Consider the following 54,111-nt stretch of genomic DNA (forward strand, 5'->3'; position numbering starts at 1 on the left):
CGAGCGGGGTTGCGGCGAGCGGGCGGGGCTGGCGCTGCTGCATCGGACTTCCTCCTTGGACCGGTCCGGGCATGGTCCGCCTCGCCCGCGGCCGCGTCAACGCTGGCCGCCACAGCCGCCCGCCGCGGTCAAGCCCGGCGGCAGCCGCGCCTCGCGCCGGGGGCCGTCAATGCCGCGTAATGGACGCGACCGCGCGCCGGTCTACAATCGCCGGCGGAGGAGAGCATGGTGGATCTGTCGATCACGATTCCCGAACAGGAATTGGTCGAGCGCTTCGTGCGTTCGACCGGTCCGGGCGGGCAAAACGTAAACAAGGTCGCGACTGCGGTCGAACTGCGCTTCGATATCGCGCAGTCGCCGTCGTTGCCCGAGGCCGTGCGCGAGCGCTTGCTGAGCAAGCGCGACCGGCGCGTCACCACCGAGGGCGTGCTGGTGATCAGCGCGCAGCGTTTCCGCACCCAGGAACGCAACCGCGAGGACGCCCGCGAGCGCCTGGCCGCCTTCGTCGACAGCGGCCTGCGCGCGCCCAAGCCGCGCATCGCCACGAAGCCCAGCCGTGCTTCCAAGGAACGCCGCCTCGGCGCCAAGCGCGAACGCAGCTCGACCAAGCGCGGTCGTTCGCAAAGCAATTGGGACTGACGGAGCCCGCATGCAGCAGCCAGCCCGCGACGACATCGTCCTGACCTTGCCGCCGAACGTGCCGCAAGTGCGCTTCAACCGTTTCACCCGATGGATCGGCCGCACCATCCTGCGGCTCGGCGGCTGGCGCATGGTCGGCGCCTTTCCCGACATTCCGCGCGCGGTGCTGATCGGCGCACCGCATTCCTCGAACTGGGACGGCGTCTGGGGGTTCGCGGCGAAGGCGGCGATGGGCCTGGACGTGAAAGTCCTCGGCAAGGACTCGCTGTTCCGGGTGCCGCTGCTCGGCGGCCTGCTGCGTTCGCTCGGGGTGATCCCGGTCAACCGCAGCGCCGCGCACGGCGTGATCGAGCAGGCCGCGGCGATGATCCGCGCTCAGGAGCATTTCTGGTTCGGCCTCGCCCCCGAAGGCACGCGCAAGGTGGTCGAGCGCTGGAAGGCGGGGTTCTGGAAGATCGCCAAGGCCGCCGACGTGCCGGTGGTGCCGGCGTATTTCCACTACCCCGACAAGATCATCGGCATCGGCGAGGCGTTCCACCTCGGCGAGGACATGGAGGCCGACATGCGCCGCATCCGCGACTGGTACAAGCCCTGGCAGGGCAAGCACCACGGCACGAGCTGACCGATCGGTCTGATCCGAGTCGAGCCGGCCGGCCGCGCCGGCTCCCGGCGTTTGCGTGCGGAAGGCCCGGGCCTTACTTGCGCGGGCGGCCCGCGCGCTTGCCGCCGGCCGGCCCGCCCAGGCCGGCGCTGTCGCTTTGCTCCAACTGCAGGCGCAGGTCGTTCAAGGTCGAGACGATGTGGGCGCACAGCAGGTCGGCCACGCGCGCGGAGTCGCGCGCCAGCCAGGCGTCGAGGATTTCGTGGTGTTCGCTGCTGGCCCGGGCCTCGCGGCCTTCGGGCTCCAGGTGCTTGCGCACGTAGCGTTCGGCCAGCACCTGCAGGCGTTCGACCAGCTGGGTGGTGACATGCCGCCCGCCCGGCCGCACCAGCGACAGATGGAAGGTGCGGTTGTAGCGCACCGCGTTGTGGATGTCGGTCTTCGAGGCGGTTTCCAACGCGGCCAGCGCGGCCGCGGCGGTCTTGCGTGCCTCCTCGCCGGCTTCCAGGCAGGCATGCGCGGCGGCGTCGGGCTCGATCTTCAGGCGCAGCGCGAACACTTCCTCGGCCTCGCCGGCGGTCATCGCCGGGACGAAGAAACCGCGGTTCGGGTGCGAACTCAACAAGCCCTGCTGTTCCAGCCGGCCGAGCGCTTCGCGCAGCGGGATCTTGCTGATGCCGAGCTCCTCGGCGAGCAGTTCCTGGCGGATCGGCGCGAGCGGCGGAATCTGGGTCGACAGAATGCGTTCGCGGACCACTTCGAAGGCTTGGTCGGACAACGAACGGGGGACGATGCTCATGCGTTCAGTCTACCCAACCGCCGGCGCCCGCGGCCTCTCCGCGGCGAACCGGGCACCGCTGCAGCGCGCTCGTGGCGTCGCTGTGCAGAGGATCGGTCGGCAGGAGCGCGGATGCGGCGAGCACGCCGGACGCGTGGCGGTGGGCGAGGCCGTTCGTCGGCGCGCACAGTCCTGAGCAGCCGGTAATCGACTGTACGGACTGGCGTCACGGAATCGGCTGAAGGTACTAGATACCGTATACGGTATACAAAATAGCCTGGCGACATGACAGGCGTGTGACCGGCACGGCAGGGGGCCGCCGGTGAACAGACTCGGGACCGATCGAAGGGGCAGGCCAAGGCCTGCGCCGCCGAATCCGGCTGCCCGACCGGAGGGGCCGCGCGAATGCGCGCCGAGCTTCGCGACGTCTGCCCGCCCGCCCTGGATCCGCCGGCCGTTCCCGTCCCCCACGAACGTGCGCGATGCGCGCGTCCCGACCACCGAGCCAACCGAGCCAACCGAGCAAGGAGAGCCGCCCTCATCCACTCGTTCGATCGTCGATGACTTTCCGCAGTCCGGAACCACGGATCCGATCGCCAGGCCGCACGACGCCGCCGCATCGGGCCCGATGTCCAATCAAAGGAGAATGCGATGTCTTTTGCACCCAAACCGCGGACCACCCAGGTCCTGATGCTTGGCGCCGTCGTCACCGCCGCCAGTTTTCTCAGCTTTGCCTTGCCCTGGGCCGCTTTGAACGGCGTCCCCGCCGCATCGAGCCCGGTACCGGCGTCCCTGTCGAGCGCGATCGCGGGCACGCCGTCGCCGCGCGCCGACTTCGCCATGAATCTCGCCGTCGGCACCGGCGCGCAGACCGCGGCCGCCCGCATCGCCGCGGTGCGCAAATCGCCGGCGACCGAACGGCAGATCTTCGGTGCGCACCAACAGGACCGCGCCGCCGAGCCTTCGCTGCGCCTTCCCCACCAGCCGATGCTGCGCGAACGCGCCGACACCGAGTACGACCGCTTCGATGCGCGTCGCGACATCCTGCAACGGCCCTCGCTCGCCAAGTTCAGCGCGCGCAGCCTGCAGGCGGCCGCGGCCGCCTGCGACGCCAGCCAGTTCGCCAGCCTCAGCGGCGATGCCCTGGTCGCCGCGGTCAAGAGCGCTGACACCGACTGCATCAACCAGTTGTTCGGCCTCAGCGGCACCACCGCCTACGGCACCTTCCGCGAAGCGCAGATGGTGACGATCGCCAATGCCCTGGCCGCATCGGCGCGCGACTACGACGGCAGCAACGCCGGCAGCACCCTGCAACTGGTGATGTACCTGCGCGCCGGCTATTACGTGCAGTTCTACGACACCAGCGTCGGCGCGTACGGCGCACCGTTGAAGAGCGCGATCCGTCCGGCCCTCGACGCCTTCGCCGCGAATCCGAACTTCGGCCTGGTCAACGACGAACACGGCGAAACCCTGGCCGAGTTCGTCACCCTGATCGACAGCTCGACCGAGAACGCGCGTTACCTGTACGTGGTCAAGCGCCTGCTCGACAGCTACAACAGCAGCTACAACGCCTATTTCTGGATGAAGGTGGCGGTCAACAACGTCTACAACGTGACCTTCCGCGGCCACCAGGATGCGGCCTTCCGCGCCGCGGTGCAGGCCGACCCCTCGGTCGTCGAGACGATGTACAGCTTCGCCGACAGGCACTTCGCGATGCTGGGCCAGGCCGACGACTACCTGGTGTCCAACGCCGGCCGCGAGATCGGCCGTTTCCTGCAGTACACCGGCAACGTCAAGAGCATCGCCCAGGCCCGCGCCAAGACCCTGCTCGAGCGTTCCTCGGTGTCGGGACCGACCGCGCGCCTGTGGGTCGGCATCGGCGAAATGGTCGACTACTACGACAAGGCCAACTGCAGCTATTACAGCCTGTGCGATTTCACCGCCCGGGTCGAAGCGGCGGCCCTGCCGATCCGCCACACCTGCAGCCCGACCCTGCGCCTGCGCGCGCAGGCGATGACCGCCGCGCAGCTGGCCGACACCTGCGCGATCGTGGCCGGCGAGGAAACCTATTTCCATGGCGCCCTGGCCACCGGCGGCGTGCCGGTCGCCGACGACCGGAACGCGGCGCTGGAAATGGTGGTGTTCGACAGCAGCACCGATTACGGCACCTACGCGGGCGCGATCTTCGGCATCGACACCAACAACGGCGGCATGTATCTGGAAGGCAACCCGGCCACCGTCGGCAACCAGGCGCGCTTCATCGCCTACGAGGCCGAATGGATGCGCCCGCAGACCTTCGAGATCTGGAACCTGACTCACGAGTACATCCATTACCTCGACGGCCGCTTCAACATGTACGGCGACTTCAACGCGGCGATGAAGCAAAAGACCGTCTGGTGGGTCGAGGGCTTCGCCGAATACATGTCGTTCTCGTACCGCAACCTGGTCAACACCGCGGCGCAGGGCGAGGCCGCGCGCGGCACCTACGCGCTCAGCCGGGTCTACCAGAACGACTACAACAGCGGCCAGAACCTGGTCTACCGCTGGGGCTATCTGGCGGTGCGTTTCATGTTCGAGCAGCGCCGCAGCGAAGTGAACAGCATCCTGGGCTACTTCCGTCCCGGCAATTACACCGGCTACGCCGCCTACATGGGAAGCATCGGCAGCAACAACGACGCGGCCTTCCGGGCCTGGCTGCCCTGCGTCGCCACGCCGGACGGCCCCGGTTGCGGCGGCACGCCGAACCAGTCGCCGGTGGCCGGGTTCGGCCACACCGCGAACGGCTTGACGGTGAGCTTCAGCGATTCGTCCTCCGACCCCGACGGCAGCATCGCCTCGCGCGCATGGAGCTTCGGCGACGGCACCGGTTCGACCGCTACGAACCCGAGCAAGACCTACGCCGCCGCGGGCACCTACACCGTGCAGCTCACGGTCACCGACAACCGCGGCGCGACCGCGACCACCCGCAAGTCGGTGACGGTCACTGGGGGCACCGCGAACACCCCGCCGGTGGCGGCGTTCACCACACAGGTCGATGACCTGAAGGTGAGCTTCGCCGACGGCTCCTCGGATGCCGACGGCAGCATCGTCGCGCGCGCATGGAACTTCGGAGACGGCACCGGCTCGACCGCCACGAATCCGGTCAAGACCTACGCCGCGGCCGGGACCTATGCGGTGCAGCTGACCGTGACCGACAATCGCGGCGCGCGCACCACGCTCGCCAGGAGCGTCACCGTGAGCAGCGGAGGCAGCCTGCCGGAGTGCGGCGGAGCGGACACGCGCGAGCTCGGCCGCAACTGCTCGCGCAGCAATCTGGCCGCCTCGGCCGACGGCTACGTGTATCTGTATCTGCAGGTGCCGCAGGGCACCACGCAGTTGCGCATCACCAGCTCCGGCGGCATCGGCAACGCCGACCTCTACGTCAACACGCTGGGCGCCTGGGCCACGCGCTCGGCGCACAACTATCGTTCGACCGCGAGCGGCAACACCGAAACGCTGACCGTCAACAACCCGCCGACCGGCTACGTGTTCGTCAGCCTGCACGGGGCGACCGCCTTCAGCGGCGTGCGCCTGAGCGTGCAGTACTGAGTCCGGTCCGAGCCAGCGGTGCGAGCTAGTGGTCCGGACTAGCCGTACGAGCTAGCGGTCCGCTGGCGGCCAGCGCTAGCGGCGACGACGGCGGGGCGGGGGCGCGAGCTCCCGCCCCGTTTCATTCGCGATCGCAGCTCAGCGATCGGATTGGCCGGTCGCGTAGTAATCGCCGCGCACGAACAGATCGGGCTGGATCAGCTCGGTGAAGGCGCGCGCCTGCGGCGACAGGTACTTGCCCTTGCGCACCACCACGCCGTAGCTGCGCGAAGGGAAATACTCGGCCAGCGAACGCGCCGACAGCCGCGCGCGGTCGGCATCGGTCAGGCAGATCGCGGTGACGATGCTGATGCCGAGCCCCATCGCCACGTATTGCTTGATCACCTCCCAGCCGCCGACTTCGAGCGCGACCGTGTACGGCACCCGGTTCTGCTGGAACACCACGTCGACCATGCGGTAGGTGGTCAGCCGCTGCGGCGGCAGGATCAGCCCGTAGGGGCCGAGGTCCTGCAAGGTCAGGGGCTCGAGCTTGGCCAGCGGGTGATCGCGCGGGGTGATCAGCATCGGCTCGAAGCGGTACACCGGGGCGTAGCTGAGGTCGCCGGGCACGTCGAGCATCGAGCCCACCGCCAGGTCGACCGCGTCCGAACGCAGCAGGTCCAGGCCGCCGGCGCCGGTGACGTTGTGCAGGGTCAGGCGGACCTCGGGATGGGCGGCGCGGAAGGCTTCGACGATCTTCGGCAGCAGATACAGGATGGTCGAACTGCCGGCGGCCACGTTGAGCTCGCCCGCGTCCAGGCCGCGGATGCGCTCGCGGAAGCTGCCCTCCAGGGCGTCCAGGCCCTCGACCAGGGGCCGGGCCAGTTCGTACAGCGCCTCGCCCTCGGGGGTCAGGGCCAGGCGGCGGCCGCTGCGCTCGAGCAGGCGCACGCCCATCTCGCGTTCCAGCGCCTGAAGCTGAAGGGTGACGGCCGGCTGGCTCAGGTAGAGCGCCTCAGCAGCTCGTGAGACTGAGCCCAGGCGCGCAGTTTGGCAGAAGGCACGCAAAGGCTTGAGCCGATCGCCTTTGTAAGCAAATCGCGGACTTAGGCTGCGTGTCGTGGCCACATGAGAACTATTTATAAGTTACTCAAATGATATGCATTGAAAAAACTTGATTGTCAAATACAAGACGCCAGCGCATGGTCTGGGCAACGGACCGGTTCGTCGGAACCGGTCCCCATCCCCCCAGGAGTCGCACCAATGTCGGCAGTGATCGCGCAATGGCAGCAACCGCAACAGGAGCAACGTCAGCCGGGCGACGGCATCGAGCTCACGGCCAGCCTGGCCGGACAGGAGCAATTGCTGACCCCGGCCGCCCTCGAATTCCTCGCCGGGCTCCACCGCCGTTTCGAAACGGCCCGCCAGGCCCGCCTCGCCGCCCGCCGCGAGCGCCAGGCCTACTTCGATGCCGGCGGCCTGCCGGACTTTCGCGCCGACACCGCGGCGATCCGCAACGGCCACTGGCGGGTCGCGCCGCTGCCGACCGCCTTGCTCGACCGCCGAGTCGAGATCACCGGCCCTTGCGATCCGAAGATGGTGATCAACGCCCTCAACTCGGGCGCCAAGGTCTACATGGCCGACTTCGAGGACAGCACCGCGCCGACCTGGGCCAACCTGCTGACCGGCCAGCGTGCGCTCAGGAAGGCGGTCGCCGGCACCCTCGACTGGATGGCGCCGGACGGCTCCAAGCACTACACCCTCAAGCCCTTCGAGGAGCAGGCGGTGCTGATGGTGCGCCCGCGCGGCTGGCACCTCGACGAGAAGCACCTGCGCGTCGACGGCGCGCCGATCGCCGGCGGCCTGTTCGACCTGGGCCTGTTCGCCTTCCACAACGCCGCCGCGCTGGCCGCCAAGGACCGCGGCCCGTATTTCTACCTGCCCAAGCTGCAGTCGATGGAGGAAGCGCAGCTGTGGAACGAGGTGCTCGACCACGTCGAGCGCGCGCTGGGCCTGGCCGCCGGCCAGATCAAGGTCACGGTGTTGATCGAGACCCTGCCGGCGGTGTTCGAGATGGACGAGATCCTGCACGCGCTGCGCAGCCGCATCGCCGGCCTCAACTGCGGCCGCTGGGACTACGTGTTCTCCTATCTCAAGACCTTCCGCGCGCATCGCGACAAGGTCCTGCCGGAGCGCGGCCAGGTCACCATGACCCAGCCGTTCCTGCGCGCGTATTCGGAGCTGTTGATCCAGACCTGCCACAAGCGCGGCGCGCATGCGATGGGCGGCATGGCCGCGCAGATCCCGATCAGCGGCGACGAGGCCGCCAACGAAGCCGCGCTGGCCAAGGTGCGCGCCGACAAGCTGCGCGAAGTCACCGCCGGCCACGACGGCACCTGGGTCGCGCACCCGGCGCTGATCCCGCTGGCGATGCGCATCTTCGACGAGCGCATGCCGACTCCGCACCAGCAGCACGTGCTGCGCGACGACGTGCTGATCATCCGCGACGACCTGATCAAGCCTTCGTTCGGCACGATCACCCGCAGCGGCTTCGAAGGCAACGTCGAGGTCTGCGTGCGCTATCTCGCCGCCTGGCTCGAAGGCAACGGCTGCGTGCCGATCCACTGGCTGATGGAAGACGCCGCCACCGCCGAGATCGCCCGCACCCAGCTGTGGCAGTGGCTGCACGCCGACGGCCTGTTCCTCGACGACGGCACGCCGCTCGATTTCGCCCTGCTCGAACGCGCCCTGATCGGCCTGCCGAGCAAGCTCGCCGACCGCATGAAGCTGCCGGGCGGCAGCAAGCTCGACGAGGCCATCGCGATGCTCGACGCGCTGACCCACGCCGACACCCTGGAAGAGTTCCTGACTCTGCCGGCCTACCAGCGCATCGATTGACCCGCAGCGCCTCACCTACCCCACGTCATACGACCCATACGCAAGGAATCGAAGTCATGAGCCACACCCTGCCGACCGCCGATCAACTCCGTGACGACTGGGCCAACAACCCGCGTTGGGCCGGCATCACCCGCCCGTATTCGGCCGAGGACGTGGTGCGCCTGCGCGGCACGGTGCCGGTCGAGCATTCGATCGCCAAGCTCGGCGCCAACAAGCTGTGGAAGTCCCTGCATACCGAAGATTTCGTCAACGCGCTCGGCGCGCTCACCGGCAATCAGGCCATGCAGCAGGTCAAGGCCGGCCTCAAGGCGATCTATCTGTCGGGCTGGCAGGTCGCCGCCGACGCCAACATCGCCGGCGAGATGTATCCCGACCAGTCGCTGTACCCGGCCAACTCGGTGCCGCAGGTGGTGCGCCGGATCAACAACACCCTGCTGCGCGCCGACCAGATCCAATGCTCGGAAGGCAGCGGCGAGGTCGACTTCCTGCAGCCGATCGTGGCCGACGCCGAAGCCGGCTTCGGCGGCGTGCTCAACGCCTTCGAGCTGATGAAGGGCATGATCGAGGCCGGCGCCTCGGGCGTGCATTTCGAAGACCAGCTCGCCTCGGTGAAGAAGTGCGGCCACATGGGCGGGAAGGTGCTGGTGCCGACCCGCGAAGCGGTCGAGAAGCTGGTCGCCGCGCGTCTGGCCGCCGACGTCATGGGCGTGCCGACCCTGATCGTCGCGCGCACCGATGCCGAAGCCGCCGACCTGCTGACCGCCGACATCGACCCGAACGATCAGCCCTTCACCACCGGCGAGCGCACCGTCGAAGGCTTCTACAAGACCCGCAACGGCCTGGACCAGGCGATCAGCCGCGGTCTGGCCTACGCGCCGTACGCCGACCTGGTGTGGTGCGAGACCGGCAAACCGGACCTGGAATTCGCGCGCAAGTTCGCCGAGGCCATCCACGCCAAGTTCCCGGGCAAGTTGCTGGCCTACAACTGCTCGCCGAGCTTCAACTGGAAGAAGAACCTCGACGACGCGACCATCGCCAAGTTCCAGAAGGAAATCGCCGGCTACGGCTACAAGTTCCAGTTCATCACCCTGGCCGGCTTCCACAGCCTCAACTACGGCATGTTCAACCTGGCCCACGGGTATGCGCGCCGCCAGATGAGCGCGTTCGTGGAGCTGCAGGAGGCCGAGTTCGCCGCCGCCGAAAAGGGCTTCACCGCGGTCAAGCACCAGCGCGAAGTCGGCACCGGCTATTTCGACGCGGTGACCCAGACCATCCAGGGCAACCAGTCCTCGACCGTGGCGCTGAAGGGCTCGACCGAGGAAGAGCAGTTCCACGACCACAGCAAGGCCGCCGCCTGAGCCCTCGTCCGCAAGACGCGAGAGGATAGGGACGGGAAGGGCTCCGCAAGGAGCCCTTCTTCGTTCGAGGCCGCCGCGCGGCCGGCAACGGCGGCGTTGCGTTCCCGGGCCGGTGCGGCGCCGGGGAGAGGCGGGGGTCGTACGACCCCGTCTTGTGTGCCATTCGCCCGGCGAGGGAGAACCGACGGGTCCGGCTGGCGCCGCGCGCCGGTAGGCGCCCGGACCGGCGCCGCCGCATAGCCGATAAGTACTAGGTCGGTGCGCGGCCGGGCGAGGACGAGGTCGGCCGATGCCGCATGAACAGGCGACCGCGGCCTGAAGTCGGTGCCGGACCAGGCGAAAATCGCCGACTGCGCGGTGTTTCCTTCGCGCAACGCCCGCGCGCGGCGGCCACGCGGCTGCAACGCATTGGCTGCGTAATGGCCGCGGATGCCGGCGCGGACTGGCCGTTTCGGCCCCAAACCCGCGTTAGCAGTTCAGACCAGATGCTATCCTGCTGGTGGAACCCCACAGGATGAGGGGTGTGGGGAGATCGGGATGAATCGCGACATGGCGGTGCCCTCGATGGGCCGCGAAACCGACAACTCGACAGCGACCGCGGCGCCAACGGACGTGGCGATGGCCGTGCTGACGCCCGGCGAATTCGAATTGTTCGCCGAGATCGGGCGGCCGCGCCGGGTCGAGGCCGGGCAGGTCCTGTTCCGTCGCGGCGAACTCGGCACCACCATGTTCGTGATCGCGCGCGGCGCGATCGTCCTGGACTTCGGCGACGACCTGGTCACCAAGCGCCTGGGCGTACGCGAGTTCTTCGGCGAGCTCGGCCTGCTGATCGGCGACCACGCCCGCAGCGCCGACGCGATCGCCGCCACCGACGGCCTGCTGGTGGAACTGCGCCACGAGGAGTTCCAGCGTCTGGTCGATCGCGACCCGTCCCTGGTCTCGTATTTCCTGCGCCGCGCGATCATGCGCGTGGTGCTCAACGAACAAAGCCTGATCCGGCGCCTGCGCCGCCGCAACCAGGACCTGGAAGCGGCGCTCGACAGCCTGTACGCGACCACCCACCAGCTCAACCAGACCGAAGAGCTGATCCGTACCGACGACCTGACCGGCCTGTACAACCGCCGCGGTCTGACCCTGCATCTGCAGGAAAGCCGCACCGTCGGCATGCCCGACGCGATGGGCCTGATCCTGATCGACTGCGACCGTTTCAAGCAGGTCAACGACGACCATGGCCACCTGGTCGGCGACCGCGTGCTGCAGAGCGTCGCCAACATCCTGCGTTCGGTGGCCGGCCCGGAGGACATCGCCTGCCGGCTCGGCGGCGACGAATTCTGCCTGCTGGTCGCGGCGTCGACGCGCCAGGACGTGATGCGCTTCGCCGACTTCATCGTCTCGACCGTGCACGGCCTGCTGCTGATCCCGCAATCGCCGCCGACGATCTGTCCGGTCAGCGTCGGCGCCTGCCTGGTCAGCGCGAAGCACGAATGGAACGACTGGTATGCGCACGCCGACGGCGCGCTGTACCAGGCCAAGCGGTTGGGCGGCAATCGCGTGCATTGGCAGGACGCGGAACTGACGTCGGCATGAGCCGCGTCGACAAGGATGCCGTCATGAACGACGCCCACCGACCCAACGCCGACGGGCCGCAATTGCGGACTCTGTTGCTGACCGACCTGTGCGATTCGACCACCCTGGTCGAACGCCTCGGCGACGGACCGGCCGCATCCCTGTTCCGCGAGCACGACCGCCTGGTGCTGCAGTTGCAGCAGCGTTGGCGCGGCCGCCTGATCGACCGTTCCGACGGCTTGCTGCTGTTGTTCGAGCGGCCCATCGACGGGCTCGGTTTCGCCCTCGACTACGCCCGCGGCCTGCGCGAACTCGGCGCGCCGCGCAAGCTGACCCTGCAGGCCCGCGCCGGCCTGCACGTCGGCGAAGTGCTGACCTGGCGCAACAGCGACGAGGCGGTGCAGGTCGGCGCCAAGCCGGTCGAGGTCGAAGGCCTGGCCAAGCCGATGGCCGGCCGGTTGATGGCGACCGCGCGTCCCGGCCAGATCCTGCTGTCGGCGATCGCCGAACCGCTGGCGCATCGCGCCGCGCGCGAGCTGGGCGAACGCGGCCAGCAACTGTTGTGGAAATCGCACGGCCGCTGGCGCTTCAAGGGCGTGCCGGAAGCGCAGGAAATCTACGAGGTAGGCGAGCCCGGCATCGCGCCTTTGCGCGCGCCGCCGAACGGGCCCAAGGCCTGGCGCGACATTCCGCTGTGGCGGCGCCCGGCCGCGCTCGCCGCCGAGGTCGCCTTGCTCGCGATGATCGGCACCGGGGTGTGGTTCGCGACCCGGCCGCAGCCGGCGATCGCCTTCAATCAGCGCGACTGGGTGGTGGTCGGCGACCTGCGCAACCTGACCGGACAGAGCGTGCTCGACGATTCGCTGGAACAGGCTTTCCGCATCAGCCTGGAGCAGTCGCGCTACGTCAACGTGCTGTCCGACCTCAAGGCGCGCGACACCCTCGACCGCATGCAGCGCAAGGCCGACACCGTGCTCGACCGTGCGGTCGCCTCGGAGATCGCGCTGCGCGACGGCGCGCGCGCGGTGATCCTGCCGACGGTGGCCGAAGTCGGCGGGCGGGTGCGGGTCAGCGCCGAAGTGATCGATCCGCACACCCAGACCACGGTGTACGCCGAGTCGGCCGACGGCGTCGGCGCGGCCTCGGCGTTGACTTCGATCGACGAAGTCACCTCCGCGCTGCGCGGCAAACTCGGCGAAGCGCTCAAGAGCATCGACAAGGATTCCGAGCCGCTGCCCAAGGTCGCGACCGGCAACCTCGATGCGCTGCGCGCCTATGCGCTCGGCACCAAGGCCTACGCCCATCGCCAGCTCGACGAGGCCCAGCAGTACTTCCAGCGCGCGGTCCAGATCGACCAGAAGTTCGCCCTGGCGCACATGGGCATCATGCGGGTCCACGTCAGCAACGCCGACAACGACAGCGCGCGGCCTTATCTGGAGCGCGCACAGGAACTGCGCGACCACCTGACTCCGCGCGAGGCCCTGTACCTCGACGCCTGGGCGGCCGAGTTCGGCCCGCAGCCCTCGCTGCATGCGCCGGGCAAATGGAAGCTGCTGGCCGGGGTGTATCCGGACTACTTCGCCGGGCGTTATCAATACGCCTGGTCGGAATTCCTCGCCAACCGCTTCGACAGCGCGCTGGCCGCGACCACCGCTGCGACCGCGCCGCAGGAACCGCTGCGCAACGTCGCCTTCGAGCTGGCCGGGCGCATCCACCTGTCGCAGGAGCGTTACGCCAAGGCCCTCGACGCGTTCAAGCAAGCCGAACTCAGCGGCCATTACGCGCCCAACCGCCGCCACGCCTCGGCGCTGGCGGCGATGCGCCGTTTCGACGAGGCCAACCGGATCCTCGACTCGCTGACCGGGCGTGGCCAGATCTCCGGCGGAAACCTGACCAACCAGTTCGAGCGCATCGCGGTGCCGCTGGACCAGGGCCAGTACGCCAAGGCCGCCGAAATCGCGCGCGAAGCGGCGCGCGCCTCGCGCGGCGCCGCGGTCGTGGTGCGTCACCCGCTGCGCTTCACCGAATTGATGGTGCGCAGCGCGTCCGGCAAGGACCGGCCGAGCTCGGCCGAGATCGAGCTGTTCGCCGATGCAGTGCTGGCCGACGCCGGCAAGCCCGACAGCGCCGACCAGGACGATCTGACCTTGAGTGCGTTGGCTGCGGTGCGCCTGGCCCAGCGCCAGGGCGACCGCGCTCTGGCCGAGCGTCTGTTGCCGCGCGTGGTCAAGGCGGTCAATACCAGCGGCAGCCCCGTGTCGCGCAAGTTGCTGCAGGTCGCGCGCGCCGAGCAACTGCGCCTGGCCGGCAAGCCCGAGGAGGCGATCCGCGAATTGCGCGGGCTCGGCGACGGCAGCGAACCCTTCCAGGCCCACGTCGCCTTGCGCGACGCGTTGCTCGCGGCCGGCCGCGAGGACGAGGCCGCGGCCGAAACCCGCTGGATCGCCACCCATCGCGGCCGCGCCTACGGCGATCCGGCCGGCGCCCAGGTGTATCTGGCGATGAACGTCGCCGATGCTTCGGCGGCACAGCGCGAGTTGGCGAAAGCCACCGTCGCGGTCGCCGCGGTCGAGCCCGGCGGCTGACCCGCACAGCGGTGCCGGCCTGCGCAGACGCGCAGGCCGGTCGATTCGAACGGATCCTGCGACCGAGACGATCGCTCGGCGCGACGGCTGGCCCCCTGCCCGCCGCCGCGCCCGGGTTCAGGCCAGGGTGCCGCCGGAGCCGCCGCCGAAGCTGGCCTGGACCTGGCCGACTTCGAGCATGAACACCACCGTATGCGCACCGGCCGCGGTCAGGCTGCCGCGCAGTTCGTCGCGCGCGGCCTGCACTTCTTCCTTGCTGGCCAGCGAGGTGACCCGCAGGCAGCTGGCGCCGGCCAGTGCGGCCTGGGTCTGCTGCGGCGCGAGGCCGAGGCTGTTTTGCAATGCGGCGCCGGGGTCCTTGGCGAATTCAGTGCGGAACTTGTCGTCCGAGCTGAGCAGATCGAGCAGGCGGTCGGCGACCTCGGGTGCCAGCGGCGGGTGCCCGTTCTTGTGGTTGTTGTCGATAGACATCTGTTTCCCCTTGTGAAGACCCGTTGCGGGCCTGTCTGCGGCCGAATTTATCGCTGTTGGGGAGCGGCGAACAGCAGCCGCTCACCCGCGTAGCACGCAAAAACGCCCAACCGCCGGCCATTCGGCGCCCCGCGCGGCGCCGATCCAGGCGTTCAGGCCGCTGATCCGCGTGCTTGTTCAGCTGTCTCGTTCAGTTGCGACGCGCGCGCTGGAACGGCTTGCGGGCGATGGGCATGATACGGAGCCCGCATGACCGGCCGGCGGCGATCCGCTCGCCGCGCCGCGCCCGTCGCCGCCCAGGAACCCTCGATGCGCATCCGCCGATGCTCCGTGCTTTTCTTCGAGCCGCGCGAGCAGGTCGCCTTCGATCTGTCCTCGCTGCTGTCCGGCGGCGCCGGCCTGGCGCGGCAGTTGCGTTGGCTCGCGCTCGCCGCCCATCTCGACGGCGAGGTCGAGGTCGACGCGGAGCAGCGCGAACTGCTCGGCCGGCTGAGCCCGGGCGACTGGGTCGACGCGAGCGCGCTGAGCGCGGCCGACGGCGAGGTGCTGACGCACTTGCTCGACATCGGCCTGGTGCTGTGCGATGCCGCCGACGCCAGTGCGCCGCGCATCGCCTATCGCGAACGCGACGAACGCCTGCGCAGCGGCCATTGGTTTGCGCCGGCGGCGATGCTGCACCGCCTCGCGCGCTGGCAGGGCCTGGATGCCGTCGCCGCGATGGACGCCAACGAGCTGCATACCGCGACCGACTTGCGCCGCAAGCTCGGCGCGCCGCCGCCGCCGGTGCTGGAACGCGGCCCGGCCGAGCGGCGCATCGGCTTGCCGCGCACGGCCGGCAACGACTTCGATGCGCTGCTCGCGCGCCGTTGCACCTGCCGCAACTTCGATGCCGCGCGCCCGCTGTCGCAGGCCGTGTTCGCGCACATGCTGCAGCGGGTGTTCGCCGCGCAGGCCCTGGTCAAGGTGCAGGACGACACCGTCTTCCTGAAGAAACACTCGCCGTCCGGCGGCGGCCTGCACCCCACCGAGGCTTATCTGATCGTGCAGCGCGTCGACGGCGTCGCGCCCGGGCTGTACCACTACCACGCGCTCGATCACGCGCTCGAACCCTTGCCCGCACCGCAGGGGCCGCTGAGCGAATTCGCCTTGCGCGCCCTCGCCGGGCAGCACTGGTTCGCCGACGCGCCGGCGATGGCGGTGTTGACGCCGCGCTACGCGCGCAGCTTCTGGAAATACCGCCAGCACGCCAAGGCCTATCGCGCGCTGGTGCTCGACAGCGGCCATCTGTCGCAGACGCTGTACCTCAGCGCGACCGAACTCGGGCTCGGTGCGTTCGTGACCTCGGCGATCAACGAGGCCGACATCGAGCGGGCTTTCGGCCTCGACCCGCTGGTCGAAGGGCCGCTGGCGATCTGCGGCTTCGGCTGGCGCGGCGAGCGCATGGCCAACACCGAATTCGACCCGGCCGGCGCGGTCTGGGGCGAGGGCGCCTCGCCCGCTCGCTGAGGAGCTGCAACGCAGCGTGCCAGCCGGCGGCGCGACGCTCGCGGTCGAGCGATGTCATCCTGAGGCCTTCGCATCCATCGACAGAGGCGCGACGCCATGTGGCCCGACCGGCGTATCCAGGACTTGTTCGGCATCGAGCTGCCGATCGTGCAGGCGCCGATGGCCGGCCCGACCCTCGCCGAGATGGTGATCGGCGCCGCCCAGGCCGGCGCGCTGGGCTCGTTGCCCTGCGCCCTGCTCGGCGTCGAACAGGCGCATGAGCAGTGCCGGTTGATCCGCGCCGCGAGCGACCGACCGCTCAACCTCAACTTCTTCTGCCATCGTCCACCGCCGCCCGATCCGGCGCGCGAATCGGCCTGGCGCGAGCGCCTGGCCGGGTATTACCGCGAGTTCGGCCTGGACCCGGCGATGCCGGTGCCGGCCTCGAACCGCAGTCCGTTCGACGAGGCCTACTGCGAACTGGTCGAAGCGGTGCGGCCCGAAGTGGTCAGTTTCCACTTCGGGCTGCCCGAGCCGCGCCTGCTCGAGCGCGTCCGCGCCGCCGGCGCGCGCATCGTGTCCTCGGCGACCACGGTCGCCGAAGCGCGTTGGCTGGAAGCGCACGGCTGCGACGCGATCATCGCCCAGGGCGCCGAGGCCGGCGGCCATCGCGGCTTGTTCCTCGGCGCGGACGACGAGGTCTCGACCCAGGTCGGTCTGTTCGCATTGTTGCCGCAGGTGGTCGATGCGGTGCGGGTGCCGGTGATCGCCGCCGGCGGCATCGGCGATGCGCGCGGCATCGTCGCCGCGTTCGCGCTCGGCGCGGCCGCGGTGCAGATCGGCACCGCGTATCTGTTCTGCCCGGAGGCGAAGTTGTCGCCGCTGCACCGCCAGGCCTTGCAGCACGCGCGCGACGACCAGACCGCGCTGACCAACCTGTTCACCGGCCGTCCGGCGCGCGGCATCGTCAACCGCCTGATGCGCGAGCTCGGGCCGATGTCGACGCTGGCGCCAGCGTTCCCGCTCGCCGGCGGCGCGCTCGCGCCCCTGCGCGCGCAGGCCGAGGCGGCCGGTGCCGCCGATTTCATGCCGCTGTGGTCGGGGCAGGCGGCGCGCCTGGGCCGGGCGATGTCGACCTTCGAGCTGACCCGCCGCCTCGCGCAGGAGACTTTGGCGCAGTGGCGGCGCTGAGCGAGCGCGAACGCAGCCGGACACGGTCCGGGCCGCGAAAACTGAGAAGTCGAACCGATCGCCGCGCCTGTCGGCCCGTGCATCGCGACTGCTAAGCTCGAGGAAACCGCCGTACCGCGCAGCGAAGCCCGGCGCGATCAGCAGACTGCGTCGTGCTTCGGCGGCGATGTCGGCGGCCGAGTTCCACGGGTCGCTCCAGCGTCGGCAGCGATAGCCGCGGACGGCCTGTGGCGGTGTTTCCTACCGCAGGCCGATCGCGGGCGCAGGAACACGCGACCGGCCCGCCCGCTACATGCGCATGCGAGCGAAGCCGTTCGCTCCGTGCCGGGATCGGATAAGGATGGTCTGATGCGTTTGTCGTGTTCTGCTTCGCGCCTGAACCGCGAAGCCGAAGTAAGCACCGGATCGAAGCGCCGTCGCGCTTGGACGATGTGGGCCCTGTTGCTGGTGTGCGAAGGCGTGTCGGCGCAGGGCGTGCTGGTCGGTTGCCCGGGCACCACCCCAGTGCGGGCGCTGCCGGAACCGGCGCTGTGCCTGCAGCGGGCCAAGCCCGGCCCGGCGCAGGCCGCCGGGGAGGGCGCGGCCCAGGCCCTGTTCGCGCAAGCCAAGACCCAACTCGAGGCCGGGCACATCGAGGACGCCGAGCGCTCGCTCGATTGCGCCGAGGCGGTGATCGGCGGCGCGGGCGACGCCGGCCTGCGCTACGAACTGGAGCGGCGGCGCGGCATCCTCGACTTCCGTCGCGAGTGGATCCCGCAGGCGTTGGCCCGGTTCGAGTGCGCGGCGAGCCTGTCGAGCGCGCGCGACGACTCCGCCGCGACCGCGCGCGACCTGAGCAACGTCGGCGCCGCGCTGCGCCGTCTCGGCGACTTCCGCGGCGCCTTGCGCAGCCTGACCGCCAGCCTCGATCTCCAGCGCAAGCGCGGCGAAGTGTCGGGCGCGGTCTTGAACAACATCGCCGACGTCTACCGCGAACTGCGCGAGCCCGACACGGCGATGCGCTATTACCGCGAAGCCCTGGCCTCCTACCGGGCCAAGCGCGAGCCGGTCGAGGCCGCGCACGTGCTGGAGACGATGGCCGAGCTGGCCCTCGACGGCGGCGATGCGTCGCAGGCCACGGCTTGGCTGCAGGAAGCGCTGGCCGTGTACCGCGCCGGCGGCAACCGCGTGTACGAACTGCGCGTGCACGACGGCCTGACCCGGGTCGCGCTGGCGCAGGGCGACCTGGCCCAGGCGCAGCGCTGGAGCGCCGCCGCCCTGGCCTTGTCCGACGCCTGGAAACTGCCGCTGCCGCCGGCGCTGCAGTTGCAGATCGCCCGCACCGCGCAGCTGTCGGGCGCGACCGCCGCCGCGACCGCGCGTTTGCGCGACGCCTTGGCCTCTACGCCCGAAGGCGACCCGATGCGGGTGCCGCTGCTGCAGGAACTGGCCACCGCGCAGGAACGCGCCGGCGATGCGACCGCCGCCAACGCGACCTTGCGTGAGGCCCATGGCAAGGCGATCGCGCTCGCGCGCGCCCAGCACGACCGCCAGTTGGACTGGCTGCGGGTGCGTTTCGAATCGGCCGAACAGCAACGCACCATCGCCGCGCTGGAAAACGAGAACCGCCTGCGCGGCGCGCAGCTGCGCCAACGCACCCTGCTGCTGGGCCTCGCCGCGGCGCTGGCGGTGGCCGTGTTGCTCGGCTTTTTGCTGCTGCAGCAGCGCCGGCACCAGCGCGCGCGTCTGCGCGAGCAGGCGCAGCGAGTCCGCCATGAAGAGGAGCTCGCGCGTTATCGCCGCGAAGCCGACGCCCTGGCCGAAGACCGCAGCCTGTTGCAGGGCCTGCTCGACAGCCGCGACGAACCGCTGTGCCTGCTCGACGCCGAAGGCCAGGTGCTGGCGATCAACCGCGCCGGCCGGCGCTGGCTCGGGGCGGGCGAGGACGAGACCATGGTCGGGCAGCCGCTGTCGGCCTTCGTCGGCGAAGCCGGCCGCGCCATCCTGGCCTCGGCATTGGAACGGATGGAGGACAGCGCCGCGCAAGGCCTGCGGATCGCCGCGCGCGAAGGCGCGCCCCTGGTCGCGACCCTCGAGCCCTGGTCGGGCGGCGACGGCCTGGTGCTGCTCGCGCCGCAGGGCCGCGACACCGCCGCGCCGCCGTCGCCGGTCGAAGCCGCGACCGAAGCCGCGGCCGGGCCGGTCGACGACACCGCCGAGTCTTCGGTGCGCGACGGTTTCCGCCGCAGCCTGGTCGAGCTGATGCTGGCCACGATCGAAGCCTGGGAGCGCACCACCGGCACCAGCCGGCTGGAGTTCGCCGAGAAAAGCCGGATCTGGCGGGTCAACATCGACGACGGCCGGCTGCGCGCGCGGGCGCTTGAACGCTACCTCACCGTCGCCAAGCTGCCGCGCAACCCGCGCTGGCGCGACGTGTTGCGATCGGCTTATTTCGTGCTCGGGCGCTGCGACGGACTGGCGCCGGAAACCCGCGCCTCGCTGCAGCACAGCGTGGATGCGGTGCTGGCCTATACCCGGCGCGACGCTCTGGTCTGACCGGCGCGACGTTCCTTGTCGCGTCGATCAGTGGAACGCGTACGACAGCTGCCCGGCCGGCAGCCTTTGCGGATACTCAGGGCTTGGACGGGCAGACCGCGCAGGCGCCGCTGAGGCCCTGCTCGAGCCGATAGCGCTCGTGGTGGCTGGCGTCCAGGAACTCCTCGGGGCCGAGCACGAACGGCACCGCATTCTCGAGCGGCGCCACGATCTTGCAGTAAGCGACGATGGTCGCGGTGGCCGTAGCCCAGGCGTCCTCTTTCTCGACGATGCCGCACTTGTCCATCAGTTCGTGCAACTGCGGGCCGTCGAATTCGAACCGGGCGACGATCTTCGGCGCCTCCTTGTCCTTGATGCACCAGTCCGCCGGCACGACCTCGTGAGCGCGGCCGGCGAGCGGAAGCGCGAGCAGGACACCGAACGCGAGGGAGACGGCTGCGCGGGACAGGGACATGGGCGATCCGTGGTGGCGGGGGGCGTCCCAGAGTAGGGGCAGCGACGCGACGCACGCCAGTTCGGTCGCGGGTATAAAACGGGAATCAATTCGGCTAAGGCCTTGTTTTCGTTGCCGCCGTCTCGCTTTCGCGCGGGAGCTCGACTGCGCCGCGGCCCGCCGGCGGACCGGCCGTCGCCGCCGGCTTGAGCCCCCCATGGACGCGTGGCAGGATCGCGCGGGGTGCGCGGCGGCCGGGCCTGTGCGGCGCGGCCAGGCGCGAACGCAGCCGGGCGCCGCGCTCGTCCCGACCCGGATCGCGGCTGGAGCCGCGGCGTTCGGTTTTGGCATGGCGAGATGGCCGAATACCGCGGCGATGTTACGACCGCATCGCGCGGGACGGCCGCGCGAGGCCGCCGCAACCAGGCCGGGGCCGGATCGATCAGGAATCGAGAAGCGCCCGATCCGCACCGCACCTAGCATGACGGCTCCTATCCCAACCCACAGGACGACGGCCATGGACATCAGCATTCACGCGTGCTTCCTCCCGCACAACGACGCCGACGCGGCGATGAGTTTCTACCGCGACACCCTCGGCTTCGAAGTGCGCAAGGACGTCGCCTACGGCGGCATGCGCTGGATCACCGTCGGCCCGGTCGGCCAGCCCGCCACTTCGATCGTGCTGCACCCGCCGGCCGCCACTCCGGGCATCACCGACGAGGAGCGTCGCACCGTCGCCGAGATGATGGCCAAGGGCACCTACGCCATCATCACCCTGGCGACTGCCGACCTCGACGGCGCCTTCGCCCGGCTCGAAGCCGCTGGCGCCGACATCGTCCAGGAGCCGATCGACCAGCCCTACGGCGTGCGCGACTGCGCCGTGCGCGACCCGTCCGGCAACCTGATCCGCATCAACCAACTGGGCTGAGCCGACGGGCGAGCGCAGCCATGATCCTCGGCGACTTCGGCCGCGCGGCCTCGGACTTCGGTTCGGCCGTGGTGCGCTCATCGCCCGGGTTCGGCCCGCGCTCGCATGGCCCGGACGCCGCGACCACGCATCGATTCCAGCCGATCGAGGCTGTCCTCGATCGCTGCGCACGTTTCCACCCGCGACCGAATCCGCCCGCCGGCACTCCGCCGGGCCGGGTGGCCGGTCTTCGAAGGAGGTTCTCGTGAACTGGAACAAATGGATTCGGCAGATCCACCGTTGGCTGTCGATGATCTTTACGGTGACCGTGATCGCGACTTTCATCGCCTTGGCACAGGAGCAGCCCATCGTCTGGGTATCCTACGTGCCGCTGGTGCCGCTCGCGTTGTTGCTGCTGTCCGGGCTGTATTTGTTCGCGTTGCCGTATGCGGGCAAGTGGTTCGGCAAACGCGGTGCGGCGGGCGATAAACCGCTGTCGTAAATCGCGCACCGGATCGCTCGGGCGGCCGCCGGCTTGCGGCGGCCGCATCGCCGTCGCAGCCCCGCCCCACCGATGGAGACACGATGAGCAAGGCCACGAGGAAGCACCCGCCGTCGTCGCCGCCGCACGCGGCCGACCGCCACGACCTGATCCGCGTGCAGGGCGCGCGGGTGAACAACCTCAAGGACCTCAGCGTCGAATTGCCGAAGCGCAGGCTGACCGTGTTCACCGGCGTGTCCGGGTCCGGCAAGAGCTCGCTGGTGTTCGGCACCATCGCCGCCGAATCGCAGCGCCTGATCAACGAGACCTACAGCGCCTTCGTGCAGGGCTTCATGCCGACGATGGCGCGGCCCGAGGTCGACGTGCTCGACGGCCTGACCACCGCGATCATCGTCGACCAGGAGCGCATGGGCGCCAACGCCCGCTCCACCGTCGGCACCGCCACCGACGCCAACGCGATGCTGCGCATCCTGTTCAGCCGCCTCGGCAAACCGCACATCGGTTCGCCCAACGCCTTCTCCTTCAATGTCGCCTCGGTGCAGGCGGTCGGCGCGATCACGGTCAAGGGCGAGACCAAGCGCCAGACCTTCAATCGTACCGGCGGCATGTGCCCGCGTTGCGAAGGCATGGGCCGGATCTCCGACATCGATCTGACCCAGCTGTACGACGACAGCAAGTCGATCAACGAAGGCGCGATCACCATCCCCGGCTACAGCATGGACGGCTGGTACGGCCGCATCTTCAACGGTTGCGGCTTCTTCGACCCCGACAAGCCGATCCGCAAGTTCAGCAAGAAAGAGCTGCACGACCTGCTGCACAAGGAACCGACCAAGATCAAGGTCGACGGCATCAACCTGACCTACACCGGCTTGATCCCGCAGATCCAGAAGTCGTTCCTGTCCAAGGACGTCGACGCCCTGCAGCCGCACATCCGCGCCTTCGTCGAGCGGGCCACGACCTTCAGCGCCTGTCCCGACTGCGGCGGCACCCGTCTCAGCGCCGAGGCGCGCTCGTCGAAGATCGGCCAGATCAACATCGCCGACGCCTGCGCGATGCAGATCAGCGATCTCGCCGAGTGGGTGCGCGGCCTCGAGGAACCGTCGGTCGCGCCGCTGCTCGCCAAGCTGCTGCATACCCTGGACTCGTTCGTCGAGATCGGCCTGGGCTATCTGTCGCTGGACCGGCCCTCGGGCACCCTGTCCGGCGGCGAAGCGCAACGCACGAAAATGATTCGCCACCTCGGTTCGTCGCTGACCGACGTCACCTACGTCTTCGACGAGCCCACCATCGGCCTGCACCCGCACGACATCCAGCGCATGAACGAGTTGTTGCTGCAGCTGCGCGACAAGGGCAATACGGTGCTGGTGGTCGAACACAAGCCGGAGGCGATCGCGATCGCCGACCACGTCGTCGACCTCGGCCCCGGCGCCGGTTCGGCCGGCGGCCGGGTCTGTTACGAGGGCAGCGTCGAAGGCCTGCGCGCCAGCGACACCCTGACCGGCCGTCATCTCGACGACCGCGCCTCGCTCAAGCCGAGCGTGCGCAAGGCCAAGGGGCAGCTGAAGATCCGCGGCGCCAGCAAACACAACCTGCGCAAGGTCGACGTGGATATTCCGCTCGGCGTGCTGTGCGTGATCACCGGCGTGGCCGGCTCGGGCAAGAGCTCGCTGGTGCACGGCTCGCTGCCGGCCGACGAGGCCGTGGTGTCGGTCGACCAGGGCGCGATCCGCGGCTCGCGCCGCAGCAACCCGGCGACCTACACCGACCTGCTCGAACCGATCCGCAAGGCCTTCGCCAAGGCCAACGGCGTCAAGCCGGCCTTGTTCAGCGCCAATTCCGAAGGCGCCTGCCCGACCTGCAACGGCGCCGGCGTGATCTACACCGACCTGGCGACGATGGCCGGCGTCGCGACCACCTGCGAGGACTGCGAAGGCAAGCGCTTCGAAGCCTCGGTGCTGAAATACAAATTCGGCGGCCGCGACATCAGCGAAGTGCTGGCGATGCCGGTCAGCGAAGCCGAAGCCTTCTTCGGCGGCGGCAAGGCGCATACGCCCGCCGCGCACGCCATCCTGCAGCGGCTGGTCGATGTCGGCCTGGGCTACCTCAGCCTAGGCCAGCCGCTGACCACCTTGTCGGGCGGCGAGCGCCAGCGCCTCAAGCTCGCCACCCACATGGCCGAGAAGGGCGGTATCTACATACTCGACGAACCGACCACCGGCCTGCACCTCGCCGACGTCGAACAACTGCTGGGCCTGCTCGACCGCCTGGTCGACTCCGGCAAGTCCGTCATCGTCATCGAGCACCACCAGGCGGTGATGGCGCATGCCGACTGGATCATCGACCTGGGCCCCGGCGCCGGCCACGACGGCGGACGCATCGTCTTCGAAGGCACCCCGGCCGAACTGGTCAAGGCCAAGTCGACCTTGACCGGCCAGCATCTGGCGGATTACGTCGGCGCATCGGCCAAGTCGAAGAAGAAAGCTTGAGCCGGGATCTCTGGCCCGAGCTAGCGTGCGTGGTGGAGCTCGAGGCGTAAGCAAGCTTCGGGCCTTCCAAGATCTGAGAGCCATCGGTCGCGAGCTTCGCCGCGGTCAACAGGCTGCCGGACGTCCGGAGTGTCGTCTCGGCAGAGTTGGTGACTAGAAATCTCTCTGCCGAATCGGCTGCCCCTGTCGGGTGGCTGGGACCTCTTGAATGAAGAACTAAATGTATGGGCGCGGTCGACGTCGCTTGCGGCGTCGGTCGAATGATGGGCGAGAGTTGATTGAATGTGACCGGATGTCCATTGGTGTGGTGCTAGTGTATTTCTTCATTTCTGAGTCGAGCAAAGAAACCACTGGATTTTTTTGCGATTCCCGCGACGGATTTTCCGGCTTACTCGATTTCCTTTTCGCGTGCGCGGCCTGTCTTGACGTTAGCGTACGGCGGGCAGTATTCGATGTGTGCTCCGATATTGTCGGAGGCCGATGGCACGGGTTCGCTGAATTGTTTCAGCAGGATGGAAACGGACGCCATGTAGGCGGGTGCCTGCAGGCAATTGTTCGTCACTGGCGACGACAGGCATTAGAGCGGTAACCGTCGCTGTGTCTTCCGAGAAGTTGCCAGGGCGATAGGAGCGAAGAATGAGGATGGTCCGGTCTACAAGCGGTTCAGATCGCGCCTGCGCCATCGGCAGGGCGAGGAGCATGGCCCATGCAATGTTCGCCGGACTCAGCTTTTTTGCGTCGTCTGCGCGGGGTGCGGAGAAGAAGAAGGCCGATTCGCAGGCGGATGCACCTGGACAACAGCGCACGGAGAACGATTCGGCGGTGAAAGCGGCGGAGGCTGCGCCCGGTGAGGCAGTCGCCGGGAAAGTCCCGGCTAAGCAAGACGAACTCAGGAGCCTGGCTCCGACTTCGGCAGTGGCTGCCGCTGAGCGCGACGCCAACACAAGGCGTTGGATTTGCTGGCGGACGACATCAGGGCGGGGCGGGCCGGGTCGGACGAAGTTCGCGACCTTGAGCGCCTGTTTTCGCAAGAGCAACGCGACGAAGCATGGGCTTCGTCGTCCGAATACACCATATCCAATGTGGTCGCCAATCCGAGTAAAAAATATGGCCCGGGTCTGGAAATTGCCAAGGTCGAATGTCGACAGACCCTGTGCGAAGTGCAGGCGGTCAACCGCAGCGGCGTCGACGGATCGCAGCTCGATTGGAACAGGGCCTATCTGCAGCTCAAGCAGAGCCTAAAGTCCTCGAACAGTCAGACCTTGATGCGGCCGCTGCCGCACGGCCGAGTGGTGTATCACACCTACATCATCCGATAGCGATCGCTCAGCGAGGTTTTCCGATCGATGCGATCGCCCGACACGGCCAAGGCGCGATGAGCCGATTGCTGGGAGGAGCCATCGCGGCGTGCCCCATGTGCGTGCGTGCCCGATGCCGGCGGGGCGCTGGCAGCACTGAGGCATAAAGTGATGCCGCGGGCGACTCGGGAAAATAGTGCGACTCGCGGTTAGGCCAAATTCGCCTGAGACTATGTCGTTAGACGCTTCGTAGGGGGCGTGGTCGCCGTGGTGCTGCCCAGAGCCGAACGGCTGCTGCGAGTCCGCCACAATCCTTTTTGCACGCCGTGGCTAAACACCAACCTCCCGCTCCCCTCGCCGATACCCGATCGCCTCGGTCAAATGCGCCGTGGCGATGTGCGGGCTCTCGGCGAGGTCGGCGATGGTGCGGGCGACCCGCAGGATGCGGTGCATCGACCGCGCCGACAGTTGCAAGGCGTCGACGGCGCGTTCGAGAAGGGCATGGTCGGAGGCGCCGATGGCGCAGGTCGCGGTGGTCTCGGCCTGGCTGAGTTGCGCGTTGCTTTTGCCGCAGCGCGCCGCCTGGCGTTGGCGCGCGGCGACGACGCGCTCGCGGATGGCGGCGCTGCTTTCGCCGCAGGGCTGGTCGGGGCGCAGCGCCGAGGACGGCAGGCGGGGCACTTCGATGTGCAGATCGATGCGGTCGAGCAAGGGCCCGGAGATGCGCGCGCGGTAACGGCGGATCGCTTCGCCGGCGCAACGGCAGCGCCCGCTGCTGTCGCCGGCCCAGCCGCAGGGGCAGGGGTTCATCGCCGCCACCAGTTGGAAGCGCGCCGGGAACTCGGCGCTGCGCGCCGCGCGCGAGACCGTGACCACGCCGGACTCCAGCGGCTCTCGCAGTACTTCCAGGGCGCGCCGCTCCCACTCGGGCAGTTCGTCGAGAAACAGCACCCCCTGATGGGCGAGCGAAATCTCGCCGGGACGCGGATCGGCGCCGCCGCCGACCAGGGCCACCGCGCTGGCGGTGTGGTGCGGCGAGCGAAACGGGCGTTCGCGCCAGCGTGCCGGGTTGAGGCCGTGGCCATGCGCGCCGCCGGCGACCGAGGCGATCGCGGCGGTCTCCAGCGCTTCCTCCTCGCTGGCCTCGGGCAGCAGGCCGGGCAGGCGCGAGGCGAGCAGGGTCTTGCCGCAGCCGGGCGGGCCGATCAGCAACAGGTGGTGGCCGCCCGCGGCGGCGATTTCGAGCGCGCGCCGCGCCTGCGCCTGACCGCGCACATCGCGCATGTCCAGGCCGGGCGGTCGCAACAACGGCGCGGCCTGGGCCTGCGGCAGTTCGGCCTGGCCGCACAGCATGGCGCAGACTTCGAGCAGGGTGCGGCCGGTGCGCGCTTCGACGCGGCTGGCGAGCGCGGCCTCGGCGCCGTTGCCGGCCGGCACGATCAGGCGGCGCCCGAGCGCGGCGACCGCGAGCGCGGCCGGCAGCACGCCGTCGATCGCGCGCAACTCGCCGGTCAGGCCGAGTTCGCCGAGGAATTCGTATTCGTTGAGCGCTTCGAGCGGGATCTGCCCGCTCGCGGCGAGGATGCCCAAGGCGATGGCGAGGTCGTAGCGGCCGCCGTCCTTGGGCAGGTCGGCCGGGGCCAGGTTGACGGTGATGCGGCGCTGCGGAAATTCGAACTGCGCGCACTGGATCGCGGCGCGGACCCGGTCCTTGGCTTCGCGCACCGCCGCTTCGGGCAGGCCGACGATCGACATGCTCGGCAGGCCGCCGCCGAGATGGACCTCGACTCGGACCGCGGGCGCACGGACGCCCGATCGCGCACGGCTGTGCACGAGTGCCAGGTTCATGGCGGGGCTCAGTGCTGGGGGGTGGAGGCGTTGTCGAGTTGCGCTTCGAGCTCGGCGACGGTGCGCTGGAGTTCGTCGAGCTTTTCGCGGGTGCGCAGCAACACCGCGCGCTGGACTTCGAACTCCTCGCGGGTGACCAGCTCGAGCTTGGACAGGCCGGTCTGCAGTACGGACTTGAAGTTCTGCTGTATTTCCTCGCGGCTTTCGCGCAAGCCCGGGGGAAGCAGGGAGCTGAGGCGGCGGGCGAGGTCGTCGATGTAGTTCAGGTCGATCATGTGGGGAAAGCTCCTCCGGCAATGGGGTCAGCTTGACCGCCGGACCGGGACCGCGCCGTCGGCCGGGGCCGTGGCGGGTTGTCGGAAAAGTCCGAAGTGGATGACGCGGTCACTACATCACGGCGCCGGCGAGGCCCGCAAGCGCTTTGTCCTCATCGTCCAACGCAGCGCGCGGAGACGGTGTGAACGCCGTCCGACGGGCGGCGTGACCCGCGTCGGACCTAGGTCGCGACGCCGTGGCACGTTATCCTTCGCCCGATTGCGAGGAGATCGACGATGAAGATGGTCATGGCGGTGATCAAGCCGTTCAAGCTCGACGACGTGCGCGAGGCGCTGGCCGAGGCCGGCGTGGCCGGGATCACCGCGACCGAGGTCAAGGGCTTCGGGCGCCAGAAGGGGCATACCGAGCTGTACCGCGGTGCCGAGTACGTGGTCGATTTCCTGCCCAAGATCAAGCTCGAAGTCGCGGTGACCGACGATCAGGTCGACACCGTGGTCGAGGCGATCATGAAGGCGGCCGGCACCGGCAAGATCGGCGACGGCAAGATCTTCGTCTGGGATCTCGAACGCGCGGTACGCATCCGCACCGGCGAAATGGACGGCGACGCGCTGTAAGCGCAGCCCGGCTGGGGCTGCCGGCGCGGCTGCGATGAGTCGCTGCGGCCATCGCCCGGCCGCGAGCGAGCCGACGATCGTTCAGGCTGAACGCCAGCTAGCGGCGTCGAACCGGCTTGCGCGCGTGCAATGCAGGGCCCGCGCCCCCGCCCTGATCGAGAAAAGCCTGCAGCGCCGGCGCGCGCGGGCGATTGACCAGTTCCAGGCGATACAGCGGGCGGGTCATCGACGCGTCTTCGTCGAGTTTGATCGTGCGCACCCGCCGCATGGTGATCAGGTCGGCGACCACGGTTTCCGGCAACAGGGCGATGCCGGCATCGGCGGCGACCGCGTGCGCGATCGCTTCGTTGCTGCCGATCTCGATCACCCGTGCCGGGGCGATGCCGCGCGCGGCGAACAGCGATTGCGCGACCTGGCGCGTGCCCGAGCCCTGTTCGCGCACCAGCCAGGTCTGGCGCGCGAGTTCGGCCAGGGACGGACGGCGCCTCGCGCCCAGGGGGCTGTCGGCGGCGGCGATCAGGCGTAAAGACTCGCTGCGCCATAGCGTGGACTGGATGCGCGCATCCCCGACCGCGCCTTCGACGAAACCGACGTCCACCCGGCAATCGACCACCGCGCGGCTGATTTGCTCGGTGTTGCCGACCACCAGTTCGACGGTCAGCCCGGCATGGCGGCGCACGAACGGGCCGAGGCTCTGCGGCAGCCAGTATGCCGCCACCGTGGTGCTGGCGCCGATGCGCAGGCTGCCCTGACGCAGCTCGACCCGGTCGCGCACGTCCTCGCTGGCGATGCGTTCCAGGGCGAAGATCGCCCGCGCATGTTCGGACACCGCGCGACCGTGATCGGTCAGCTGCACGCCGCGCACCGCCTTGGCGTCGGCGCCGCCGCGTTCGATCAGCGGCAGGTCGAGCTGGTGTTCGAGTTCGCGCACCGCTTTCGACACCGCCGACTGGCTGACGAACAAGGCCTCGGCCGCGCGCGAAAAGCTCTGCTGCTCGACCACGGTCAGGAACACGCGCAACAGGTGCAGGTTCATGGCATGAGCTCAGTTCATGGATACTTGAATTATATGTATTGGACTCCCCGGGCGCGCGGGCCTACCTTGGCGCCGCTTTCGACCTGCCGCTGCCTGGAGTTCCCCGCCGTGTCCGTGCTGAACCCGTCTTCGCCCGCCGCCTCCCCGCAACCGGGCCTGGTCCGCCCGCCGGGATTGTGGCCGGGGCTGGCGCTGGTGGCGGCGATCGCCGCAACGGCGATGGCGCTGGCCTCGCTGCCGGCCCTGCAGGCCTGGGGGCTGAGCGCGCTGACCTTGGCGATCGTGCTCGGCATCGCCGTCGGCAACAGCGTCTTCCCCACGCTCGCTTCCGCCGCCGGCAGCGGCGTGGACTTCAGCAAGGGCAGCCTGTTGCGGCTCGGCATCGTCCTGTACGGCTTCCGGGTGACCTTCCAGGAGATCGCCGGGGTCGGCGTGGCCGGCCTGGCGATCGATGTGGTCGTGGTCGCCGGCGTGTTCGGCCTGGCGACCTGGCTGGGCACGCGTTGGCTCAAGCTCGACCGCGAGACCTCGATGCTGATCGGCGCCGGCAGCGCGATCTGCGGCGCCGCCGCGGTGATGGCGGCCGAGCCGGTGGTGCGCGCACAGGCGCACAAGGTGTCGGTCGCGGTCGCCACCGTGGTGGTGTTCGGCACTCTCGGCATGTTCGTCTACCCGATGCTTTACCCCTGCCTGGGGCTCAGCGAACACGCCTACGGCGTCTATGCCGGCTCGACCATCCACGAAGTCGCCCAGGTGGTCGTCGCCGGCCGCGCGGTCGGCGAATCGGCGGCCTCGGCGGCGGTGATCGAGAAAATGCTGCGGGTGATGCTGCTGGCGCCGTTCCTGTTGCTGCTGTCCTCGCGCATCCGCGCCGCGCCGGGCGCGGCGAAGTCGAAGATCGTGGTGCCCTGGTTCGCGCTGTGGTTCGTCGCGGTCAGCGGTTTCAACTCGCTGCACCTGTTGCCGGAGCCGTGGAAGGCCGCGATCGTGCAGGTCGACACCGTGCTGCTGGCGATGGCGATGGCCGCGTTGGGCTTGCGTACGCACGTAGGCGCGATCCGCCAAGCCGGCCCGAAACCGATGCTGCTCGCCGCGGTGCTGTTCGCCGTGCTGACCGTCGGCGGCTACGGTTTGAATGTCGGCATGGCGAAGTTGTTCGGCGTGGCGGCCTGACGGCCGGATCGGCCCGCCTGCGGTACGCCGAAAGCATTCTCAGCGCAGAAGCGGAGGCCTGCCGCCAGCTGATATGGTTCGGTTTCCAACAGGGGGAAGCGTTGCATGAAGGCACACATAATGACGGCGATGGCCGTGGTTCTTTTCGGCTGTGGCATCGGCGCGAGCCAGGCGGCGAAGAAGTCGCAGCCCACGGCCGCGACGTACCGCCAGAAGGCGCCGGAAGCGGCGGCCAAGGCGCTGCTGGAGTTCGCGTTGGTGCAGGCCGGCAAGAACGGTAGCTGGGAGCGGATCGGCGCGGGCCGGGTGTATTACCTCGGCGGTCTGAAGCCGCAGGGGCAGTCGGTGTTCGATGCGATTCTCTCGGGCAAGCACGAGGACAGCGATGTGTATCGCATCGCGCGCGTGTATGCGGAAGCCGGCGAGTGGGCGAAGGCGAAGCCGCTGTTCGACCGCTTCATCGCCAGCAACCACGACGACGCCAAGGCGCATGCCGAGGTCGGGGCGCACTATCTATTGCAGGGCGACCGCGCGACCGCGGAGCGGATGTTCGATCGGGCGTTCGAACTGGAGGACGACAACCCCTGGATCACCGAGTACGTCGCCGGCGCCTATCTCGGGGTGAGGCCGCAGGAGTAAAGCGTCGCCGATCCGCGAAGGGCGGTTGGCCGCCGAGCGCGACACGAAGCGGATTGCATGCATAAAAAAGCCCCGCGCGAGCGGGGCTTTTCTTTTCTCGACCGACGCCAGGCGCGGGTCGACGCGCCGCGCGGGCCTTACTCGCCCAGGGCCTCGGCCACGAAGGCCGGGGTCGACAGCGCGCCGCGGTGGATGCCGGCATTGTAGTACTTGCTGGCGAAGGTCTTGGCCTGGGCGTCGGCTTCGCGGAATTCGAAATCCCCGCCCTTGCGCGCCAGGGTGCAGCTCCACCAGCCGGTCGGGTAGCACGGCTGCGGGAAGGGCAGGGTCTTGAAGGTCTTGAAGCCCGCCTTGCCCATTTCGGTGCGCATTTCCTTGATCAGCTCGATCAGCATCAGCGGCGATTCGGATTGCTGGACCAGGATGCCGTCCTCGCGCAGGGCGCGGAAGCAGCTGTCGTAGAAGGCCTTGTTGAACAAGCCTTCGGCCGGGCCGACCGGGTCGGTGGAGTCGACGATGATCAGGTCGACGCTGTCGGGCGCGCGGTTGGCCATGTAGGCGATGCCGTCGTCGAACAGCAGTTGCGCGCGCGGGTCGTCGTTGCGGTCGCACAGTTCCGGGAACCACTTTTCGGCCATGCGGGTGACCTGCTCGTCGATGTCGCACTGCACGGCCTCGGTCACGCCGTCGTGCTTGAGCACTTCGCGCAGGGTGCCGCAGTCGCCGCCGCCGATGATGACCACGTTCTTCGGCGCGCGATGGGTGAACAGCGCCGGGTGCGACATCATCTCGTGGTACAGGAAGTTGTCGCGCGTGGTCAGCATCACCGCGCCGTCGATCAACATCAGGTTGCCCCAGTCGGTCGTCTCGAAGATCTCGATCTTCTGGAACGGCGACTGGACCTCATCGAGCTTGCGGGTGACGCGGTAGCCGATGGACGAGCCGGTCGGCTCGAAGTTTTCGTAATGCCACGTCGGTTCGGTAGTCATGCCGTTGCTTCCTGGTAAAGGCCGTGCGGATTGGGCGTGCTGCGTGGGGCGGCGTCGGGCGCCGCTGCCGCGGGATCGCTGGATCGGGCCGGCGCGGGCGCGCCTGGCCGGCAGCGGGTTTCGGGGCCTGGCTTTTCGGGGCCGGGGGCGCGGATTGTAGCGGACCCATATGAAACGGACTGTATGAACGCAGGTCGCGATCGCCCGGGGTTTGCCGATCCGGCCCGGCGCCGGCGCCGGCCCCCGGTCCCCAGCGGGGATGCGGCCTGTAGAATGCGTGTTCCCCACACTGTCCGGTAACACGCCGATGTCCGACTGGTCGCTCGATCAGGCCCGCAAGACCTACTCGATCCCCCACTGGTCCGAAGGATATTTCGACATCGATGCGGCCGGCCGGATCGCGGTGAGCCCGCGCGGCGAGCGCGGCCCGACCGTGGCGCTGCCCGAGGTGGTCGATGCCGCCCGGGCGGCCGGCGCCAAGCTGCCCATGCTGGTGCGCTTCCCGGACATCCTCGGCGACCGCCTCGGCAAGCTGCAGAGCGCGTTCGCCCAGGCGATGCGCGACTGGGACTACGCCGGCGGCTACACCGCGGTGTATCCGATCAAGGTCAACCAGCACCAGGGCGTGGCCGGCACGCTGGCCTCGCACGCCGGCGAAGGTTTCGGCCTGGAAGCGGGCAGCAAGCCCGAGCTGATGGCGGTGCTGGCGCTGAGCCGGCCCGGCGGCCTGATCGTCTGCAACGGCTACAAGGATCGCGAGTACATCCGCCTGGCCCTGATCGGCCGCAAGCTCGGCATGGAGACCTACATCGTCGTCGAGAAGCCCTCCGAGCTGCAGGTGGTGTTCGAGGAAGCCAAGGCGCTCGGGGTGAAGCCGGGCCTCGGCGTGCGCATGCGGCTGGCCTCGCTCGGCGCCGGCAAATGGCAGAACAGCGGCGGCGACAAGGCCAAGTTCGGCCTCAGTCCTCGCCAGGTGCTGGACCTGTGGAAGCAGTTGCGCGACAACGGCCTGCAGGATTGCCTGGGCCTGCTGCATTTCCACATGGGCTCGCAGATCTCCAACGTGCGCGATATCGCCAACGGCATGCGCGAGGCGACCCGCTATTTCGTCGAACTGTCCAAGCTCGGCGCCAACGTGCGCTACATGGACGTCGGCGGCGGCCTCGGCATCGACTACGAAGGCACCCGTTCGCGCAGCTATTGCTCGATCAACTATGGCGTCAACCAGTACGCCTCGAACATCATCCAGCCGCTCGCCGAGGCCTGCCAGGAATACGGCCTGACCCCGCCGCGCCTGGTCACCGAATGCGGCCGCGCGATGACCGCGCACCACGCGGTGCTGGTCGCCAACGTCTCGGAGATCGAGGAGGCGCCGGAAGGCCGCGTGCCGCCGGCCCACGACGACGAGCCGGCGGTGATCCGTCACTTGCGCGAGATCCATGGCGAGCTCGACCAGCGCCCGGCGGTGGAGCTGTTCCACGAGGCTCAGCACCACCACGGCGAGGGCCTGTCGCTGTATGCGCTCGGCCAGATCGACCTGACTCATCGCGCGCGCATCGACGATCTGTTCTATGCGATCGCGCATGCGGTGCGCGCGCGCCTGGACGGCAGCGAGAAGAGCCATCGCGACTTGCTCGACGAATTGAACGAACGCCTGGTCGACAAGTATTTCGTCAATTTCAGCGTGTTCGAGTCGATGCCGGACGTGTGGGCGATCGACCAGGTGTTCCCGATCGCGCCGATCGAGCGCCTGAACGAAGTGCCGGACCGGCGCGGCGTGATCGCCGATTTGACCTGCGACTCGGACGGCAAGATCGACACCTACGTCGAGAACGAAGGGCTGGACACCTCCCTGCCGCTGCACGCCCTGAGGCCGGGCGAAAGCTATCGCCTCGGCTTTTTCCTGGTCGGCGCCTACCAGGAAATCCTCGGCGACATCCATAACCTGTTCGGCGACACCGACGCGGTCGAAGTGCGCGTGGACGGCGACGGCTACCGCCTCGCCCAGCAGCGCCGCGGCGACACCACCGACGTCATGCTCGACTACGTCGGCTACAAGCTGGCCGACTTGCGCGAGGCGTATCGCAGCAAGGTCGCCGCGGCCAATCTGCCGGCCGAGGAGGCGCGCCGTCTCGACGCGGCGCTGGAAACCGGCCTGACCGGCTACACCTATCTCGACGACGCACCGCTGGCCTGAACGATGACGACGAATCGCTATCTGGTCATGGCCATGCGTCTGCCGCAATTCGATACGGCGCAGATCGGGCCGCACCGGGATTTCCTCGACGAATTGCGCGGGCAAGGCCGGCTGGAACTGGCCGGCGGCTTCGGCGACAAGAGCGGCGGCGCTTACGTGCTGCGCGCATCGGACCTCGACGAGGCCCGGGTGATGGCGTTCCGCGACCCGCTGCACCTGAGCGGCTCATCGCGGATCGAGGTCTACGAATGGCAGGTCTGAGCCCGGCCTGAGCGCGCGGGTCGGGCGGCGCAGGCCGGGTTCACTGCGCGCGGCTTGGCGCGTTCAGGCAGCAGGGGACCTCGGAGACCCAGACTGGGACGCATCGACGTCGCCCGGCCACGCCGGTCGCACGACGGGCGGGCGGGATCGCGGTATTGTCCCCAGCCGATCGGGCGGTACGCCGACGGCGGCACCATGGTTTTTTTGCAATATCAGCGCCCGAACGGGCAGAAGGTCGAAATGAAAGCAGGGGTGATTGGTCTGGGAGCCATGGGCGCGCCGATGGCGCGTTACGTGCATAGCAAGGGCGTGCTGACCGCGGTCGGCAACCGGACGCAGGCCAAGGCCGATGCGCTGGCCTCGGAGCTGGACGTACGCGCCGCCCGCTCGGCGGCCAATTTCGCCGATTGCGATCTGGTCGTGCTGTGCGTATCGCTCGACGCCGACGTGCTGGAGAACGTCGCGGCCCTGGCCGAAGTGCTCAAGCCCGGCGCGATCGTGGTCGACCATTCCACGGTGTCGGTCGAAACCGCGCGCCGCGCCGCCGCCTTGTTGGCGGTGCACGACATCGGCTTCCTCGATGCACCGGTGTCCGGCGGCGTCGAGGGCGCGCGCAACGGCAAGCTGTCGATCATGGTCGGCGGCGACGAAGCCCAGCTCGAACGCGTGCGCGACGTGATCGACGCTTATGCCGCGCGCATCACCCACATGGGCGCGACCGGCGCCGGCCAGGCGACCAAGGCCATCAACCAGATCCTGGTCGCCGGCATCAATGAGGCAGTCTGCGAAGGCCTGGCGCTCGGCGAGAAGCTCGGCCTGGATCCGGAACGTCTGCTGCCGACCCTGATGGCCGGTGCGGCCAGCAACTGGTTCCTCGACAAGCGCGGCGCGACCATGCTGCGCGACGAGTTCGCGCCCGGCTTCAAGTGCCTGCACATGCTCAAGGACCTGCGCATCGTCCAGGGCATCGCCCGCGACAGCGGCATCCGCACCCAGACCATCGACCAGGCCGTAGCCGATTACGCCGAGCTGATCGAACGCGGTTACGGCGAGTCGGACACCTCGGCGCTGATCGCGCTCAAGCGCGTGCGGCCGGTGGCGGCGGTCGGAGCCTCGGACCCGGCGCCGGACAGCGCGGCCAGCCTCGAAGCCTGAGCGCGAGCCCGGGTTTCAGCGAACCGAAAGCCCGCACGCGACCGCGTGCGGGTTTTTTTGTTGCCTCGCAGATGCGGACGTTGCGTCGCGGCGATGCTCGCGCGGTGCGAGTCCTGCCTGCGAGCGCGCGACGCGAGGGCTGAACGCAGGCGCCGCTCAGCGCGCGGCCGGCCGGTCGCGCCGTTGCGCGATTCGCTCGCCGAGGATCGCGCCGGCGAAAGCGGCGACGACGGTCAGGACGATGGCGGCCGCGTTGTAGCGCAGCGCGCCGGCCAGCGAGCGCATCGGCAGCGGGCTGTCGGGCAGGGCCATCGAGACGACCGTCCACAGGGTCAGCACCCACATCGCCACCATCAGCAGCAGGGCGATCCAGCGGAAATGCGCGTGGCGCGCGATCGCGCCGCCGATGCCCATGGCGATCAGGGCTCCGAACACGTCGAGCAGCGGAATCGCGCCGGCGCCGGTCTCGATCGTCTGGCTGGCGTCCAGGCCGAGGAACTTGATGAAAATGCCGAACAACAACAGCACGCCTGCCGCACTCAGGCAGCCCAGAAGAATGCGCTTGTCCATCCGATCCCCAACGACTACGTAGCGGCCGCAGTCTACTTCGGCGCCGTCGCGACGCAGGGTGACCGGCGTCGCGCTGTGGCCGGGCGCGCTGCCGGAAGGTGGCGCTGCGCCGACGCGCGGTGACGCGGTACGGCAGTTTTTGCCGGCGGTTCGCGCCTGGTGACGGCAGACGCGGCGGACGCATCCATTGCGGTTGCAGCCGCGCACGGCTGCGAGCGCCGGTTGGAATCGCGCGTAGTCCGGCCGGCCACCGACTGCGCGAGCACGCGCACGGCTTGCGTGCGCGATCGACCCTGGCGGCAGAGGCCGAGTCCCATCGATCCTGTCGAATGAAACCGGCCAATAAAAAGGCCGGGCTTGCGGCCCGGCCGTTTCGCATGTCGCCGCGGCGACGCAGGCTTACTGCACCTTGATCGCCATGCCGGGCAGTCCGCCGTCGGCGAGCTTGCGCTTGGCATCGGCCAGGTCGCTGGCGGTGCCGTAGGGCCCCATGCGCACGCGGTAAACGGTCTTGCCGCTGATCTGCGCCGATTCGACCCGCGCGCCGAGGCCGAGCATCGCGATCTTGGCCTTCATCTCCTCGGCCTGTCCCGAAGCCTGGAAGGCGCCGGCCTGGAGCAGGTAGCGGGTGTTGTCGTTGAGAGCGGCGACCGGCTTGGCGTTGCCCTGGGTCGCGGCAACGGCCGGCGGCTTGGGCGTGACCGAGCTGCTCGGCGGAGGCGTCGCGCTGGCGACCTGGACCGGCGGCGCGGCCGGACGGGTCGGCTCGGCCGCGATGGTGTCGACCGGCCTGGGCAGGCTGACGGCGGTCGCGGTGCCGGTCGAGGCGGAGGCCGGTGCCCGGGGCGGCGGCGCGGTCTGCGCCGCGGTCGCGGCCTGCACCGGCTGCGGCTGGGTCGCGGCGGTCTGCGCATTGCGGCGCTGCTGGGCGGCGCGGCGCTGCTCCTCGGCGGCCTCGGTCGCGGCGAGCTCGGCGTCGCTCATCTCGACTTCCTTGCCCGGCAGCAGGGTATAGAAGTCGTAGTCGGGGCCTTCCTTGTCGGCCTTGTCGTTCTTGCCGGCCCGGTCGTCGGCCGGGTCGGCGTTGCGCGCCGGCTTGGCCGTCGCGCCGCTGTCTTCCGAGGCGACCGGTTCCTCGTCGGCGGCGACCACGGCCGGCTGGGCGTCGGGGTTCGGCTGCGGACGGAAGAAGCCGTCGCCGTCGGACTTGAAGTACTTGGGCGCGACCAGGATCAACACGACACCCAGCAGCAGCCCGATCACGCCCCAGGCCCAGCCCGGCAGGCTGTCGTTGCCCTGGTTGCGCTTGGCCTGAGATTTTCCGCGTCGTGCTGCCACTTACATCACCTCCGGGGCGTTCACCCCAAGCAATTCGAGACCGTTCGCGAGCACCTGGCGCGTCGCCGCGGCCAGCACCAGGCGCGCATGGCGCTGGGCGTCGTCGTCGACCAGGAACTGATGGTCGTTGTAATACGTCTGGAAGGTCTGCGCCAACTCGAGCAGATAACCGGCGATCTGGTGCGGTTCCAGGTCGCGGCCGGCGACCGCGACCACGTCCGGATAACGCAGCAGGGTCACGATCAACTCGTGCGCGGCGGCGTCGTTCAGGTCCAGCGGCTGGGCCAGGCCGTGCGCGGCGTCGTAGGACAGGCCGCGCTCGGCGAGCTGGCGCATCAGGCCGCACATGCGCGCGTGCGAAACCTGCACGTAGTAGACCGGGTTGTCCATCGACTGCGAACGCGCCAGGTCGATGTCGAAGGTCAGCTGCGAATCGGGCTTGCGCGCGATCAGGAACCAGCGCACCGCGTCGCGGCCGGCTTCGTCGATCAGGTCGCGCAGGGTCAGGTAACTGCCGGCGCGCTTGGAGAGCTTCACTTCCTCGCCGCCGCGCATCACCGTGACCATCTGGTGCAGCACGTACTCGGGCCAGCCCTGCGGGATGCCGACGTCGAGCGCCTGCAGGCCGGCGCGCACGCGCGCCAGCGAGCCGTGGTGGTCGGCGCCGAGTTCGGTGATCGCGCGTTCGTAACCGCGCTGCCACTTGCTCAGGTGATACGCGACATCGGGCACGAAGTAGGTGTAGCTGCCGTCGGATTTGCGCATCACGCGGTCCTTGTCGTCGCCGAAATCGGTCGACCGCAGCCACAGGGCGCCGCCTTCTTCGTAGGTATGGCCGTGGGCGATCAGCTCGCGCACGGTTTCCTCGACTTTCTGCTGCTCGTACAGCGAGCTTTCCAGGAAGTACACGTCGAAGCCGACGCCGTAGGCGGCCAGGTCGGCGTTCTGCTCGCGGCGCAGGTAGGCCACGGCGAAGCGGCGGATCGCGTCGAGATCGTCGACATCGCCGGCGCCGGTGATGCGCTGGCCGTCGACTTCGACGGTGGCGCCGTCGAGATAGGCGCGGGCGACGTCGGCGATGTAGTCGCCGCGGTAGCCGTCCTCGGGCCAGCCGGCGTCGTCGGGCGTGCGGCCTTGCGCGCGCGCCTGCACCGAGATCGCCAGGTTGTTGATCTGCACGCCGGCGTCGTTGTAGTAGAACTCGCGCGCGACGTTCCAGCCGTTGGCGTCGAGCACGCGCGCGATGCAGTCGCCGATCACCGCGGCGCGGCCGTGGCCGACGTGCAGCGGGCCGGTCGGGTTGGCCGAGACGTATTCGACGCCGGCGCGGCGGCCGCCGCCGCTGGCGTTGCGGCCGTACAGCGCGCCCTGCGCCAACGCCTCACCGAGCTGGCGGCGCCAGGCGGCCTCGTCGACGTGGAAGTTGATGAAGCCCGGGCCGGCGATCTCGACCCGGCCGAGGTCGGCGCTGGCGGGCAGGGCATCGATCAGCTTCTGCGCGATCTCGCGCGGATTGCTGCGCGCCGGCTTGGCCAGCAGCATCGCGGCATTGGTCGAGAAGTCGCCCTGGGCGCGGGTCTTGGGACGCTCGATGACGAAATCGGGCGTGGACAGGTCGGCCGGCACGGTGCCGGCGGCGCGCAATGCGTCGATGGCCTGCGCGACGAGCGCATGGAGGGTGGCTTTCACAGGGGCTGCGCTTTCGCTAGGCGGTACGGAACCGCGCATTTTACTAGCTTCCGGGGCCGCCCGGGCGGCGGGAGCGGGACGGGATTAGGAGTGAGCGGGGAGGCGTGAGGAGTGAGCGGAGCGGGCCGTCCGTCGGGTCGGGTCGGGTCGGGTCGGAGCCAGTGGCCTTTACCTGTTCCCCGTTCCTTCAGCGGGGCGGTGGCAGCAGTGAGTGCGGAGGAGTGAGCGGGGCGTCCCGGGCGGGTCGGGTCGGTGCCAGCGGCCTGTACTCGTTCCTCACTCCTCCTTACTCGCTCCTCGCTCCAGGCTCCAGGCTCCAGGCTCAAACCCAGCCGCGCGCGGCCATCGAAATCGGCAGGCCGTCGCCGATCACGAAATGGTCGAGCAGGCGGATATCGACCAGGGACAGGGAATCCTTCAGGCGGGCGGTGACCGCGCGGTCGGCGTGGCTGGGCTCGGCGTTGCCGCTGGGGTGGTTGTGGCCGACGATCACCGCCGCGGCATTGCGCTGCAGGGCGCGCCGGACCACTTCGCGCGGATGCACCTCGGCGCCGTTGATGGTGCCCTGGAACATTTCCTCGAAGCCGATTACGCGGTGGCGCGCATCGAGGAACATCACCGCGAACACCTCATGCTGCAGGCCGCGCAGGCGCTGGGCGAAGTAGCGCCCGGCCGACTCCGGATCGGTCAGGGCGGTGCCGCGGTCGAGTTCGGCGCGCAGGCAGCGCGTGGCCAGTTCCAGCGCGGCCTTGAGGGCGCAGGCGCGGGCGGTGCCGATGCCGCGCATGCCGACCAGCCGGGCCGGGGGCTGGTCGAGCAGCTCGCGCAGGGGGCCGTGCTCGGTCAGCAGCGCGCGGGCGGTGCCGACCGCATCCTGGCCGCGCAGGCCCGAGCCCAGGAAGATCGCCAACAGCTCGGCATCCGACAGCGAGCCGCTGCCATGGGCGAGCAATTTTTCGCGCGGGCGTTCCGCGCTCGGCCATTCGTGGATTCTCATGGCCGCATCCTGCGCGGCGCCGGGCCGGTGGCGGCATCGGGGGCATGCGGGGCATCGGGTAAGCTAGACCGCCGAGAGGATGTAGGGATTCGCCGACGCGACGCTGGTCGCGGCCGCATCGCCCATCGTCTCCGAACCTGCATCGAGAACCGAACGAGCTCCGGCCCGCCCATGGCGCAAGACAATCCCCTGCCGCTGCACGACCAGCGCATCCTGCTTTGCGTGTGCGGCGGCATCGCCGCCTACAAGGCGGCCGACCTGGTCCGGCGCCTGCAAGACGCCGGCGCCCAGGTGCGCGTGGCCATGACCGAAAACGCCACCCGCTTCGTCGGCGCGGCGACCTTCCAGGCCCTGTCCGGGCACCCGGTGCGCAGCTCGCTGTGGGACGAGGCGGCCGAACTGGCGATGGGCCATATCGAACTGGCGCGCTGGGCGCAGCGGATCCTGATCGCGCCGGCCACCGCCGACATGATCGCCAAGCTCGCCCACGGCTTCGCCGACGACCTCATCAGCACCCTGTGCCTGGCGTCGCAGGCGCCGGTCGCGATCGCCCCGGCGATGAACCACCGCATGTGGGGCCATCCGGCCACCCAGGCCAACGTCGCCACCCTGCGCGGGCGCGGCGTGGCGTTCTTCGGCCCGGGCGAGGGCCGCATGGCCGAGCCCGAATCGGGCCCGGGCCGCCTGCTCGAACCTCAGGAGCTGGTCGCCGCCCTCGCCGGGGCCGGCTCCGGAGCCGGCGCATGAGCGGCGCCAGCCTCGCCGGCCGGCGCCTGGTCGTCAGCGCCGGCCCGACCTTCGAAGACATCGATCCGGTTCGCTTCATCGGCAACCGCAGCAGCGGCAAGATGGGCTTCGCGATCGCCGAGGCGGCGGCGCGGCGCGGCGCCCGGGTGGTGCTGGTCGCCGGCCCGGTCGCGCTGGCGACCCCGGCCGGGGTCGAGCGGGTCGACGTGCGTTCGGCCCGGCAGATGCGCGAGGCGGTGATCGGCGCGTTGCCGGCCGACGCCTACATCGGCGCCGCCGCCGTGGCCGACTACGCGCCGGCGCAGGTCGCGTCCGGCAAGATCAAGAAGAAGGACGAACAGCTCACCCTGGAGCTGGTGCGCACCCCCGACATCCTGGCCGAGGTCGCCGCGCACCCGCAGCGCCCGACCCTGGTGGTCGGCTTCGCCGCCGAGACCCACGACGTCGAGTTCTACGCCCGCGGCAAGCTGGAGAAGAAGCGGGTCGACCTGATCGCGGCCAATCGCGTCGGCGTGGCCGGCAGCGGGTTCGAGAGCGACGACAATGCGCTCACCGTGTACTGGCGCGACGGCGCCCGCGCGCTGGGGCCGGCGCCGAAGACCCAGCTCGCCGACGAACTGCTCGACCTGATCCTGGCGCGCTGGCCGGCCTGAGCCGCGCGCGCCGCGCGGCGGCGCCCTTTCTGTCCGGACCTGCGAACCGATGAACCACACGCTCGAACTCAAGATCCTCGATGCCCGCCACGGCCAGGAATGGCCGTTGCCGAGCTATGCGACCCCGGCCAGCGCCGGCCTCGACCTGCGCGCGGCGCTGGACGAGCCGCTGGTGCTGCACCCGGGCGACACCGCGCTGGTGCCGTCGGGCCTGGCCATCCACCTGGGCGACCCGACCCTGTGCGCGGTGATCCTGCCGCGCTCCGGGCTCGGCCATAAGCACGGCATCGTGCTCGGCAACGGCACCGGCCTGATCGACGCCGACTACCAGGGCCCGCTGCTGATCAGCGTGTGGAACCGGGGCCGCGAGGCTTTTACGATGCAGCCGGGGGATCGGATCGCCCAACTGGTGGTCCTGCCGATCGTGCGGGCCAGCCTGCAGGTGGTCGATGAGTTCGAAAGCAGCGCGCGCGGGGGCGGCGGATTCGGCCATACCGGGGTGCGCTGAGCGGCAGTGCGGGTGCCATGGCACACATCGTGCTAGACAACCACGGGAGCGATCGCGCCACGAGGCGCAGTCGACGGAATGATCCGCGGCCCCGGTGCAGACTGGGGTATCGCCCGCGCAAGGCACAGACAGGGGAAAGGTTCTGGCAATGGTCGATGTGAAATTGGAAAAGCCGCAGCTCTCGCTGGCGCAAATCAAGCCGGTGTTGCTGCCGGCCGCGTTCGTCTGCCTGCTGCTGACCCTGTGGTTCGGCTGGAGCGGCGTCCAGCAGCACCTGGACGCCTCGCGCCGGGCCGACCTGATCACCGCGCGCGACAAGGCGATCAGCGTCGCCCACGACGCCCTCGGCATCGAGCAAAAGCGCCTGCGCGAGCGCATGGCGGCGCCGGAGATGCAGGCTGCGCTGCAGGCCGGCGACCTGCAGCGCGCCGCAACCCTGCTGACCCAGAGCTGGCCGGGCGCGAAGGCCGGTGCGGTCCTGCCGCCCGACCTGGCCGGCGACTACGCGCAGCTGCCGAAGAGCGGCTACGGCCGGCTCGCGGCGATGGAAGCGGCGATCGTCGCCGACAAGCCGATGGCGGCGATCGTGCGCGACGGCGGCAAGCCGGTGCTGGCCCTGGCCGCCCCGGCGCGCGCCGGCGAGCAACTGGTCGGGGTGGCCTATCTGCAACTGCCCCTGCAGCGCATCAGCGACGGCATCGAAAAGGCCGACGTCGACGGCAGCAGCTACCTGGCCCTGCGCCAGGGCGGCTTCAGCGTGATCGAACGCGGCGACACCGCGCTCGGCAACGGCGCCGAGGCGATGGCCGCCAAGATCCCGGGCAGCGACCTGCGCATGGCCGCGGCGGTGCCGGACGTGCCCGGCGGCCCGCTGGGGCTCGGCGCACTGAGCTGCTTCATCGCCGCGGTGGTGTTCGGCCTGCTGGCGTTCGTGCTGATGCGTCTGCGTCAACGTGCCTACCGCACGGTACCGGTCGAGGACGAAGGCCCGGTTCAGACTTTGGCTGAGACCATGTCGGTCTCTCCACTCGAAGCGACCGATGCCAACGTGACCGATAGCCAGAACTCCGCCGCGCCCAAGGCCGTGGCCATCGACGGCGGAATCTTCCGCGCCTACGACATCCGCGGCGTGATCGGCCAGACCCTGGACCCCGGCGTCGCCCAGATGATCGGCCACGCCATCGGCTCGGTGATGCACGACCAGGGCCTGACCGAAATCGTGGTCGGCCGCGACGGCCGCCTGTCCGGCCCGGCGATGATCGAGGGCTTGATCGCCGGCCTGCGCAAGGCCGGCCGCAACGTCGTCGACATCGGCCTGGCGCCGACTCCGCTGGTGTATTTCGGCGCCTACCACCTGCGTGCGGGCTCCTGCGTCTCGGTCACCGGCAGCCACAACCCGCCGGACTACAACGGCTTCAAGGTCGTGGTCGGCGGCGAGACCCTGTCGGGCACGGCGATCACCGACCTGTACCAGCGCATCGTCGGCGGCCGCCTGCACACCGCGGCCGAGCCCGGCACCCTGTCGCAGCGCGACATCTCGGAGGACTATGTCCAGCGCATCGCCTCCGACATTCAGATCGACCGCCCGCTCAAGGTGGTGGTCGATGCCGGCAACGGCGTCGCCGGCGACGTCGGCCCGCGTGTGCTCGCGGCGATCGGCGCCGAGGTCACGCCGTTGTACTGCGAGATCGACGGCGAGTTCCCGAACCATCACCCGGACCCGAGCGAGCCGCACAACCTGGTCGACCTGATCAAGATGGTCGAGCGCCTCAACGCCGATCTCGGCATCGCCTTCGACGGCGACGGCGACCGCCTCGGCGTGGTCACCCGCGACGGCCAGAACATCTTCCCGGACCGCCTGCTGATGCTGTTCGCGGCCGACGTGCTCGAACGCAACCCGGGCGCGATGATCATCTACGACGTCAAGTGCACCGGCCGCCTGCCGGGCCACATCCTGCGCCACGGCGGCAGCCCGCTGATGTGGAAGACCGGCCATTCGCTGATCAAGGCCAAGATGCGCGAGACCGACGCCGAGCTGGCCGGCGAGATGAGCGGCCACTTCTTCTTCAAGGAGCGCTGGTACGGTTTCGACGACGGCATCTATTCGGCGGCGCGCCTGCTCGAGATCCTGTCGGCGCAGCCGCAGAGCCCGACCGACACCCTCAACGCGCTGCCCAGCGGCGTCGCCACCGCCGAGATCAAGGTCGACGCGCCCAACGGCGACCCGCACAGCTTCGTCGAGCGGTTCGTCGCCGAGGCCTCGTTCGAGGGCGCGCGGTTGTCGACCATCGACGGGCTGCGGGTGGACTTCGCCGACGGCTGGGGCCTGGTGCGCGCGTCCAACACCACGCCGATCCTGGTCATGCGGTTCGACGCCGACAACCACGAGGCGCTGGTGCGCATCCAGGACGCGTTCCGCGCCCAGCTGCTGGCGTTGAAGCCGGACCTGAAGCTGCCGTTCTGAGCATCGAAGCGGTGCCGGTCCGCCGGCATCGCAGCGACAGCGCACACGAAAACGTCGCGGCTTGCCGCGGCGTTTTCGTTGCTGGAACCGGTCGCTCGCCGGCGTGGCCGGCCGCGACCCCGGTGCGGCCGCATCGGTAGCGCTCAGCCCTGATTGGGCCGGCGCGCCTTCATCGTGTGATAGCGCTGCAGGGCGGCGGCGAGGTCCTCGTCGGCCACGCTGCGCTCGAGCAACTGCTGCTTGAGCATCTCCTGCTGATGCATCAGCTCTCCGTGCTGGTGGCGGATGTTGTCGGCCAGGGTCTTGCTGACCGGCTTGGCGCCGAGCTCGGCTTCGCCGGCGCGGCGCAGCAGGTTCAACAAGGTCTGGCGGCGGCCGTCGATGCCGAGCCGCGAGGCCTTGACCGTCTCGTCGAGCAGGATGATCCGCTCCTGGAACGAGTCGCGCAGTTCCTGCTCGGTCGCGTAGGACTCGGCCATCGCGTGGTCGCGGCGCTTGCGCGCCTCCTCGGCCATGGCGGCGCTGCGGGCCGCGCGCGCGGCCTGTTCGGCCAGGACCCGCTCTTCCGCGGTCAGGGCGCGCTCGACCCGGCCGGTGGGCAAGCCGCTGCGGGCGCTGATCTCGGTGCGCGCGCTGTCGACGGCATGCGCGGGCAGGGCGTCCCCGCAGACCTTCTGGCCGCCTTCGTTCCAGCAGTACAGTTTTTTGCTGGTCTGCTTGTCCTTGGACTGGGCGGCGGCCAGCGGCGCAGCGAGCGCCAGCAGCAGCGCGCTGGCCAGCAGGGTGTGGAGTCGGTTCATATCGCCCTCGTGCCGTCGAACGGTCGGCCAATCGGCAAAGAACCAAGCAAGAGTCGGGCCATGTCGGTCTCCTCTTCCGTGCCTGCGATCACAGTGCGGGCGTCGCGAACGCCCGCTCCGCCTGCCGCGCGCTCGCCGCTCGATCAGGCCTGCGCGCTGCGACCGTAGGCGCTGCGGTAGGCGAGCAGGCGTTCGCGTTGCGAGGCGAACTCTGCGCTCTCGCCGGTGAAGGCCAGGAGGTCGTCGAGGGTGGCGATCGCGACCACCGGCAGAGCGTGTTCGATTGCGACAGTTTCTGCCGCCGAGCGTCGGGATTGTGCGGGGTCCACGGCTTCCTGGCGGTCGAGCGCGATGACGATGCCGGCGACGCTGCCGCCGGCCTGCGCGATCAGGCCCAGCGCCTCGCGGATCGCGGTGCCGGCGGTGATCACGTCGTCGACGATCAGCACGCGGCGGCCCGCCAACGGCGCGCCGATCAGCATGCCGCCCTCGCCGTGGGCCTTGGCCTCCTTGCGGTTGAACGCCAGCGGCAGGTCGCGGCCGCGGCGCGCGTACTCGCAGCCGAGCGCGGTCGCCAGCGGGATGCCCTTGTAGGCCGGGCCGAACAGCAGGTCGAACTCCAGGCCCGCGGCCTGGATCGCATCGGCATAGCAGCTCGCCAGCCCGGCCAGCGCCGCGCCCGAGTCGAACCGGCCGGCATTGAAGAAATACGGGCTGGTCCGGCCCGACTTCAGGGTGAATTCGCCGAAGCGCAGGGCATCGGCATTCAGGGCGAGCTGGAGGAAGCGATGGCGATGGTCGGTCATGGTGGGGTCGGGTCGGGGGAAGAAGGAATCAGGCGCATCAGCATCAGGTGCTGCGGGCCGGCGCTGCCGCCGTGGAACAGTTCGCCGGTGTCGACGAAGCCGGCCTTGAGGTAGGCGCGGATCGCCGGCCGGTTGCGCAGGTTGACGGTCAGCGCGAGCACGCGGCGCTGCGGGTGGCGCAGGCGCAGGTCGTCGCGGCAGGCGGCGATGGCGCGGGTGCCGTAGCCGCGGCCTTGCTCGGCGCGATCGATCATGTAGGCGCGCAGGCCCACCCCCGGCTCGCCGAGCGAGCGCCCGGCGATCGCCTGGACGCTGAAATCGAGCCGGTAGAAGCCGACCACGCGGTCGCCGGCGAGGATCGCCATCGCCTCGCTGTTCGGGTCGCGCCAGGTGTCGGCCAGGTTGAAGGCGGTATCGCCGACGAAGGCCTGCTGCTCGGGCGCGACCTCCAACGCCCGCACCGAGGGCGCCAGCGCCGCGTCCACCGGCCGCACGCGCACGGCGGCCGCGCAATCGCTGAAAACGGAGGTCGCCACGGTCATGGCCGACATGATACCCGTGCCCGGCCGTTGCTATGATCGTGCGCACTTCGGATGTGGAGCGCGCATGCGCATCATCAGCTTCAACGCCAACGGTCTGCGCTCGGCCACGACCAAGGGCTTCTTCGAGTGGTTCAAGACCCAGAACGCCGACGTGCTCTGCGTCCAGGAAACCAAGGCTCAGGAACATCAGCTGGCCGGGCCGGCCTTCCTGCCCGAGGGCTATCGCGCCTACTTCCGCGACGCCACCACCAAGAAGGGCTACAGCGGCGTGGCGATCTACAGCCGGCGCGAGCCCGACGAGGTCCGCACCGCGCTGGGCTGGGCGCCGTTCGACGAGGAAGGCCGCTACATCGAGGCGCGCTTCGGCAACCTCAGCGTAGTCTCGTTCTACATCCCGTCCGGTTCCTCCGGCGAACTGCGCCAGGGTTTCAAGTTCGAGGTCATGGAGTGGCTCAAGCCCATTCTCGACCAGTGGCTGGCGAGCGGCCGCGACTACGTCCTGTGCGGCGACTGGAACATCGTCCGCTCGCGTCAGGACATCAAGAACTGGACCTCCAACCAGAAGAATTCCGGCTGCCTGCCGCCCGAGCGCGACTGGCTCAACGGCGTGTGCGCGGACGAGAGCGGCTGGGTCGACGCCTACCGCAGCTTGAACGCCGACGGCCAGGACTACACCTGGTGGAGCAACCGCGGCGCGGCGCGCGCCAACGACGTGGGCTGGCGCATCGATTACCAGTTCGCCACCCCGAGCCTGCGCGAGCGGCTGCGCGGCTGTTCGATCCTGAAGGAGCCGCGTTTCTCCGACCACGCGCCCTTCAGCGTGGACTATGACCTCTGAGACCGCCCCGCCCGCCCGGCCCGCGCGCTCGGGCTGGCGGCAGGTGCTGAGCAACCTGCGCGAACCCAAACTGCTGGTGATGTTGCTGCTCGGGTTCAGCTCGGGCATCCCGATCTACCTGGTCGGCAACACCCTCGGCTTCTGGATGCGCGAGAACGCGATCGAGTTGTCGACGATCGGCTTTCTGTCCTGGGTCGGGCTGGCGTATTCGCTGAAGTTCCTGTGGGCGCCGCTGGTCGACAAGCTCGACGCGCCCCTGGTCGGCCGCTGGCTGGGCCGCCGGCGAGGCTGGATGCTGCTGTCGCAACTGGTCGCCGCCGCCGCGCTGATCGGCATGGCTCTGGTCGAGCCACGGCAGGGTCAGCTGATCCTGGCGGGTGTCGTCCTCGACCAGCTGCTGGTGTTCGGCGGGTTGGCCCTGGTGGTCGCGTTCGCGTCCTCGACCCAGGACATCGTGGTCGACGCCTGGCGCATCGAAAGCGCCGACAGCCCGGAGCAGCAGGGGCTGCTGACCTCGACCTCCACCCTGGGCTACCGCGGCGCGTTGTTGGTCACCGACTCGCTGATCCTGATCCTCGCCGCGCACGCCGGCTGGGCCTTGTCCTACCAGGCGATGGCCGCGCTGATGGGCGTGGGCGTGCTGGCGACGTTGTTGGCGCGCGAGCCGGCCGCGAGCCTGCTCGCCGCGGCCAGGCCCCACCCGGCCTTGTTCACCCCGCGCGGCCTGGCCGACGCGGTAGTCGGTCCGTTCATCGCCTTCTTCCGCCAGCACGGCCAATGGGCCCTGCTGATGCTGCTCGCGATCAGCCTGTTCCGGCTGCCGGATTTCCTGCTCGGACCGATGGCCAATCCGTTCTATGCCGACCTCGGCATGGACAAGGAAACCGTCGGCGCGGTGCGCGGCTCGTTCGGCCTGGTCGCGACCATCGCCGGGGTCGCCGCGGCCGGCCTGAGCGCGGTCCGCTTCGGCTTCGTCCCGACCCTGATCGCCGGCGCGATCCTCGGCCCGGGCTCGAACCTCGCCTTCGCCTACCTGGCCCTGCACGGCAGCGACACCGGCGTGTTCACCGCGGCGATGGTGATCGACAACTTCTGCAACGGGTACTCCGGGGTGGCCCTGGTCGGCTACATGTCCAGCCTGACCAACCTGGGCTATACCGCCACCCAGTACGCCCTGCTCAGTTCGTTCTACGCCTTGCTCGGCAAGGTGCTGAAAGGCCTGTCGGGCGTGGCGGTCGAGCAGTTGGCGGTCGGCCGCACCCTGCTGGAAGCCTATTCGCTGTTCTTCGTCGGCACCGCCCTGGTCGGCATCCCGGCCTTGTTGCTGTGCATCCTGCTGGCGGTGCGCAAACCGCCGACGGTGGTGCAGCCGGCCGCGTGAGCGGAGGCCCTTGCGTCCGGCGGCGAGCGCCGGCCGTCGGTGCAGTCGAGTTCCTGAACGCGAATCCAGCAACTTCGTGTTGCTATCGGTACCGCAACGGTGGCACTTTGCTCGCCTGTGGCCGACATCATCCTGCACAACCTGGACGCCATCCTGGCCGACCGCATTCGCCGGGTCGCGGAGACGCGCGGCTGGAGTCTGCAGCGCACCGCGCTGCACCTCATCGAGAGCGGTTTGTTCGCGGTCGAGGCCGAAATGGTCGGTCGCTTCAGCGACCACGACGCCTCGGCGCTGCAGGAAGCGATCGCGGCTCTGGAGCACATCCCCAGCGATCCGGGCTTCTCCCTGATCGGCCGCGCCGAACCGGCGCCGCCGAAGCCGGCCGGGCCCGATTTCAGCGGCCTGGAACTGCTGGAAGAATTCCGCACCAACACCGACCCGGCCTGAGGCCGGCGGCGCGCCGAGGCCCGCGGGCTAGGCGGCCGGATGCAGCGTGCCGAGCACGCGCGGCCCGCGCGCGCCGGTGACGCTGGGCAGGTTGCCCGGCAACCCGCTCACGGTCTGCCGCGCCAGCCAGGCGAAACCCATCGCCTCGACGAAGTCCGGGTCCAGCCCGTAGGGCAGGGTCGATTCGACTGCGACCCCAGGCAGGTGCGCGCCGATCCGATCGAGCAGGGCGCGATTGCGCACGCCGCCGCCGCAGGCCAGGACCCGCTTGGTGGCCGGTTGCTGCGCGCGCAGCGCCTGGGCGGTGGTGATCGCGCTGAGTTCGAGCAGGGTCGCCTGTACGTCCTGCGGTTCCTCCGTGCCGCTCAGGCGCGCCTCGACCCAGGCCAGGTGGAACTGCTCGCGCCCGGTGCTCTTCGGCGGCGGCAGCGCGAACCAGGGCTCGTCGAGCAGGCGCGCCAGCAGGCCGGCGTCGACCGTGCCGCGCGCGGCGAAGGCGCCGTCGGCGTCGAACGGCGTGCCCAGGTGGCGCAGCGCCCAGGCGTCCATCAGGCAATTGGCCGGCCCGGTGTCGAAACCGCGCACGTCGCCGCGTGCCGGCAACAAGGTGAAGTTGGCGATGCCGCCGAGGTTGAGCGCGGCGCGGTCCTCGTCCCCGGAATGCAACAGGGCGGCATGGAAGGCCGGCATCAGCGGCGCGCCGTGGCCGCCGGCGGCGACGTCGCGGCGGCGGAAGTCGGCCACGGTGGCGATGCCGCTGCGTTCGGCGATCACCGCGCCGTCGCCGATCTGCCAGGTGAACGGATGGCGGCCGTCGAACGCAGCGCCGGCCGGGCGATGGCGCACGGTCTGGCCGTGCGAACCGATCGCCGCGACCTCGGCCGCCGGTACGCCGGCCTCGCCGATCAGGCTCAGCGCGGCCCCGGCGAAAGCCTCGGCGACTTGCACGTCGAGCGTGCCGAGTTCCTCCAGCGAACGCGCGTCGCCGCCCTCGCCGAGTGCGACCAGGCGATCGCGCAGCGCGTCCTGCCAGGGGTAGGTGCGGCCGAGCACGAGCTCGCAGCGGGTGGGCGCGGCGCCGGCTTCGAAGCGCACCAAGGCGGCGTCGATGCCATCGGCGCTGGTACCGGAGATCAGTCCAAGATAAAGGCCTGAAACAGGCGTAGCGGTGCGAGTGAAAGCAGGGACCGAAGAATTCTCAACCACGACGAAAGTTCCTAAGGCCTGAAACAGGCGTAGCGGCGCGAGTGAAAGCAGGGATCGCGGCGGAGGTTGCAGCGGGGACTGCGACGCCAGCAGCCCCGGGGACCGAAGAATTCTCAACCACGACGAAAGTTCCTAAGGCCTGAAACAGGCGTAGCGGCGCGAGTGAAGGCAGGGACCGCGGCGGAGGTTGCAGCGGGGACTGCGACGCCAGCAGCCCCCGGGACCGAAGAATTCTCAACCACGACGAAAGTCCCTGAGACGTGAAAAGGGCAGAGCGACAGCGATGGCAGTGGAGACCGAACGGAGACCGAATTCTCGACCACGACGACCTTCCAGCAGCGGTAGCGCCCCACGGTAACCTGTCCCATCGCCGCATGGCACGACGACGCCCAAAAAGCAGAAAGGCCTCCGAAGAGGCCTTTCGCTCGCCGCGGCCGGTCAGGCCTTGGTGACTTTCTTCTTCGTGCCGGGCCTGGCCGGAGCCGCAGTCGGTGCCGGGCCGGCATCGGCGTAGATGATGTTCTCGACCTGGCGGATCCGCGCCAGGGCCACGCCGGTCTGGGTGCGGAACTGGGCCAGCGCCGCGCCGCTGAGCGGTTCCGGCGGCGGCATCGTCACCGACAAGGGATTGCGGTGCACGCCGTTGATGCGGAATTCGTAATGCAGGTGCGGGCCGGTCGCCAGGCCGGAGCTGCCGACGTAGCCGATCACCGTGCCCTGGGCGACGCGCTGGCCCGGGCGGATCCGGCCGAAGTTCGACATGTGCCCGTACAGCGTGGTGTAGCCGCGGCCGTGGTCGAGGATCACCGCGCGGCCGTAGCCGCCCTTCCAGCCGACGAACTGCACGCGCGCATCGCCCGCGGCCATGATCGGCGTGCCGGTGCCCGCGCCGTAGTCGACGCCGGTGTGCATGCGGATGCGGCCCAGCACCGGGTGACGGCGCGAACCGAAGCCCGAGGTCAGGCGTGCGTACGGGATCGGCATGCGGATGAAGCTCTTCTTCAGCGGGCGGCCGTCGCCGGTGAAGTACTCGGGCTTGCCGCCGCGCTCGAAGCGGAAGCCGGTGTGCAGGCGGCCTTCGCTGGTGAAGGTCGCCGCGAGCACCGGGCCGGTGCCGATCAGCTCGCCTTCGCGCCAGGTCTGCTCGACCACCACGCTGAAGCGGTCCTCGGCGCCGACGTCCTCGTTGAAGTCGATGTCGTACTTGAAGATGTCGTCGGTCAGGGTGTTGATGTTGGCCGGCGTCAGCCCGACCTTGCGCGCCGAGCGGAACAGCGACTTGCCGACCTTGCCGCTGAGGACCACGGTGCGGCGCTCGGTGGGACGGGCGATGATCTTCTGGATGATCTTGTCGCCGGCGAGGCTCAGCTCGACGCGGTGGCTGTCGTCGCGGTCGTAGCGGAAGGTGCGCAGGCTGCCGTTGACCGGCATGTCGAAGCCGAGCTCGGTCCCCGGCTTCATGCGCTTCAGGGCTTCCTTGGCGCCGGGCTGCTCGAGGATCTTGTGCATCGTCGAGGCCGGGATGTCGAGGTCCTCGAACACCGAGCTCAGGGTCTCGCCGCGGTTGATCCGCACCAACTGCCAGCTGTCGCCGTGTTCGCCGCGGACGCGGGCGATCGGCAAAGGCGGCAGGGCCAGCGCCAAGGACTGGCGCGGCTCGTGCATGCGCACCGAAGCGGTCGACTGGCTGAAGCCCGGCACGATGGCCGCGACCATCATGCCCAGGGTCGCGAACAGCGCGGCCTGCACCCACTGCCGGCCCGACCAGCGGCCGTTGAATCCATCGGAAAGATGACGCGCCAGCACGGGGCGGCGCAACGCGGCTTCACGCAGGGCTTTCAGTCGTTCGCGACGTTGCGCGCTCACACTGGAAGCCTGCTCGGGTACTGTCATGGATGAATCCCTCGTCTGAGGTGTGAAGGCCGCGTAGCGGCGTTACCATAGTCACACGAGTAGTACGCGTCAAACCCTTGAGCTGAATGGGGTTTTTCTCTCCAGCCGGCCCAGTTTCGTTTAACCCCCAATTAACTTGAATCCGTGACCGCGTTCGCATTGCGGGCGCGGCCGCCTAGCGAGTCCCCACGTGTCCTCATCCGTAAAAGAAGCCCTCGACCTGATCGCCCGCGGCGCCGACGAAATCCTCAAGCGCGAGGAGCTCGAAGCCCGCCTGACCGCATCGATGCAGGCCGGCGGCCGCCCGCTGCGCATCAAGGCCGGGTTCGACCCGACCGCGCCCGACCTGCACATCGGCCATACCGTCCTGCTCAACAAGATGCGGCAGTTCCAGGACCTGGGCCATCAGGTGATCTTCCTGATCGGCGACTTCACCGGGATGATCGGCGATCCGACCGGCAAGAACGTCACCCGCAAGCCGCTGACCCGCGAGGACGTGCTCGCCAATGCCCAGACTTACGCCGACCAGGTGTTCAAGGTGCTGGACAAGGAGCGCACCGAGGTCCGCTTCAATTCCGAGTGGTTCGGCCGGATGAGCTCGGCCGACATGATCAAGCTCGCCGCCCAGCACACGGTCGCGCGCATGCTCGAGCGCGACGACTTCGCCAAGCGCTACGCGGCCCAGCAGCCGATCGCGATCCACGAATTCCTGTATCCCCTGGTCCAGGGCTACGACTCGGTGGCGCTGCAGTGCGACGTCGAGCTCGGCGGCACCGACCAGAAATTCAATCTGTTGATGGGCCGCGGCCTGCAGGAGCACCACGGCCAGCCGGCCCAGATCGTCCTGACCATGCCGCTGCTGGAGGGGCTGGACGGCGTCAACAAGATGTCCAAGTCGCTCGGCAACTACATCGGCATCGACGAGCCGGCGATCGACATCGTCACCAAGACGATGAAGATCGACGACGTGCTGATGTGGCGCTGGATCGACCTGTTGAGCTTCGAGATCGGCATCGCCGAGGCGGCGCGGCTCAAGGAGGAGATCGCCGCCGGCCAGCTCAACCCGCGCGACCTCAAGATGCGCCTGGCGCGCGAACTGGCGGCGCGTTTCCACGGAGCGCAGGCCGCCGAGCAGGCCATGGCCGGCTGGAACGCGGCGGTGCGCGGGGAGGGCGATGTCGCCTCCCTGCCGCTCACCGACGTCGGCGTGCCGGCCGAGGGGCTGCGCATCGCCGCCCTGTTGGTGGCGGCCGGGCTGATGCCGAGCAATGCCGAGGGCAACCGCAAGCTCAAGGAGCGTGCGGTCAGGGTCGACGGCCAGGTCGTGGAAGACCCTCAGCAGGTGTTTACCCCCGGTTTCGAAGGCGTGCTGGCGGTGGGCAAGCGCAATTTCGCCCGGGTCCGTCTGGTGGAGCAGGGGGAGAAGTGAGATAGAGGAGTGAGGAGCGAGTGGAAGCCCCATTCACTTCTCACTTCTCGTTACTCAATTCTCGCCCTCGTTCCTCGCCGCTACGCCCGCCCCATAAGGCTTTTCGGCCGTGGCACGAAAATCCCTGTTCATTTTTCCCGAAATCGCTTCCCAAGCCCTGTTCATGTATGCATAATGCGCGGCCCCGCTGAGCGGATGCATCGAACGGCGGGGGCGCGCAGAAGCGGCGGTTTGGACAGGTGTTGACGGTCTGAAACATTGCTGTAAGATGCGCGGCCCGCCGACCGGTTCGTAAGGTTGTCGGGGCGCGGAAAG

Annotated in this window: 44 protein-coding genes and 1 pseudogene (1 of these 45 cut by a window edge); 27 read left to right on the forward strand and 18 right to left on the reverse strand. The window is 69.3% G+C overall.

The window, feature by feature from the left end:
* A protein-coding gene (locus AC6CH2_RS21475) for a hypothetical protein (RefSeq protein WP_498270994.1) crosses the window boundary here: on the reverse strand, positions 1-43 show its 5' end (the start). 593 nt of this gene lie to the left of the window's left edge; only the first 43 of its 636 coding nucleotides appear in the window; its start codon is at positions 41-43; the stop codon falls past the left edge of the window.
* 182 nt (positions 44-225) lie between these two features.
* Here AC6CH2_RS21475 and arfB point away from each other — a divergent pair, with 182 nt between their 5' ends.
* Both arfB and AC6CH2_RS21485 read left to right on the forward strand, forming a co-directional pair.
* Positions 226-639, forward strand: a complete 414-nt coding sequence (arfB, locus tag AC6CH2_RS21480; protein ID WP_498270995.1) for an alternative ribosome rescue aminoacyl-tRNA hydrolase ArfB — start codon at positions 226-228, stop codon at positions 637-639.
* 10 nt (positions 640-649) lie between these two features.
* Positions 650-1,261: a 1-acyl-sn-glycerol-3-phosphate acyltransferase gene (locus AC6CH2_RS21485; protein WP_498270996.1), complete on the forward strand. Its 612-nt coding sequence runs from the start codon at positions 650-652 to the stop codon at positions 1,259-1,261.
* A gap of 73 nt (positions 1,262-1,334) precedes the next feature.
* On the opposite strand, the gene AC6CH2_RS21490 is transcribed toward AC6CH2_RS21485, so the two are convergent.
* Entirely contained in the window at positions 1,335-2,039 is a 705-nt protein-coding gene (locus tag AC6CH2_RS21490; protein WP_498270997.1) for a GntR family transcriptional regulator, read from the reverse strand.
* Positions 2,040-2,669: 630 nt separating this feature from the next.
* Between AC6CH2_RS21490 and AC6CH2_RS21495 the strand changes: the two genes are divergently transcribed.
* The gene (locus AC6CH2_RS21495) at positions 2,670-5,606 is read left to right on the forward strand and encodes a collagenase (protein WP_498270998.1); all 2,937 of its coding nucleotides are present in this window, start codon (positions 2,670-2,672) and stop codon (positions 5,604-5,606) included.
* Positions 5,607-5,744: 138 nt separating this feature from the next.
* On the opposite strand, the gene AC6CH2_RS21500 is transcribed toward AC6CH2_RS21495, so the two are convergent.
* Entirely contained in the window at positions 5,745-6,713 is a 969-nt protein-coding gene (locus AC6CH2_RS21500) for a LysR family transcriptional regulator (RefSeq protein WP_498270999.1), read from the reverse strand.
* 135 nt (positions 6,714-6,848) lie between these two features.
* Here AC6CH2_RS21500 and aceB point away from each other — a divergent pair, with 135 nt between their 5' ends.
* From aceB to AC6CH2_RS21520, 4 genes are all read left to right on the forward strand, one after another.
* A complete protein-coding gene (gene aceB / locus AC6CH2_RS21505; protein ID WP_498271000.1) occupies positions 6,849-8,483 on the forward strand; it encodes a malate synthase A in 1,635 nt (544 codons plus the stop codon).
* Between the two features lie 56 nt (positions 8,484-8,539).
* Complete coding sequence (gene aceA, locus AC6CH2_RS21510; protein ID WP_435395930.1) at positions 8,540-9,841, forward strand: isocitrate lyase; 1,302 nt, start codon at positions 8,540-8,542, stop codon at positions 9,839-9,841.
* Positions 9,842-10,390: 549 nt separating this feature from the next.
* Complete coding sequence (locus AC6CH2_RS21515; protein WP_435395948.1) at positions 10,391-11,428, forward strand: GGDEF domain-containing protein; 1,038 nt, start codon at positions 10,391-10,393, stop codon at positions 11,426-11,428.
* A 23-nt stretch (positions 11,429-11,451) separates the two neighbouring features.
* Positions 11,452-13,992: a putative peptide modification system cyclase gene (locus AC6CH2_RS21520; RefSeq protein WP_498271001.1), complete on the forward strand. Its 2,541-nt coding sequence runs from the start codon at positions 11,452-11,454 to the stop codon at positions 13,990-13,992.
* Positions 13,993-14,109: 117 nt separating this feature from the next.
* Here the strand turns inward: AC6CH2_RS21520 and AC6CH2_RS21525 are convergent, their stop codons facing one another.
* Positions 14,110-14,463, reverse strand: coding sequence for an NHLP-related RiPP peptide (locus AC6CH2_RS21525; protein ID WP_435395928.1), 354 nt, complete (start codon positions 14,461-14,463; stop codon positions 14,110-14,112).
* 309 nt (positions 14,464-14,772) lie between these two features.
* On the opposite strand from AC6CH2_RS21525, the gene AC6CH2_RS21530 reads away from it, so the two are divergent.
* The 3 genes from AC6CH2_RS21530 (at position 14,773) to AC6CH2_RS21540 (ending at position 19,674) form a co-directional block, all read left to right on the forward strand.
* The gene (locus AC6CH2_RS21530; protein WP_498271002.1) at positions 14,773-15,969 is read left to right on the forward strand and encodes a putative peptide maturation dehydrogenase; all 1,197 of its coding nucleotides are present in this window, start codon (positions 14,773-14,775) and stop codon (positions 15,967-15,969) included.
* A 96-nt stretch (positions 15,970-16,065) separates the two neighbouring features.
* Entirely contained in the window at positions 16,066-17,139 is a 1,074-nt protein-coding gene (locus AC6CH2_RS21535) for an NAD(P)H-dependent flavin oxidoreductase (protein ID WP_498271003.1), read from the forward strand.
* Between the two features lie 429 nt (positions 17,140-17,568).
* A complete protein-coding gene (locus tag AC6CH2_RS21540) occupies positions 17,569-19,674 on the forward strand; it encodes a PAS domain-containing protein (protein ID WP_498271004.1) in 2,106 nt (701 codons plus the stop codon).
* Positions 19,675-19,750: 76 nt separating this feature from the next.
* Here AC6CH2_RS21540 and AC6CH2_RS21545 read toward each other — a convergent pair whose 3' ends face one another.
* Positions 19,751-20,128: a hypothetical protein gene (locus tag AC6CH2_RS21545; RefSeq protein ID WP_498271005.1), complete on the reverse strand. Its 378-nt coding sequence runs from the start codon at positions 20,126-20,128 to the stop codon at positions 19,751-19,753.
* Positions 20,129-20,624: 496 nt separating this feature from the next.
* On the opposite strand from AC6CH2_RS21545, the gene AC6CH2_RS21550 reads away from it, so the two are divergent.
* The 4 genes from AC6CH2_RS21550 to AC6CH2_RS21565 all read left to right on the forward strand — a co-directional run bounded on the left by AC6CH2_RS21550 (position 20,625) and on the right by AC6CH2_RS21565 (position 25,321).
* A complete protein-coding gene (locus tag AC6CH2_RS21550) occupies positions 20,625-21,035 on the forward strand; it encodes a VOC family protein (RefSeq protein ID WP_498271006.1) in 411 nt (136 codons plus the stop codon).
* Positions 21,036-21,279: 244 nt separating this feature from the next.
* A complete protein-coding gene (locus tag AC6CH2_RS21555; RefSeq protein WP_498271007.1) occupies positions 21,280-21,516 on the forward strand; it encodes a hypothetical protein in 237 nt (78 codons plus the stop codon).
* Between the two features lie 83 nt (positions 21,517-21,599).
* A complete protein-coding gene (locus tag AC6CH2_RS21560; RefSeq protein WP_498271008.1) occupies positions 21,600-24,002 on the forward strand; it encodes an ATP-binding cassette domain-containing protein in 2,403 nt (800 codons plus the stop codon).
* A 956-nt stretch (positions 24,003-24,958) separates the two neighbouring features.
* A complete protein-coding gene (locus AC6CH2_RS21565) occupies positions 24,959-25,321 on the forward strand; it encodes a hypothetical protein (protein ID WP_498271009.1) in 363 nt (120 codons plus the stop codon).
* A gap of 309 nt (positions 25,322-25,630) precedes the next feature.
* Here AC6CH2_RS21565 and AC6CH2_RS21570 read toward each other — a convergent pair whose 3' ends face one another.
* Positions 25,631-27,148 (reverse strand): YifB family Mg chelatase-like AAA ATPase, encoded by a 1,518-nt coding sequence (locus AC6CH2_RS21570; RefSeq protein ID WP_498271010.1) that lies wholly within the window; start codon positions 27,146-27,148, stop codon positions 25,631-25,633.
* Between the two features lie 8 nt (positions 27,149-27,156).
* Positions 27,157-27,423, reverse strand: a complete 267-nt coding sequence (gene ubiK / locus AC6CH2_RS21575; protein WP_498271011.1) for a ubiquinone biosynthesis accessory factor UbiK — start codon at positions 27,421-27,423, stop codon at positions 27,157-27,159.
* Between the two features lie 276 nt (positions 27,424-27,699).
* Here ubiK and AC6CH2_RS21580 point away from each other — a divergent pair, with 276 nt between their 5' ends.
* Positions 27,700-28,038, forward strand: coding sequence for a P-II family nitrogen regulator (locus tag AC6CH2_RS21580; protein ID WP_031371341.1), 339 nt, complete (start codon positions 27,700-27,702; stop codon positions 28,036-28,038).
* A gap of 97 nt (positions 28,039-28,135) precedes the next feature.
* Here AC6CH2_RS21580 and AC6CH2_RS21585 read toward each other — a convergent pair whose 3' ends face one another.
* Positions 28,136-29,074: a LysR substrate-binding domain-containing protein gene (locus AC6CH2_RS21585; protein ID WP_498271012.1), complete on the reverse strand. Its 939-nt coding sequence runs from the start codon at positions 29,072-29,074 to the stop codon at positions 28,136-28,138.
* A gap of 156 nt (positions 29,075-29,230) precedes the next feature.
* On the opposite strand from AC6CH2_RS21585, the gene AC6CH2_RS21590 reads away from it, so the two are divergent.
* Both AC6CH2_RS21590 and AC6CH2_RS21595 read left to right on the forward strand, forming a co-directional pair.
* Entirely contained in the window at positions 29,231-30,247 is a 1,017-nt protein-coding gene (locus tag AC6CH2_RS21590) for a YeiH family protein (RefSeq protein ID WP_498271032.1), read from the forward strand.
* 105 nt (positions 30,248-30,352) lie between these two features.
* Positions 30,353-30,886 (forward strand): tetratricopeptide repeat protein, encoded by a 534-nt coding sequence (locus AC6CH2_RS21595; protein WP_498271013.1) that lies wholly within the window; start codon positions 30,353-30,355, stop codon positions 30,884-30,886.
* 137 nt (positions 30,887-31,023) lie between these two features.
* On the opposite strand, the gene speE is transcribed toward AC6CH2_RS21595, so the two are convergent.
* Positions 31,024-31,875: a polyamine aminopropyltransferase gene (gene speE / locus AC6CH2_RS21600; protein ID WP_498271014.1), complete on the reverse strand. Its 852-nt coding sequence runs from the start codon at positions 31,873-31,875 to the stop codon at positions 31,024-31,026.
* 307 nt (positions 31,876-32,182) lie between these two features.
* On the opposite strand from speE, the gene speA reads away from it, so the two are divergent.
* From speA to AC6CH2_RS21615, 3 genes are all read left to right on the forward strand, one after another.
* Positions 32,183-34,072 (forward strand): arginine decarboxylase, encoded by a 1,890-nt coding sequence (speA, locus tag AC6CH2_RS21605; RefSeq protein ID WP_498271015.1) that lies wholly within the window; start codon positions 32,183-32,185, stop codon positions 34,070-34,072.
* A 3-nt stretch (positions 34,073-34,075) separates the two neighbouring features.
* Positions 34,076-34,333, forward strand: a complete 258-nt coding sequence (locus AC6CH2_RS21610; protein WP_498271016.1) for a YciI family protein — start codon at positions 34,076-34,078, stop codon at positions 34,331-34,333.
* 195 nt (positions 34,334-34,528) lie between these two features.
* Positions 34,529-35,488 carry an NAD(P)-dependent oxidoreductase gene (locus AC6CH2_RS21615; RefSeq protein WP_498271017.1) on the forward strand — a complete coding sequence of 320 codons (960 nt, stop codon included), beginning with the start codon at positions 34,529-34,531 and terminating at the stop codon, positions 35,486-35,488.
* Positions 35,489-35,644: 156 nt separating this feature from the next.
* Here the strand turns inward: AC6CH2_RS21615 and AC6CH2_RS21620 are convergent, their stop codons facing one another.
* The 4 genes from AC6CH2_RS21620 to radC form a co-directional block, all read right to left on the reverse strand.
* Complete coding sequence (locus tag AC6CH2_RS21620; RefSeq protein WP_498271018.1) at positions 35,645-36,058, reverse strand: hypothetical protein; 414 nt, start codon at positions 36,056-36,058, stop codon at positions 35,645-35,647.
* 399 nt (positions 36,059-36,457) lie between these two features.
* Positions 36,458-37,396 carry an SPOR domain-containing protein gene (locus AC6CH2_RS21625; protein ID WP_498271019.1) on the reverse strand — a complete coding sequence of 313 codons (939 nt, stop codon included), beginning with the start codon at positions 37,394-37,396 and terminating at the stop codon, positions 36,458-36,460.
* Complete coding sequence (gene argS / locus AC6CH2_RS21630; RefSeq protein ID WP_498271020.1) at positions 37,397-39,085, reverse strand: arginine--tRNA ligase; 1,689 nt, start codon at positions 39,083-39,085, stop codon at positions 37,397-37,399.
* A 322-nt stretch (positions 39,086-39,407) separates the two neighbouring features.
* On the reverse strand, positions 39,408-40,082 hold the full coding sequence (gene radC, locus AC6CH2_RS21635) for a RadC family protein (RefSeq protein WP_435396895.1): 675 nt from the start codon (positions 40,080-40,082) through the stop codon (positions 39,408-39,410).
* A gap of 171 nt (positions 40,083-40,253) precedes the next feature.
* Between radC and coaBC the strand changes: the two are divergent.
* The 3 genes and pseudogenes from coaBC (at position 40,254) to AC6CH2_RS21650 (ending at position 44,454) form a co-directional block, all read left to right on the forward strand.
* Positions 40,254-41,482, forward strand: a pseudogene (gene coaBC, locus AC6CH2_RS21640) (bifunctional phosphopantothenoylcysteine decarboxylase/phosphopantothenate--cysteine ligase CoaBC).
* A gap of 49 nt (positions 41,483-41,531) precedes the next feature.
* Entirely contained in the window at positions 41,532-41,990 is a 459-nt protein-coding gene (gene dut, locus AC6CH2_RS21645) for a dUTP diphosphatase (protein ID WP_435396896.1), read from the forward strand.
* A 148-nt stretch (positions 41,991-42,138) separates the two neighbouring features.
* Positions 42,139-44,454 carry a phosphomannomutase/phosphoglucomutase gene (locus AC6CH2_RS21650; RefSeq protein ID WP_498271021.1) on the forward strand — a complete coding sequence of 772 codons (2,316 nt, stop codon included), beginning with the start codon at positions 42,139-42,141 and terminating at the stop codon, positions 44,452-44,454.
* A gap of 143 nt (positions 44,455-44,597) precedes the next feature.
* Here the strand turns inward: AC6CH2_RS21650 and AC6CH2_RS21655 are convergent, their stop codons facing one another.
* From AC6CH2_RS21655 to AC6CH2_RS21665, 3 genes are all read right to left on the reverse strand, one after another.
* Positions 44,598-45,254 (reverse strand): hypothetical protein, encoded by a 657-nt coding sequence (locus tag AC6CH2_RS21655; RefSeq protein WP_498271022.1) that lies wholly within the window; start codon positions 45,252-45,254, stop codon positions 44,598-44,600.
* A gap of 143 nt (positions 45,255-45,397) precedes the next feature.
* Positions 45,398-46,060 carry an orotate phosphoribosyltransferase gene (gene pyrE, locus AC6CH2_RS21660; protein ID WP_498271023.1) on the reverse strand — a complete coding sequence of 221 codons (663 nt, stop codon included), beginning with the start codon at positions 46,058-46,060 and terminating at the stop codon, positions 45,398-45,400.
* On the reverse strand, positions 46,057-46,611 hold the full coding sequence (locus tag AC6CH2_RS21665; protein WP_498271024.1) for a GNAT family N-acetyltransferase: 555 nt from the start codon (positions 46,609-46,611) through the stop codon (positions 46,057-46,059). The genes pyrE and AC6CH2_RS21665 overlap by 4 nt, the downstream gene beginning before the upstream one ends.
* A 55-nt stretch (positions 46,612-46,666) precedes the next feature.
* Between AC6CH2_RS21665 and AC6CH2_RS21670 the strand changes: the two genes are divergently transcribed.
* From AC6CH2_RS21670 to AC6CH2_RS21680, 3 genes are all read left to right on the forward strand, one after another.
* Entirely contained in the window at positions 46,667-47,440 is a 774-nt protein-coding gene (locus AC6CH2_RS21670) for an exodeoxyribonuclease III (RefSeq protein WP_498271025.1), read from the forward strand.
* A complete protein-coding gene (locus AC6CH2_RS21675) occupies positions 47,430-48,821 on the forward strand; it encodes an AmpG family muropeptide MFS transporter (RefSeq protein WP_498271026.1) in 1,392 nt (463 codons plus the stop codon). The genes AC6CH2_RS21670 and AC6CH2_RS21675 overlap by 11 nt, the downstream gene beginning before the upstream one ends.
* Positions 48,822-48,938: 117 nt before the next feature.
* Entirely contained in the window at positions 48,939-49,268 is a 330-nt protein-coding gene (locus AC6CH2_RS21680; protein WP_435396903.1) for a hypothetical protein, read from the forward strand.
* A gap of 27 nt (positions 49,269-49,295) precedes the next feature.
* On the opposite strand, the gene AC6CH2_RS21685 is transcribed toward AC6CH2_RS21680, so the two are convergent.
* Entirely contained in the window at positions 49,296-50,474 is a 1,179-nt protein-coding gene (locus AC6CH2_RS21685; RefSeq protein WP_498271027.1) for an anhydro-N-acetylmuramic acid kinase, read from the reverse strand.
* Positions 50,475-50,912: 438 nt separating this feature from the next.
* Positions 50,913-52,367 (reverse strand): peptidoglycan DD-metalloendopeptidase family protein, encoded by a 1,455-nt coding sequence (locus AC6CH2_RS21690; RefSeq protein WP_498271028.1) that lies wholly within the window; start codon positions 52,365-52,367, stop codon positions 50,913-50,915.
* A 190-nt stretch (positions 52,368-52,557) separates the two neighbouring features.
* On the opposite strand from AC6CH2_RS21690, the gene tyrS reads away from it, so the two are divergent.
* Positions 52,558-53,796: a tyrosine--tRNA ligase gene (gene tyrS, locus AC6CH2_RS21695; protein ID WP_498271029.1), complete on the forward strand. Its 1,239-nt coding sequence runs from the start codon at positions 52,558-52,560 to the stop codon at positions 53,794-53,796.
* Positions 53,797-54,111 lie beyond the last annotated feature (315 nt).

The sequence above is a fragment of the Lysobacter sp. GQ73 genome (assembly GCF_059758755.1).

Bases quoted from the DNA above. Each gene is read 5' to 3' on its own strand.
- AC6CH2_RS21620 (WP_498271018.1), bottom strand. From the start codon at position 36,058: ATGGACAAGCGCATTCTTCTGGGCTGCCTGAGTGCGGCAGGCGTGCTG.
- AC6CH2_RS21545 (WP_498271005.1), bottom strand. From the start codon at position 20,128: ATGTCCCTGTCCCGCGCAGCCGTCTCCCTCGCGTTCGGTGTCCTGCTC.
- AC6CH2_RS21520 (WP_498271001.1), top strand. From the start codon at position 11,452: ATGAACGACGCCCACCGACCCAACGCCGACGGGCCGCAATTGCGGACT.
- AC6CH2_RS21485 (WP_498270996.1), top strand. From the start codon at position 650: ATGCAGCAGCCAGCCCGCGACGACATCGTCCTGACCTTGCCGCCGAAC.
- dut (WP_435396896.1), top strand. From the start codon at position 41,532: ATGAACCACACGCTCGAACTCAAGATCCTCGATGCCCGCCACGGCCAG.
- AC6CH2_RS21595 (WP_498271013.1), top strand. From the start codon at position 30,353: ATGAAGGCACACATAATGACGGCGATGGCCGTGGTTCTTTTCGGCTGT.
- AC6CH2_RS21530 (WP_498271002.1), top strand. From the start codon at position 14,773: ATGCGCATCCGCCGATGCTCCGTGCTTTTCTTCGAGCCGCGCGAGCAG.
- aceA (WP_435395930.1), top strand. From the start codon at position 8,540: ATGAGCCACACCCTGCCGACCGCCGATCAACTCCGTGACGACTGGGCC.
- speA (WP_498271015.1), top strand. From the start codon at position 32,183: ATGTCCGACTGGTCGCTCGATCAGGCCCGCAAGACCTACTCGATCCCC.
- AC6CH2_RS21690 (WP_498271028.1), bottom strand. From the start codon at position 52,367: ATGACAGTACCCGAGCAGGCTTCCAGTGTGAGCGCGCAACGTCGCGAA.
- AC6CH2_RS21610 (WP_498271016.1), top strand. From the start codon at position 34,076: ATGACGACGAATCGCTATCTGGTCATGGCCATGCGTCTGCCGCAATTC.
- AC6CH2_RS21540 (WP_498271004.1), top strand. From the start codon at position 17,569: ATGTGGGCCCTGTTGCTGGTGTGCGAAGGCGTGTCGGCGCAGGGCGTG.
- AC6CH2_RS21535 (WP_498271003.1), top strand. From the start codon at position 16,066: ATGTGGCCCGACCGGCGTATCCAGGACTTGTTCGGCATCGAGCTGCCG.
- AC6CH2_RS21650 (WP_498271021.1), top strand. From the start codon at position 42,139: ATGGTCGATGTGAAATTGGAAAAGCCGCAGCTCTCGCTGGCGCAAATC.
- AC6CH2_RS21655 (WP_498271022.1), bottom strand. From the start codon at position 45,254: ATGAACCGACTCCACACCCTGCTGGCCAGCGCGCTGCTGCTGGCGCTC.
- AC6CH2_RS21615 (WP_498271017.1), top strand. From the start codon at position 34,529: ATGGTTTTTTTGCAATATCAGCGCCCGAACGGGCAGAAGGTCGAAATG.
- AC6CH2_RS21665 (WP_498271024.1), bottom strand. From the start codon at position 46,611: ATGTCGGCCATGACCGTGGCGACCTCCGTTTTCAGCGATTGCGCGGCC.
- AC6CH2_RS21550 (WP_498271006.1), top strand. From the start codon at position 20,625: ATGGACATCAGCATTCACGCGTGCTTCCTCCCGCACAACGACGCCGAC.
- AC6CH2_RS21560 (WP_498271008.1), top strand. From the start codon at position 21,600: ATGAGCAAGGCCACGAGGAAGCACCCGCCGTCGTCGCCGCCGCACGCG.
- arfB (WP_498270995.1), top strand. From the start codon at position 226: ATGGTGGATCTGTCGATCACGATTCCCGAACAGGAATTGGTCGAGCGC.
- AC6CH2_RS21495 (WP_498270998.1), top strand. From the start codon at position 2,670: ATGTCTTTTGCACCCAAACCGCGGACCACCCAGGTCCTGATGCTTGGC.
- ubiK (WP_498271011.1), bottom strand. From the start codon at position 27,423: ATGATCGACCTGAACTACATCGACGACCTCGCCCGCCGCCTCAGCTCC.
- AC6CH2_RS21675 (WP_498271026.1), top strand. From the start codon at position 47,430: ATGACCTCTGAGACCGCCCCGCCCGCCCGGCCCGCGCGCTCGGGCTGG.
- AC6CH2_RS21585 (WP_498271012.1), bottom strand. From the start codon at position 29,074: ATGAACCTGCACCTGTTGCGCGTGTTCCTGACCGTGGTCGAGCAGCAG.
- AC6CH2_RS21490 (WP_498270997.1), bottom strand. From the start codon at position 2,039: ATGAGCATCGTCCCCCGTTCGTTGTCCGACCAAGCCTTCGAAGTGGTC.
- AC6CH2_RS21570 (WP_498271010.1), bottom strand. From the start codon at position 27,148: ATGAACCTGGCACTCGTGCACAGCCGTGCGCGATCGGGCGTCCGTGCG.
- speE (WP_498271014.1), bottom strand. From the start codon at position 31,875: ATGACTACCGAACCGACGTGGCATTACGAAAACTTCGAGCCGACCGGC.
- aceB (WP_498271000.1), top strand. From the start codon at position 6,849: ATGTCGGCAGTGATCGCGCAATGGCAGCAACCGCAACAGGAGCAACGT.
- pyrE (WP_498271023.1), bottom strand. From the start codon at position 46,060: ATGACCGACCATCGCCATCGCTTCCTCCAGCTCGCCCTGAATGCCGAT.
- AC6CH2_RS21670 (WP_498271025.1), top strand. From the start codon at position 46,667: ATGCGCATCATCAGCTTCAACGCCAACGGTCTGCGCTCGGCCACGACC.
- AC6CH2_RS21525 (WP_435395928.1), bottom strand. From the start codon at position 14,463: ATGTCTATCGACAACAACCACAAGAACGGGCACCCGCCGCTGGCACCC.
- AC6CH2_RS21580 (WP_031371341.1), top strand. From the start codon at position 27,700: ATGAAGATGGTCATGGCGGTGATCAAGCCGTTCAAGCTCGACGACGTG.
- AC6CH2_RS21515 (WP_435395948.1), top strand. From the start codon at position 10,391: ATGGCGGTGCCCTCGATGGGCCGCGAAACCGACAACTCGACAGCGACC.
- radC (WP_435396895.1), bottom strand. From the start codon at position 40,082: ATGAGAATCCACGAATGGCCGAGCGCGGAACGCCCGCGCGAAAAATTG.